Origin of the sequence: Halorussus salinisoli (genome assembly GCA_005239435.1) — an archaeon.
Classification (GTDB): Archaea; Halobacteriota; Halobacteria; order Halobacteriales; family Haladaptataceae; genus Halorussus; species Halorussus salinisoli.
Genome location: SZNP01000006.1, coordinates 56,820 through 113,459, shown reverse-complemented (window position 1 = coordinate 113,459; position 56,640 = coordinate 56,820). Strand labels below are relative to the sequence as shown.

The window sequence follows — 56,640 nt, the reverse complement described above, 5'->3', positions numbered from 1 at the left end:
CCCGACCTCGACGTGGTCCCGGCGCTGGCGACCGACGCGGAGTTCACCGACGACACGACCGTCGAACTCGACCTCCGGGAGGGCGTGACGTGGCACGACGGCGAGGACTTCACCGCCGAGGACGTGAAGTTCACCGTGGACCTGTTCAAGGAACACTCCTCGACCAGCCAGACCGCGTTCTACGAACCCATCGAGAGCGCGGAAGTTCTGGACGACCACACGGTCCAGTTCAACCTGAAGTACCCCGACGCCGCGTTCATGACCCAGCGCGTGGTCCGGAGCGTCATCATCCCCAAGCACAAGTGGGAGAACGTGGACAACCCGTCCCAGCACAACCCCCAGAACCCGGTCGGGACCGGCCCGTTCGAGTTCAAGAACTGGGACCAGGGCTCCCGGTTCGAGGTCGAGCGCAACGATGGCCACTGGATGTTCGAGGACAGCTGGCGGCAGGAACACCTCGGCGACCAGGCCGCGACCGGTGAGGGAATCGAGGGCGTCATCTGGATCAACGTCGGCAACGTCGACTCGCTACTCGGTGCGCTCCAGCAGGGTAAAATCGACGCCATCGGGGCCACGCTGTCGAACAGTCAGGCCGAGCGCGCGGCGTCCACCGGCGGCGTCGAGAAGGTAGTCTCCGAGAACTTCGCGCCGCTCGACGCGAAGTTGATGCAGTCCTGTCCGCTCGTCCGGGACAAGGAGTTCCGGGTCGCGCTCGCCAAGGCCGTCGACAAGCAGGGCTTCGTGAAGGAGGTCCTGCAGGACCGGGCGACGGTGCCGTCCGGCGAGAATCCCATCTCGCCCATCACGCAGTGGAACTCTTCGGACACGAAGGACTACGGTTACAGCACCGAGGAAGCCAGGTCCATCCTGAAGAAGGCCGGGTACACCTGGGACTCGAACGGCAACCTCCAGTACCCCAACGGGGAGGCGTGGGCCGCGTTCGTCGAGCGAATCCAGAACGGGAACACCCACGAGCGCCGCGAGGAGCTCGGTCAGCCCGACTTCTCCTGAGACGGCAGCTATCTCTTTCCAATAATGTTACCAGAACACCCCTTAGACGACGTGACGGTCGTGGACGCGGCGAGCCTCTATGCGGGCCCGCTCACGGCGATGCTGCTCGGCGACTTCGGTGCCGACGTAATCAAGATCGAACATCCCGAGGACGGCGACGCGCTCCGGGAGTTCGGCGACTACTCCGACGAACTCTCGTGGAAGTGGGTCAACCGGAACAAGGAGAGCGTTCCGCTCGACCTTCACACCGACGAGGGTCAGGATATCTTCACCGACATCGTGGCCGAGGCGGACGTCCTCGTTGAGAACTTCCGGCCCGGAACCCTCGAACGCTGGGGCGTCGGGTGGGAGACGCTCTCGGAGATCAACGAGGACCTCGTGATGGTCCGCGTCACCGGGTTCGGCCAGACCGGACCGTACAGCGACCGGCCCGGATTCGGAACGCTGGTCGAGGCCATGAGCGGGTACGCCTACTCGACGGGCCAACCCGACGGCCCGCCGACCCTGCCGCCGACCGCGATGGCCGACTCCGTCTGCGCGTTCCAGTCGGCCTACGCCGTGCTGCTCGCGCTCTACTGGCGGGACGTCCACGGCGGGGGCGGCCAGTACGTCGACGCCGCCATCCTCGAAACGATGTTCGGAGTGCTGGGCGACCACGTCATAGAGTACGACCAGAAGGACATCGACCACGAGCGGTCGGGCAACCGGAGCAGTCGGACCGCACCCCGAAACACGTATCGGACGAAGGACGACCGCTGGGTCGCTATCTCGGGGAGTTCTCCGAGCATCGCCGAGCGCATTCTGCGCATCGTCGGCGGCGACGAACTGGTCGAGGACCCGCGGTTCCGGACGATGGAGGACCGCCTCGAACACGTCGAGGAACTCGACCGGATAATCGGCGACTGGATGGCCGAACACGACCGCGAGGAAGTGGTCGACGTCTTCGAGGAACACGAGGCGGCCATCGGCCCGGTCAACAACATGGCCGACATCTTCGCCGACGACCACTTCGACGCCAGAGACGCCATCATCTACGTCGAGGACGAGGACAGCGAGACCGGTGACGAGGTAGCCATGCGCGGCGTCTTCCCGAAGCTCTCGGAGACGCCCGGCGGGGTCGAACACCCCGGTCCGGACCTCGGTGCCGACGCGCTCGACGTGATCACCGAGCGGACCGACCGCTCGCCCGAGGAGGTCCGGGAACTGGCCGAGCGCGGCGTCACCAGCCTCGGAGGTGAGGCCGATGACTGACCGCCTCCGCCGGTCGTTCCTCTACACGCCGGCCGACGACCGCGACATGATGGCGAAGGCCGCTGACTCCGCGGCCGACGCGGTCATCTTCGACCTCGAAGACGCCGTTCCCGACGACGCCGTCTCGGAGTCGCGCGAGAACGTCGCGGCCGTGCTTCGGGACACCGACTTCGGCCGGACCGAGGTCTGCGTCCGAATCAACGGTCTCCAGACCGAGCGGTGGGAGACCGACCTCGAAGCGTCGGTCGAAGCGGGCGTGGACACCGTAATCTTGCCGATGGTCGAGCGACCCGACCACCTCGACCGGGCGGTCGAAGTGGCGGGCGAGGCGGCGCAGTCCGCGTCGGGCGAGACGCCAGACGCCGCCCGGTCCGCGTCGGACGAGGTTCCGGAGTTCGTCGCGACCATCGAGACGCCGAAGGGCCTGTTCGCGGTGGACGACATCGCGGTGGCCGGCGGCGAGTTGGCGTCCGTGACCGGACTCTCGTACGGATTCGGCGACTACACGCGGGCCGTCGGCGCGACCGGACGGCCCGACCGAATACGGGACTTCCTGAGCGAGACCGTCGTCAGCGCCGCCGCGCTCGGCGGTCTCGACCCCATCGCCACGGTGTATCAGGACTTCTCCGACACCGAGGGCCTGCGCGAGGAGGCCGCCGCGTGCCGCGAAATCGGCTACGTCGGACAGAAGGCCATCCACCCCGCGCAACTCGACGTGATAAACGATACGTACACGCCGACCGCCGAGGAAGTCGAGGAGGCCCGACGTCTCGTCGACGCCTTCGACGCCGCCGAGCGCGACTCGCTCGTCGCCGACGGTGTCTTCCTCGACACCGCGATCGTCGAGCAGTATCGGACCGTCCTCGACCGCCACGCGGAGGTGGCCGAATGAGCGACTTCCAGCGCTTCCTCGTGAAGCGAGTCGCCATCGCGGCCGGACTGACGCTCGTGGCTGTGTCGATAATCTTCTTCGTCCTGCGACTCCTGCCGGGGAGCCCGTTCGAGGCGCTCATCACGGCCGGGAATCTGAGCGAGGCACAAGTCCAGGAGATACGGAGCATGTACGGGCTCGACCAGCCCATGTGGAAGCAGTACGTCAGCTACCTCAAGAGCATCCTGACCTTCCAGTTCGGCTACTCTATCCTGCGGAGCCGTCCGGTCTGGGCGGTGCTGGAGCCGAAGCTCATCAATACGCTCATCCTGCTCGTGCCGGCGCTGGTCACGACGGCGGTCCTGAGTTCGCTCGCCGGGATGTACGTCGGGTGGAACCGCGGGAGCAAACTGGAGAAGCTCAGCATCATCGTCACGACGTTCCTGCGCTCGACGCCGGTGTTCATCACGGCGATTCTGTTCGTCATCCTGTTCTCGTACACGCTCGGTCTCGTTCCGGCGTTCGGGATGCGCAGCGTCGTGGCCTCGCCGGACGGCTACCTCGACACCTACCTCTCGATAGACTTCCTCCACCACTACGTCCTGCCGTTCACGGTCGCGGTGCTGTTCTACAGCGGCGACTTCCTGCTGTTGGCCCGCAACGGCGTCGTGGAGAAGAAGGGCTCGGAGTTCCTCAAGCTTCACCGCGCGAAAGGTCTCTCGGAGCTCGAACAGCTCGCGCGAGCCGGCCGCAACTCGATGCTCCCCATCTTGACGTACTTCGCGCTTCGTTTAGGAATGATATTCCAGGGTCTAATATTACTAGAGGTTGTCTTCGCGTGGCCGGGCATCGGTCGCGCGCTCGTGCTGGCCATCCAGCAGCAGGACTACCCGCTGGTGCAGGCCGCGGTGTTCATCATGGCGCTGGCGGTCATCCTGGCCAACCTGTTCGCCGACGTGCTCTACGCCTACTTCGACCCGACCGTCTCGACCAGCGGAGGTGGTGCGGCGTGAGCACCGACACCGAGACGAGCAACGGCGCGGTCATCCTCGAACGCATCGACGCGTGGCAGGACGTGGTGAGCGACCAGTTCGCGTTCATCCGGAAGGACAACCTCGCGTTCGCCGGACTGGTCGTGGTGGCGCTGTTCATCTTCCTCGGACTGTTCGGCCCGATGCTCGCGCCCCACAATCCCATCGAACACGACATGCAGACCGACGACGGCTCCATCATGCGACTCGCGGCGCCGAACGCCGACGCGCTGTTCGGCACGACCGCCTACGGCAAGGACATCTTCAGCCAGTTCCTCGCGGGCGCTCGGCCGACGCTCATCGTCGGCCTGTTCGGCGGACTCGGAACCGGAGCCATCGGGTTCCTCGTCGGCCTCGTGAGCGGCTACTACGGCGGCTGGGTCGACGAGGTGCTGATGCGGTTGACCGACCTGACGTTCTCGCTGCCGTTCATGCCGATGGCGCTGCTGCTGTTGACTTTCGTCACGCCCAACATCTGGCTCATCACGCTCATCATCGCGGGCTTCCTCTGGAAGATGCCCGCCCGCGTCGTCCGGTCGGAGGTGCTCTCGGTCCGCGAGCGGACCTTCGTCAAGTCGGCCCGCGCCAGCGGTGCCAGCGACCTCCGGACGATGTTCGTCCACGTCGCGCCGAACGTCCTCCCCATCGGCTTCCTCTACACGGCGTACGGCGTCGCGTGGTCCATCGCGGCCCAGGCCAGTCTGGCCTTCCTCGGGTTCGGCGACCCCACGATGACGAGTTGGGGCCGGATGCTCCGGATGGTGTTCGACTCCGGGAACATGCGAATCGCGTGGTGGTGGGTGATTCCGCCCGCGATCGGAATCGCCGCCGTCACGACCTCCGTGTTCCTCATCGGACGGGCGTACGAGGAAGTAATCAACCCCGAAATCGAGGCTCAACAATGACGCTACTCGACGTTCAAGACCTCGAAGTCACGTACAGCACGCATCCCGAAGAGGACGGCAACGTCCACGCAGTCAACGGCGTCTCGTTCAGCATCGACGAGGGCGTCAACTACGGCCTCGCGGGCGAATCCGGGTCGGGTAAATCGACCGTCGCCGAGGCCATCCTCGGCCTCCTCCCCGACAACGGGCAGGTCGAGGCCGGTGAGGTCCGGTTCAAGGGCCGGGACCTGACGACCCTCTCGCCGAAGGAGCGCCGGGACGTGCTCTGGGAGGAGATCGCCTACATCCCGCAGAGCGCGATGGACTCGCTCGACCCCGTGATGACGACGGGTGCCCAGATACGGCAGGCCATCCAGAAGCACCGGAACGTCTCGAAGCCGAAGGCGCGCGACCGGGTGCGGGAACTGTTCGACCTCGTGGGACTCGACCCCGACCGGGTCGACGACTACCCCCACGAGTTCTCGGGCGGGATGCGCCAGCGCGTCACCATCGCCATGGCGCTCGCGCTCGAACCCGACCTCATCATCGCGGACGAACCGACCACGGGACTCGACGTGATCGTCCAGGACAAGATCGTCGACACGATTCTGGACATCCAGGACCGCATCGACAGTTCGCTCCTGCTCATCACCCACGAGATCGGCGTCATCGCGGAGACCTGCGACGACCTGTCCATCCTCTACGGCGGCAAGGTGATGGAACAGGGCAGCGTGGACAACGTCCTCATCAACCCGACGAACCCCTACACGATGGGGCTGAAGAACTCCTTCCCGGAGATAGACGAGACCGACGACCCGGTCTCCATCCCCGGTTCGCCGCCGAACCTCGATTCGGAGCCGTCCGGATGCGTCTTCCGGGACCGGTGTCCGTTCGCCACCGAGGAGTGCGACGAGTCGCATCCGGACTCCGTGGACCTGCCGAACCGGAACCACCGGTCGGCCTGCCACCACGTCGAGCAGGCGGCCCAGATGCGACGCGACGCGGCCGACCCCGACACGTGGGGCATCGCCGACGACGAAGACGAAGACTCCGACGTGGGCGAGACCATCCTGGAGACTCACGACCTCGAAAAGTGGTACTCCCAGAGCCAGTCGCTCGTGAGCAAGTTCCGCGGCGAGGACCCCGACCACGTCCGGGCGGTCGACGGCGTCTCGCTGTCGGTCGGCCGGTCGGAGGTACTCGGCATCGCGGGCGAGAGCGGGTGCGGGAAGTCCACGCTCGGAGAGACCATCGCGTTGCTGGAGGAGCCGACCGGTGGGGAAATCGTCTTCGACGGCGAGTCCGACGACTACTACCAGGACGGGAACATGAAGGAGTTCCGCCGGAAGGCCCAGATCATCTTCCAGGACCCCTTCGACTCGCTCAACCCCCGCCAGACCGTCCGGGAACTCGTCGGGGAACCACTGACCATCCACGACTACCGGACCGACGAGCGCGAGGCCGCCGTGCTCGAAACGCTGGAGAAGGTGGGGCTGACGCCCCCGAAGAAGTTCCTCGACCAGTACCCCCACGAACTGTCGGGCGGCCAGCGTCAGCGCGTGGCCATCGCGCGGGCGCTCGTCCTCGACCCGGACTTCCTCATCTGCGACGAACCGGCGTCGATGCTCGACGTGTCGCTGAAGGTGAACCTGCTCAACCTGCTGCGCGGACTGGCCGACGCCGAGGACATCGGCATCGTCTACATCTCACACGACCTCGCCAGTCTGTTGCAGGTGTCCGACAGACTCGCCATCATGTACCTCGGACGGGTGGTCGAGACCGGGTCGGTGGACCAACTCGCCGACCGGCCGAAACACCCCTACACGAAGTCGCTGCTCTCCGCGACGCCCGAGAAGGACCCCTCCGTCGACCGCGACCGGGTCCTGCTCGACGGCGAACCGCCGGACCCGGTGAACCTGCCCTCGGGGTGTGCGTTCGCACCGCGGTGCCCGAAGGCCGACGAGAAGTGCCGGCAGGCCGAACCCGGTCTCGACGCGGCGGCCGAGGACGGCCACGAGGCGGCCTGCTACTTCCCGGAAGGGGAGCCGGCGACCGCCGAGAGCGAGGACAGTTCGCCAGGAGCCGGCACGTCGGCGGACGACTGACCCTCGGCTTCGCGCGGAACTCCGTTCTCCCGCTCGCGCCGTTTCGACGATACGCCCCGCTATCGGTGACTGTTCGCTCGACGGCGGCGACCGATAGTCACGCGACGTCGTCCGAGTCGGGACCCGGATAGAATCGGTTCCACCTTTATGCCCCACAGTTCGGTACGCCACCACGTGACGTTCTCAGTCTGCATTCGCAACGAGACCGACGACGGAACCGAGTTCGGCGTCGGGGTCGCCACCGACGCGCCCGCCGTGGGCGCGCTCGCGCCCTGCGTCTCCCACGAGGGAGCTATCAGCACGCAGAGCTTCGTCAACGTCCGCCTCGGCCGCCGCGGCATCGACTTGCTCGACGACCTCGCGGTGGACGACGCGCTGGAGGGACTGCTCGCGCAGGACGACCACAGCGACCTCCGGCAGGTCCACGGCGTCGACGCCCGGGGTAACGCCTACGCCTTCTCCGGGGAGAACTGCGACGGGTGGTTCGGCCACGAGGTCCACGAGGAGAAGGGCATCACCGCGGCGGGGAACATGCTCGAAGGCGGCGATACCCTCTCGTCGGCCGTCGAGGCCCTCTCGGAGGACGGCGACGACCTCGTCGACCGCCTCCTGCACGCGCTCGCCGCGGGACGTGACGCGGGCGGCGACAAGCGCGGCCACTCCTCGGCAGCGGTCGCGGTCAAAGCACCCCGGACGACCGCGTTCCACGACCTCCGCGTGGACCACCACGAGACGCCAATCGAGGAACTGCGCCGGGTGTACGAGGCCGCCGTGGAGGCCAGCGAGGGCTTCAGCGAGGAGTCGAAGTCGCGGATCTTCGATTAGCGGGCCGTCACCGACTCTCGACTAACTCGGCGGTCTCGGCCTCGATTTCTCCGGCGAAGTACGACGCGCACGACTCGACGAGCCGTCCGCCCTGTTCGAGGGTGGCCCGCTCGGGGTCGCCGAGGACGCCGTTCTCGCTCACCGACCGAATGCCGTCGTCGAGCGACACCTCGGAGAGGTCGCCGAGGTACCCGGTCGCGCCGTCGGTCGGTTCCACGAGTTCCGGATTCGTCTCCAAGAGGAACGCCGTCTCGGCCGCGCCAGCGTGCGCGCCCGCTTGCTCGGGCGTGACGCCGAACTCGGCCATCGCGCTCGTCCGCGCCTCCATCATCCCCTCCCGGTCGCCGGCCACGAAGACGCGACTGTCGAGGTCGGCGTCCAACTGTTCGGCAATTTCGACTAGCGCGTCGGTGTTACCGCCGTGACTGGTGAACAGCGCGACGTCGGTGAACCCGTGGTCGGCGAGGCTCTCGCAGTAGTCCCGAACCACCGCCTTGAACGTCTCCTCGGAGAGCGATATCGTCCCGGGGAAACCCATGTGGTGGTCGGACATGCCCGGTCGGACGACCGGCGCGAGGAAACAGTCGAGTTCGGCCGCCACTCGCCTGCCGAGTTCCCGAGCGCGGAGCGCGTCGACCGAGAGCGGGAGGTGGGGACCGTGTTGCTCGACGCTCGCCGTCGGCACGACGACCAGCGACGACTCCTCGAGTCCCTCCTCCACGTCCTGCCACGTCATCTTCGTTAGCTCGAATACCATACGTAGCGGTTCGGTCAGTCGCTCCGTAACTACCGACCCGAACTATTCCGGACGAAAACGCGAGCGGCAGTTCGACGGCGAGAACCGCCTCGCTGCGGCGTGCCTCGAAGCACCTCGAAGGAAGTCGGCAGGCAGAACGGAAGTGGATGACAGAAGGCGACGCCGGTCAGAACACGTCGGGTCGCCCCGGCACGTCCGGGTCGACGCGGTGGCACGTCGCGGTGTGTTCGCGCTCGCCCTCGGCCGAGACGGTCCGCGGGTCCTCGCGCTCGCACGGCGACGTGAACTCGTCGGCGATTCGGTCGGACGCCCGGTCGTCGTCGCCCGCCGCGAGCGCGGCCGCGGCCTCTCGAACCGCGTCGGCCGCCTCCGGCGGGAGGTCCGCCGGGTCGCCGGGGAGCGACTGCTCGACGATTCGGGCCGCCACCTCGTCGTCGTCCGGGGTCGTGCCGTCGGCACGCAACCGTTCGCGGACGGCGTCGGCGTCTATCTCGCCCGCCAGCACCCGGTTGCGGAAGGTGAACCCGTCCTTGAACTGGCGCTGGGTCCCCGGCCAGTCGTCGGGCGGAATCACCGCCGGACACCGCGTGTGGAACCGACACCCCGAGGGCGGGTCGAGCGGCGACGGCACCGTCCCTTCCAGAATCACGCGGTCGGTGCGGTCGGCGGCGTCGATTCGGGGCACCGCCGAGAGCAGCGACTTCGTGTAGGGGTGCTGTGGGTTCTCGAACAGCTCCTCGACCGGGGCCGTCTCGACGATTCGGCCGAGGTACATCACCGCCACCCGGTCGGCGATGTGGCGCACCACGCTCAGGTTGTGCGCGATGAACACCAGCGAGAGGCCGAACTCGTCCTGCAGTTCGTCGAGCAGGTTGAGAATCTGGGCCTGCACCGACACGTCGAGCGCCGACACCGGTTCGTCGGCGATGACGAGTTCGGGTTCGAGCGCCAGCGCGCGGGCGATGCCGATGCGCTGTTGCTGGCCGCCCGAGAACTGGTGGGGGTAGCGGTCGACGTGACCGGGCTTCAGCCCGACTCGGTCGAGCAGTTCCTTGGCGCGCTCGGTTCGGTCCTCGTCGTCGTCGCCGATACCGTGGACCTCCATCGGCGCTTTCACGATTTTGCCGACGGTCTGGCGCGGGTTCAGCGACGCCAGCGGGTCCTGGAATATCATCTGGAGGTCCCGCCTGTAGGGCCGCATCTCCTTGGCCGACAGTCCGGCGAGGTCCTCGCCCTTGTACTCGACCGAACCCCCGGTGGGCGTGTGGAGGTTCAGGATGGTCTGGCCGAGGGTGGACTTGCCACACCCCGACTCGCCGACGACGGCGAGCGTCTCGCCGCTCCGGACCGTCAGGTCCACGCCGTCGACGGCCTGGACCTTTCCGGCGTCGCCGACGAGTTTGTCGAGGAAGCCGTCGGCCTCCTCGAAGTACTTTTGCAACCCCTCGACGCGGAGCAGGGGTTCGGCGTCGGTCGCTACGTCGGTCTCGGTCCGTATCGTCTGCTCGGAACTCATAGTTGCTCCTCCGGCGGGCCGCGGCGCAGACACGCCGCGACGTGTTCGGTCTCCTCGCCGACTTCGCGGAAGTCGGGCGGTCGCTCGTAGCACTCGCGCTCGGCCTCGGGACACCGCGGCGCGAAGTGGCACGCGTACGGGACGTCGATGAGGTCCGGGACGTTACCTTCGATGGGTTGGAGATCGTCCCGGGGGTCGTCGAGGCGCGGCGTGCTCGCCAGCAGTCCCTGCGTGTAGGGGTGCTGGGGGTTCGAGAACAACTCGTCGGCGGGCGCGCGCTCGACGATTTTGCCCGCGTACATCACGTTCACCCGGTCGCACGTCTCGGCGACGACCGCGAGGTCGTGGGTGATGAGCAGGATGGACGTGTCGAACTCCTCTTTGAGCGCCCGGAGTTCGTCGAGAATCTGGGCCTGAATCGTCACGTCGAGCGCGGTGGTGGGTTCGTCGGCGACCAGCAGGTCGGGTTCGCACGACAGCGCCATCGCAATCATGGCGCGCTGGCGCATCCCGCCCGAGAACTCGTGGGGGTAGTCGCTAGCCCTGCTGTCGGGTTCGGGGATGCCGACCGCTTCGAGCATCTCGATGGCCTTGCGCCACGCCTCGCTGTTCTTCGACGCCCCGAGTATCTTGCGCTTGACTTCGGCCGGGAGCGAGACGCCCTCGCCCACGTCCTGATGGAGTCGAACCGTCTCGGCGATCTGCTCGCCGACGGTCAGCGTCGGGTTGAGGCTGTTCATCGGGTCCTGGAACACCATCGAGATGGACCCGCCCCGGATGTCCGCCATCTCGGCGTCGGTCTTCTCCAGGAGCGACTCGCCGTGGAACCGAACGTCGCCCTCCATCACTTCACCGGGTTCCTCGACGATGCCGACGATGCTGTCGGCCAGCACGCTCTTGCCGCTCCCGCTCTCGCCGACGAGTCCGACGATTTCGCCGGACTCGATGGTGAGGTCGACGCCGTCGACGGCCTCGACCTCGCCGCGGGGTGTCGGGAATACGGTGTGTAGGTTTTCGACTTCGAGTATCGTCATCGTTCTTCCACCTCGCCTTCGCTCACGTCGAAGATGTCCCGCAGGCCGTCGCCGAGCATGTTGAACGCCAGCACCGTGACCATGATGGCGAATCCGGGCATCACGCTGATCCACCACGCCTGGTCGATGAACTGGCGGCCGTCCGACAGCAGGAGGCCCCAGGTGGGCGTCGTGGGCTTGACGCCGAGACCGAGGAACGAGAGTCCGGCCTCCGCGAGAATCGCCAGCGGAATCATCAGCGTCCCCTGCACGATGAGCGGCGCGACCGCGTTCGGCAGTATCTCTCTGAACATGATGCGCCGGTCGGTCATTCCGATGGCGCGGGCGGCCGTGACGTACTCCTCCTCGCGGAGCGACAGCACTTCGCCCCGGACCAGTCGTGCGAAGTCGTCGATGTACGCGATGCCGATGGCGATGACGACGTTCACCACCCCGAGTCCGCCCGAGATGGCGATGATGCCCACACCGAGGATGAGTTCGGGGAACGCCCACTGGAAGTCGACGTACCGCATCAGCACGCTGTCTATCCACCCGCCGTAGAACCCGGCGAGGACGCCGATGGTCGTCCCTATCGTGAACGCCACGGCGACCGTCGCCAGCGCGACCAGCAGCGACACCCGCGCGCCGAAGATGATGCGCGAGAGGATGTCGTGGCCGAACGAGTCGGTTCCGAGGACGTGGAGCACCTCTTCGGTCTGGCCGTCGCCGTCGAAGTCGCCGACGCTCTCCCCGCCGGGCGACTTCATGAAGCCGTAGGTCGCCTCCGGGTCGTGAGGCGCGACGAACGGCGCGAACACCGCGGTCACCACGAAGGCGACGACGACCACCGCGCCGAACAGCGCCATCTTGTCTGCCAGTAGCCCGTCCACGAGGCGCTGGCCGAGCGTCTTGTGTTCTTCTATCTGTTCGTCCTGCCGGTACTCGGGCGGCACGTCGGTCGGTCCCGGTTCGGCGGGCGAGTTCGGTCCCACCCCGGGCGATTCGTTGTCGGTCACGCGTCGTCACCTCCGTAGCGAATCCGCGGGTCGATGAACGTGTACGCGACGTCGACCAGCAGATTGGTGAACACCATCACTCCGGCGACCAGCAGGATGACCGCCTGGGTCACCGGGTAGTCGCGGTCGAGCATCGAGTCCACGAGCAAGCGGCCCAGTCCCTTGATGCCGAACACCAGTTCGACCGTCACGCTCCCGACGAGCACGAGCGCGAGCTGGATGCCCGCGACCGTGACGACCGGTATCAGGGCGTTCTGCAGGGCGTGTTTGAACAGCCGAACCCGGCCGTCCACGCCCTTGGCGAGGGCGGTCCGCATGTACGGTTCGTTCTGCACTTCGAGCAGTGACGACCGCATCATCCGCATCACGATGGCCGAGTACGGCAGGCCGACCGCTATCGCGGGCAGGATAATGCTCTCGAACCACGGTACGACGCCCTCGCCGAGCGGCGTGTAGCCGAACACCGGGAGCAGGTCGAACCAGACCCCGAACACGAGCGCGAGCAGGATGCCAACGAAGAACGCGGGCATCGAGACGCCCATGAACGCGGTCACAGTCGCCACGTAGTCGAGCGGTTCGTTCTTGCGCACGGCGCTGACGATGCCGGTCGGTATCGCGACGCCGAGGCCGATGACCACCGCGAACGCTCCGATGGACAGCGTCTTCGGGGCGGCCTGCGCGATGAGCGTCGTGACCTCCTGGCTCGACGTGATGGACTGGCCGAAGTCGAGCACGAGCATGTCGGTCATCCAGTCGACGTACTGGACGTACATCGGCCGATTCAGCCCGAGTTGTTGGCGGAGCGACTCCACCGCCTGCGGCGTGGCCTCCTGTCCGAGCATCGCCGCTACGGGGCCGCCGGGGATGAGCCGGAGACCGACGAACACGGTCGTCGCCACTAACCACATGATGAACGCCGCGTGCAGTACTCGTTTGACGATGTACTTGCGCATTTGTCACTCGTCGAGCCACGTCGTGTGGAAGTTCCGCAGGAAGGGGATGTGGGTGAACCCCTTCACGCTCGACCGGCGGGCCGCCACGTCGTCCTGGTGAATCAGGTAGGCGTGGGGCACGTCCGCGATGAGCTTGTCCTCCAACTGCTGAAGGAGCTGCTTGCGTTCTTCCCGGTCGAGGGCCTGACGTTGCTCGGCGAGCAGTTCGTGCACCTCGTCGCTCTCGTAGTTGACCCAGTTCCAGACGCCGTCCGCACTCGGCTTCCGGTAGAAGTTGTACAGCGACTGGTCCGGGTCGGGGTCGCCGACGCTCCCGCTGATGGTCGTGTCGTAGTTCCCCTTCTCGTAGCGCTCCCAGTAGGTCGAGGAGGTGACCTGCTCGACGCTCACGTCGAACCCGGCGCTGTTGAGTTGCTGACGCATCGCCTTGGCGGCACGCAGGCTGTCCTGCGTGGTGAGGATGCTGAAACTCGCGCCCGACGCGCCCGCCTCCTCGATGAGTTGACTCCCCTTCTCGGAGTTGTAGCTCTGGTCGTCGGGTTTGTCCTCGCGCCACACCCACTCGGTCGCCTTGTTGATTGGGCCCTTGGCGGGGATGGCGTTGCCGAAGTAGGCGGTCTGGATGAACTGCTCGTTGTCGATGGACTTGGCGATGCCCTTCCGGGCCTTCTTGGAACCGAACGGCTCGCGGTCCTGGTTCATGGCGAGACCGTACCAGTTGACGCCCGGCGCGGCGAGTTTCTCGACCTCGCCGGCCTGCTCGACCTTGTCGATGTTCTGGAGCGGAACGAGGTTGGCGAAGTCGACGTCGCCGCCCCGGAGCGCGTTGACCAGCGTGGCCGGCTCCGAGATGGGCTTGACGTCGATGCCGTCGAGGTACGGGAGCGAGTTGCCGTCCTCGTCGGTCTCGAAGTAGTCGTCGAACGCGTCGAGCGTGACGCCCGACCCGACCTCGTGTTCGGTGACCTCGAACGGTCCCGTGCCGACCGGCGTGACCTTGTACTGCTCCTCGCTCATCTCCTCGATGGCGTTCTTATTGACGATGGTCGCGGCCCGACCCGGCCCGCGAGTGAGGTAGATGAGTGCGGGGGCCATCGCCTCCTCGAAGTTGAGTTCGACCTCGTAGTCGCCTTTGACGTTGACTCCGCCGTCGTCGACCGACTTGAGCGACGAGAGCTTTCCGGCCGCCGGAGCCTCGTTGGAGATGGTCCGGTCGATGGTGTACTTCACGTCGTCGGCGGTGAACTCGTCGCCGTTGTGGAACTTCACGCCCTCTCGAAGCTGGAAGGTGAACTTCTTGCCGTCGTTCTCGACCGTCCAGTCCTTCGCCAAGTCGCCGCGCACTGTCAGGTCCTCCTTCAGGGTCACGAGGCCGTTGAAGACGTTGCCCGCGACCTGGAAGTACTGACCCACGCTGATGTACGGCGGGTCGAGCACGTCGATGCTCCCGGTGAACCACGCCGCCTGCAGGCGACCGCCCTGCTTCTGGTTCGCGTCGGCCTGCGTCTCGGTTTCGTCGCCGCCGGACCCGTCGTCGGACGTGGTCGTCTCGGAGTCTCCTCCGCTGCCCAGACAACCGGCCAGGCCGGCGAGTCCTGCCGCGCCCAGTAGCTTCGTCGTCGTTCTGCGGTCCACGACCGGACCGCTCAGCTCTTCGTCGGACACCGCGTTCGCGTCGCCGCTATCACTGTTACCGTCTCTCATACTCGTACTCAATACCAGTCGGGGTCAGCCCCTTGGTATTGCAACCGTCTATATCCGGGCCGACGGGAAAACCAGACTACTGCGGGCAATTCGTTCCGTGTTCGAAGGGGTTAATCTGCTCGGACCGCTTCACGTACCTCATGCGCGAAGTGACGCTTCGGGTGCGTCACCACGGCGAACCCGAAAGCGACATCAGCAAAAAGTACCCGGACATCACCCTCGAGTCCGCCTCTTCGATGACCGGGAGCGCGGCCGAGCGCAAACGCATCATCGAGATTACGGGCCCGGCCGACTCGATAGAGGGGTTTCTGGACGACTTCGAGGACGCCGACCCGGTACTCGACGTGACGCCGCTCACGCCGTTCGACGCCGCGCGGGTCGCCGTCGCCATCACCTACGACAGCTATCAGTGGGACAGTATCTCTCAGCGACTCTCGGACATGGGCATCCACCACCGGACCGGAGCGACCATCACCGCGGGGTGGGAGCGGTGGACGCTGTACGTCGACGACGGCGACGACGTGGGCGAGATAATCGAGTCGCTCGAACGTGCGGGCAACGACACGGAACTGGTGCGCAACGTCGCGCTCAGCGAACTCGACGGCCAGAGCCACCTCGAACTGTTCGAGGTGCTGGAGGACGAACTCACGTCCCGCCAGTTGGAGGTGCTGAAGACCGCCATCGACCTCGGATACTACAGGCCCAAGACCGACGTGACAATCGAGGACATCAGCGACCAGGTCGGCATCGCGCCGACGACGACGTGGGAACACCTCGCCCGCGCCGAACACAAAGTGATGGACGAGGTCGGCGAGTACCTCCTGTAGGTCACGCCCGCGTCCGGACCAGGTTCCCGGCGAGGAGCGCGGCCGTCGCCGCGATGGCCGCGAGGACGAGGAACAGGCCGCCCGACGACGCGTAGGTCAGGATGACCCCGGCCATCGCCGCGCCGAGCGCGCCGACGCCGAACACGCCGAGGTAGGTGTAGCCGTACGAGAGGCCCCGGAGTCCCGCGGGGGTGTACTCGGCCACCGTCGCCTGGTAGAACGGTTGGACGAGGAACAGCAGGAATCCGAGGACTGCGCTGATGCTCAACAGGGCCACCAGCCCCGCGTTCGAGGCCGGAACGAACAGCACCGCGACGACCGCGAGTCCGGCGAATCCGAGGGCGATGCCGCGCTCGGTCTCCATCCTGTCGGTGAGCTTTCCGCCCACGTACTGCCCGGCGATGCCGACCACGAGCAGACCGGCGTAGAGGTACCGCGAGGGTTCGAGGGTTCGGCCGCCGAGCGCGACCGGGTCGAACATCGGCAGTTCGGCGAGCAGGTCCGGCAGGAAGGTGAGCGTTCCCCGGTAGTACAGCCCCGAGAGCATCACGATCGCGAACACCGCGGCGAACCCGGCGGTGAACAGTCGCTTCGACTCCGAGACCAGTTCCGACAGCGACGAGACGGTGTCGGCCTTGGAGTCGGTCGTGCCCCCGTCGGTCGCTTCGACCGAGGCCGTTTCGTCGAACTCGACGGTCAGCGACAGCAGGACCGCGATGCCCGCGGGGACCGCGAGCAGAGCCGTGACCTGTCGCCAGTCGAACGCCAGCAAGAGGAGTGCGGTCGCGAGCGGTCCGAGGGCGATGCCGAGGTTCCCCGCCATCCCGTGATAGGCGAACGCGGTGCCGCGCTGGGAGACGCCCTTGCTGATGAGCGACAGCCCCGACGGGTGGTAGACGCTCGCGGCGGCCCCCCAGACGAGGAGCGCGACCGCGACGAACCCGACGCTCGGAGCCACGCTCAGGAGCAGGAACGACGCCCCCATCCCGACGAGACAGGCGATTATCAGGGGCCGCGACCCGTAGGTGTCGGCCAGGATTCCGCCGGGGAGTGCACCGAGACCGAACAGCGCGTAGCCCATCGAGACGACGAGTCCGATGGTTGCGGGCGTCACCGAGAACGCGTCGAGCCAGACGGTCACGAGAATCGGAATCGAGAGTTCGTAGGTGTGAACCATCGCGTGGGCCAGCATCGCAACGCCGACGATGGAGCGGTCGTTTTCGTTCATACTCAGACGGTGTCGATACCCGTATCACGTCGGGGCGGGTTTATAAACCGTACCCCGGATGTAATCGGTACTGCCGAGTCGCGCCACGTTGCCATCGTTCCGCGCGGGTCGTTACCGTCGCTCTGCGTCGGTCGTCGCCAAAATAGCTGGGGCCGTCGTCGGACTGTGCTCACTCCACGTCGAACGGGAGTTCGTACTCGCTCGCTCGCCGCCGAATCTCGTCGGCGTCACCGGTCAGCAGTTCGCCGTCTTCGTACACTACGTCGCCGTCGACCATCGTGAACTCCACGTCGTCGCCGTGCGCGGAGAAGACGAGGTGCGAGAACGCGTCGTGGAGCGGCGTGGCGCGAGTGACGTCGGTCGTCAGTCCCACGATGTCGGCCTTCCACCCCGGTCGCAAGCGCCCGACGTTTTCGAAGCCCGCCGCTTTCGCGCCGTTCTCGGTCGCCATCTCGAAGGCGAGTCGCGCGGGGGTCGTCGTCGGGTCGAGGTGTTCGACCTTCTGGAGGAGACTCGCTTGGCGCATCTCGGTGAAGGGGTCCAGCGTGTTGTTGCAGGGCGGGCCGTCGTTGCCCAGCGCGACGTTGATGCCCCGGTCCACGTAGTCCACGATCGGCGCGATGCCGGAGGCGAGTTTCATGTTCGACGAGGGGCAGTAGGTGACGTGGGTGCCGGTCTCTTCGAGGACCTCGCGCTCGGACTCGTCGGTCCAGATGCAGTGGGCCAGCACCACGTCCTCGCCGGTCAGACCGACCTCGTCCAGCCAGTGGATGTTCCGGCGGCCCGTCCGGTCCTCGACGGTCTGGACCTCGTCGCGGTTCTCGCTAGCGTGGGTGTGGATGCGCACGCCGTCGTAGGCGTCGGCGAGTTCGCGCACGCCGCGGAGACACTCCTCGGTGCAACTTACCGCGAAGCGCGGCGTCACGGCGTACTGGATGCGGCCGCCGTGGGTGTCGTGGTACTCTTCGATCAGGCGCTCGGTCTCGTCCAGGCCCGCCTGGGTCTCCTCCAGCAGACCGTCGGGCGATTCGGTGTCCATCAGGACCTTGCCCATCCGAGCGCGGATGCCCAACTCGCCCGCGGCCTCGAACGCCTCGTCGGCATGGCGGACCGACAGGTGGTCGATGGCGGTCGTGACGCCGGATTCGAGCAGTTCGAGGTACCCTAACTCCGCCGCTATCCGCATCCCCTCGGCGTCGAGCGACGACTCCATCGGCAGGACGTAGTCGAACAGCCAGTCCAGCAGGGCCGTGTCGTCGGCGATACCCCGACCGAGCGACTGGACGGAGTGGACGTGACCGCCGACCACGCCCGGCGCGAGCAGGTCGTACTCCCTGCGCTCGTGGTCGGGGTAGGATTCGACCAACTCGGCGCGGTCGCCGACGGCGACTATCTCGTCGCCCTCCACGACCACTGCGCCGTCTTCGACCACCGTCTCGGCGTCGGCGACGACCGTTCCCTGTAGTAGCATCCCGAAACCAGTAGGGGCCGAGCTCCGGAAATAACTATTGATTTGGGAACGGACCTCCGGTTGCGCGTGTCGCCGTGGCGGACACTGAGACGGGGGTGAACTCGCTGACGGTGACGTTCGGCGACGCGATAGTAGACCAACCCACCCAACCACCCACTGCCGGGGGACGAAAGCGACCGCGAGCGGGCGGGCCACGAGCTGCGCTGTCGCCGCGAAACGTGACTACGAATTTCTAAAGCAAACAAATTTATTTCTGAAAGCAGTGAAAAAGATTCCTTCGAGAGTATCGAACGCCGTCCCGCCGCGCAGTTCGTCCCGCTCGGAAGTTCACCCGTCGTCTTCGACCAGCGAACGAATCTCGGCGTCCAGACGCTCGAACTGCTCGCGGCGGCGGTCATCGTTCGAGTCGGAAATTCGAATCTGAGCGCGCTCGTCGACGTCGAACACCGCGTCTTCGTCGAGGTCGGTCTCCTCGATGGCGTCCCTGAGTTTCCCCTCGTCGAAGCTTCGGACCGACTCGGGGTTCACCCCGGCGTCTACGAGCGCGCGCCGGACGTCGCTCTCGTCCCGGGTCCGTCGGTACTCGTAGGTCCGGCGTTCGACGCTCCCCAGGTCGGCCGAGAGGGTGCCGTCCTCGTGGAGTTCGTCCAGCAGCGCATCGCGTACCTCCTTGCGGGCGTCCTCGGCCGAGTTCTTGAGGTCGGCCAGCAGCGAGTAGAGGTCGGCCAACTGGCCGGTTCCGAGAGCGTCCAGCGACGAGAGGTCGTACTCGCTGACGAGTTTCAGCAGGACCAGCGCCTCGCGCTCGAAGCCCAACTCGAAGGGAGGTTCGGGTTCGTCGGTCGCCTCCGACTCGTCGGCCGTCTCGCTCGTAGTCGCGGTACTGGTGGTACTCGCGGCGTTGGTCGAACTGCTGTCGGTCGTGGTCGCGGCGCTGGCCTGGCCGCCGGCCTGGCGCTGGCGGCGCTTCTCGGTCTCCACGAAGTCGCGCGCCCCGCCGTAGCCGAGTCGGTCCCACTCGTGGCCCTCGTCGTCCGACCTGCCGACGTGGGCGGCGACCGGGCGAATCGCGTCGCGGTAGGTGCAGTCGCTCACGGGGCATTCGACCGGGTCGTAGTCGGTCGCGTCGGTCATCTATCAGAGGTTGGTGCGTGATACGGGATAAACCTTCGTCGGCGAGGGAGCGATAACCGCACGCCGAACTACACTGCCGACGCGAACGACTCCCGTGACCACGACGAAGACGCGGTAGAACGCCCCCGCCCGGTCGCGGTCGCTCTGCGGGATATTTCCGCGCTCTCAGCACCGCCCGCGCGGAAATAGTGGCCCGCAGAGACGACCACGCCCTTCGGGCGCGACCGGGCGGCCCCTTTCAGTCCACCCATACTGGGTCGGTGGCACCGAGTGCATCCCGGTGGTCTGCGTCGCCGAGCGCGACGGCCTCACGCCCCCATCCTCCTCGTCCAGTCCCTCCGGTCGTTCACTCGCCCCTCGCGCGGTTGGCGCGACCCAAACCGCGGGCACCGGCGGACGACCCGCGTCCGCCGAGCAATCGCGCCGACGGCGCGACGACACCAGCACGCGCCGGGCGCAAAGTCACGCCAGCGCACGCGGAGGTCGAAGAATCGTCGCCTCACTCCGCCGTCATCGACCGTTCGAGGTCGTAGGTCACGCCGGTCAGGTCCTCCGAGACCGCCCAGAGTCGCTCGGCGCGCTCGCGGTCGTAGGAGACGTCGCTCGACTGCTGGACCGCCGGCGGGCCGCGCATGTTCATCAGGCCGCCGGGACCGACGTACTCGCCGCCCTCGATTTCCGGCGCACTGGCGGCGTAGAGCAGCGGGAGCGCGCCGTCTTCGGCGGACTGGGCGAGGAGCGCGTTCGCGGCTTTCATCGCCCAGAGCCGGACGGTCGAACCGGTCATCTCGGGGCCTCTGCGCTGGAGATTCGTGGCGGCGTAGCCCGGATGGCACGCCACGCTGGTCACGTCCAGTTCGGCGTCGTCGAGTCGGCGCTGGAGTTCGTAGGCGAAGAGGACGTTCGCCAGTTTGCTCTGGGCGTAAGCCTCCCACTCGTCGTAGGACTGCTCGTGGTGGAGGTCCTCGAAGTCGATGTCGCCGCGTTCGTGGGCGCCACTGCTCTGGGTCACGACCCGCGACTCGCCGGGCGTCTCGCGCAGGCGGTCGAGGAGCAGACCCGTCAGCGCGAAGTGACCGAGGTGGTTGACGCCGAACTGCATCTCGAAGCCGTCCGCGGTCTCGCGCCGGGGAATCGCCATCACGCCCGCGTTGTTGCAGAGGACGTGCAACTCGTCGTGAGCGTCCCGGAACTCGTCGGCGAACGACCGGACCGACGCGAGGTCTGCGAGGTCGAGTTCGGCCACTTCGAGCGACCCGCGGTGGCTTCCCCCGGCCTCCCCGGTCCGGATGCGGCGCTTGGCGTCCTCGCCGCGCTCCTCGTTTCGGCAGGCCATCACGACGTGCGCGCCCTTCCGAGCGAACGCCCGGGTCGCCTCGTAGCCGAGACCGCTGTTCGCGCCCGTGACGACGACGGTCCAGTCGTCCATCGCGGGCATCTGGGCCGTCGTCCACTCGCCGGTCCGGGTTCGAGCCATGACTCCGAACTAGCGCGCGAGTCACTGAAAACCATCGCTCGGCGAGACTCCTACTGACCGCGCTTGACCACGAACCCCCGGCACTTCGGACACACGACCACTGTACGCTCTTCGAAGGTCGCACCGCAGAGCGTGCAGACGTAGTTTCCGCCGTCGCTCTTTCCGCGTCTCTCGATGAATCGGTCGAAAATTCCCACGACAGTGACGACGCGACCGACGGGGAAAGTGATTACTGACTGCCGTTGACCTGTTCGCCCGCTCGCGGTTCTGGCGCCATCGGCGACCATTGTTCCGACCCGCGGCTTTTTGCCTACTCGGACCCACCGTTCGACCGATGAGCGAAGAGCGAGGGGACGAGGTACCGCCGACCGACCGCGAGTCGCCGGTCGGGCAACCGGTCGTCCGCGGCGACGCGACAGTCACCGGCCAGAGCGCCGAGCAGGCCAAGGCGTTCGACCCGAACGACCCCGAGAGCATCGCAGAGGCCGCCGAGACCGTCGCCCGCTTCGCCGACAACACCGCTGGCGGCGAGGACAACGTGTTCATGCTACGCGGTGCGGCAGCGTGCGCGGCGCTCGTGCGCGGCGAAGGCTCGTACAAGGCCGCGGCCGAGCGCGCGGGTGGAGACGTGACGGTCGCGTTCATCCGGAAGTGGGCACGGGTTCACGACCTGCCCCAGTCCATCCGGCGGTACGTCGCCATGGGGCACGTCGCACCGACCGCCGCCAAGCACATCGCCCGGGTCGACGGCGAGGAGCGATTCCAACTCGCGTGGGCCGTCCTCGACGGCGACCTGACGGTCAGGGAGGTCCGGTCGGTCGCCAGCACGGTCAACAGCGGCACCCCGGTCGAGGAGGCGCTCGCCGACCACGGCGTGACGCCGGGCGAACTCGAACTGTCGCTTCCGACCGACACCTACCGGGAACTCCGCCGGACCGCGGCCATGGAGGGCAAATCGCCCGACGAGGTCGTTTCTGAGGCGTTAGAAGAGCGGTTCTCCTGAAAGCGGCCTTTTAACTACTCCAAGAACTCCTTCGCGGCGTCGGCCAACGCCCCGCCAGCGGTCAGTACCTCCGACCAGGCGATAGTCTCGTCCGGGAAGTGGGCCTGTTCGATGCTTCCCGGTCCGAACATGACCGTCGGGATTCCGGCCTCGATGTAGTGGCGAGCGTCCGCGCCGTAGGTCGCTCCCCGGGGTTCGGTGTCGCTCAGGCCGTGGGCCTCCATCGCGCGCTGGACCGCCGCGACGACGGGTTCGTCGGCGTCGATCTCCGAGGGCTCGAACTGGACCGAGAATCGCTCGAACTCCGGCGGATGCTCCGAGAGCCACTCGTCGTCGGCGACGAGTTCGGCGAGGCGCTGGTCGAACACGTCCTCGACCTCAGCTACGGTTTCGCCCGGCGCGACGCCGATTCGAAGCTCGACCGTCGACTCGGCCGGGACCGACGAAGCCCAGTCGCCCGCCTCGACCCGACCGACGACCACCGGCCACGGCACCGGGAAACGCTCGTAGAGCGGGTGGGTGACGGTCTCGCCGCGCTCGGCTTCGAGGTCACGGAAGGCCCGCCGAATCTCCTCGAAGTAGGGGAGGACGTCCACCCCGCGCCACCGAGTCGCGGCGTGGGCCGACCGACCGGCGAGACGGAGGCGCTTCATCAGGCTCCCCTCGGAGGCCGTGACGGGCCGGAGATCGGTCGGTTCGGCGATGACGGCGGCGTCGCGCTCGAAGGGATAAGGGTTCGACAGGGCCGCAGCGGCCGCGCCGATGCCGCCCGCCTCCTCGCCGACGACGCTCTCGACCACGACGCGCCCGTCGAGGTCCGGTGTCGAGTCGCCGGTTTCGGCTTCGTGGAGGTGCTTCGCGGCGAAGACGCAGGCCGCGAGACCGGACTTCATGTCGGCCGCACCGCGGGCGGTCAGCTCTCGGCGGCCGTCTTCCTCGCTCCACGTCGGTTCGAAGGGGTCGCTCGACCACGACTCGCGGGCCACCGGCACCACGTCGACGTGACCGTTCAGGACGAGCGTCGGCCCGGCGTCGGGGTCGCCGAATTCGAGGACGCCACCGACGCTCGGCCGTCGTTCGACCTGAATCTCGTCAGGGTCGTCGGGAAACGAGGGATGGTCGGCCAGTGCCTCGGCGTCGGCGGTCCACTCGTAGGTCTCGAAGCCGAGTTCGTCGAGTCGCTTTCGGACGAACTCCTGTGCGGGCGCTTCCTCGCCTTCGGTGGTGTCGAACCGGAGGAGTTCCTTGGTGAACTCCCGGAGGTCGGCGTCGCGTTCGCGGGCGAAGTCGTTCATGCCCGATTCGACTGACGACGCGAGGGTAAAGCTTCCGGGAAATAGTAAACGTTTAACTACGCCCGGTACAATCGATGAACTGAGGGCTGGTAGCTCAGTTAGGCAGAGCGTCTGGCTTTTAGCACGATACACCCGGGGTTCCGGATGGTCGTGGAAGACACCAGACGGCCAGGGGTTCAAATCCCTTCCAGCCCGTTTCTGCGACGAACCAAGGTGAGGAGCGAAGCGGCTACGAAGGATTTGAAGTAGACGAGTCGCAGGCCCGGAAACCGTAACGACGGATGGCGTCATATTTTAGTCGAAAGAGACTATAATCGGGTACGAGCGAGAGAGTTCATCCGAAAGAACGGGCCAGCAAAGCGAAGCAGCAGTTATCTTTGAACTTGTCCGTCAGGGTTTGACTGTTCTAGAACCATTTGGGGATAACGAGAGATATGATGTCGTAGTCGAAGAAACAGGGAAATTCTACCGAGTACAGATTAAAACTGGCCGGTTAGAAAACGGACGTGTCCAGTTCGGAGTTCGGAGTTCAGGCACGTTGACACGGAAAGTCCAAAAAGAGGGACACGAAGGAGAAATAGAAGTATTCGCAGCTTACTCGCCAGAAATCGAACGGACGTTCGTTGTACCTATAGCAGAAGCACCGAAAACGACGATGGGTATCCGTGTAGAAGAGTCCGATAAGTCATCGCCAAATATCAACTGGGCAGAGGACTACACTCTCGAAAAATGGGTGGAGTCTATTCGGAAAGAAACCTAGTACCTCTCGCAGAAAAGCGGAATTGCTGGTCTACCCTACTGGACTAAACACCGCGTCTAATAACGGATAAGGTACTGAATTTCAGATTTTCTCGAAGTCGCTGTTCACCTCGCCGTCGCGGTCGAGGTCGATGATGGCGTCGAACAGGCCCATGAACTTCTCGACGTGTTCCTCGTCGTGGACGCCCTTCGAGAGGTGGAACAGGCCGACCGAATCGTGTTCGCGCAGGAGGCCCAGAATCTGGCGAACCACGTCCCGAACGCGGGACTCGTCGGCGTAGTACGCCATCTCGGTGATGGAGTCGAGGCTGATGCGGCGCTTGCCCTCGGTGTTTTCGAGGAACTCGCGCGTGACTTCGAGGACGCCCTCCAGGTCGTCGGGCGAGGAGACGTAGTGGACGTTGTCGGTGCTTCGGCGCGAGTAGCCTCGCTCGATGCTCAGAGTGTCCAGAATCTCGGCTTTGCTCTCGTCCACGTCGTAGTGGCTGAGTTTCTGCTTGACCTCGCGCGCCGTCGTTCGGGTCGAGATGACGAGGAAGTGGTCGGTGTCGGTCTTCAGGAAGTCGGTGTCGATGCGGTCGGTCTCGCCGGTACTCGGATGCAGGAGGAGAATGCCAGTGCCACCGGGTACGGTTTCGGGCGTGTTTTCGATGGCGAGTCGATAATCCATATCCACTGGTAATACGTGGCGACGACTTAAGAATGCGGGTCAAACGCGTGCGAGAAACACGAGCGGTCCGGGGCCCGCGCCGAGACGCGCTCGCGTCAGAACACGCTGTCGGCGGTGGCCGCGCCGACGACGCTGAACACCGCGCCGACGCTGATCGCGCGGAGCGTGATACCGACCGTCTCCATCGAGGGCTGGCCGTCCACGTACGTCTCGCCGAGGAAGGTGCCGGGCGCGCCGAACGCCAGCGAGAGGATGGCGACCGACCCGAACGAGACGAGCATCAGCGAGACGAACCGGGTCGGGACGCCGGCGACCTCGGACTCGCGGTCGGGGTCGCGGTCGTCATCGGCCTTGTAGAGCGCGCCGTAGCCGATGAGGAAGACGATGAGAACCGTCAGCAGCGCCTGCAACGAGGTCATGTCCGTCGCCAGCACCCACACCTCCTCGGTGACGACGAACGGCCCCGCGAGCAGGAACCCGCCCACCGTCTGCTGGGCAGAGTCGGCCAGCGCGTACCGCTTGCTTCGTCCGACCATACGCGACGTGACACACCGCGCGGATAAAAGCCCCCTGCTGTTCGACGGTCGAAGCGAGCGGTCGTTCCGAATCCGTTTTGTCGCTGGCACGTCTCCCTCCCCGCATGAGCGTCCGCGAGGAGTTCGACGACTGGGCGGCCGACGGCCGCGACAGGGGAATGGAAGACCGCCACTGGCACACCGCCAAGTACGTCCTGGCCCGGATGCCGGTCGAGACGGGCGACACCGTGCTGGACCTCGGAACCGGAAGCGGGTACGCCGCCCGCGCGCTCCGGGACACCAAGAACGCCGGACGGGCCTACGGACTCGACGGGTCGCCGGAGATGGCGCGCAACGCCACGGAGTACACCGACGACTCGCAGGTCGGTTTCCTCGTCGGCGACTTCGACCACCTGCCGTTCGCCGACGACAGCGTAGACCACGTCTTCACGATGGAGGCGTTCTACTACGCCAACGACCCCACCGAGACCCTTCGGGAGGTCGCCCGCGTCCTCCGACCCGGCGGCACCTTCTTCTGTGGCGTGAACTACTACGAGGAGAACGTCCACTCCCACGAGTGGCAGGACAACATCGACGTGGAGATGACGCGCTGGTCGGCGGCGGAGTACCGCGAGGCGTTCCGCGAGGCGGGCCTCTACGTCGCCGAACAGGACAACGTGCCGGACCGCGACACCGAGATTCCCGACGTGAGCGAGTTTCCGACCGATAGCTGGGAGTCGCGTGAGGCGATGGTCGAGCGATACCGGGAGTTCGGGACGCTGTTGACGGTCGGTGTCGCGCCGTAATTTCGGGCAGTTCCGTCCGGCGAATCGGTGTGTAACGACGAACGACCGCAGTAATCTGCCGAGACGTATTCTTCCCTATCGGGTAAAAAATTAAATACTACGACAGATAAGGTGTTGGAGTAATGGACCGGAGCGGCGCTCGCCGTCTTTTTGCTCTCCTCGCGTTGGGCGTACTCGTGTTTACGTCGGGATGTGCGGATTTCCCACCGAGTCCGACGGTCTGCATCACGTGTGAGAAAGGAATCGAAAACGCCACCGCCGATGGTCCCGACGTGTCGGTCGAATCCAGCGAACTCGGGATTCGCGTGCGAGAAGATGGAAATTCGCGATGGACCGTCCGGGCAAACCTTTCGGGGCCGGACGTCGGTGAGTTGCGTTCCGATCCAGACCGGGTGTCTCGACTCGCCCGCGAGTCGGTAACCGGGGCCGTCGGTGACGTCGCACCGTACGTCGCTATTCACGGAGGGAACGTGACGAATCTCTCGGCACGGATGGAAGACGACGTACTCGTCGTCTCGTTCACGGTCTCGAACGTGGCCCGCCGAGGGTTCGGGGAGGTACTGCTGGTCGATTACTTCGACACCGAAGGGCGAGGACCCTCGTCGTATCTGCTGGGGGCGGACCGCGTGGTCGTTCGCGGACCGGCAGGAACCGTCGCTACGAACTACCCTCCGGAAGCCAACGTAACGGAGCGAGGACGAGCCGTCGTCTGGCGGTCCTCGGATACCAGGGTCGTCACCGGGGATACCTACGTCGCGTTCGCTCCCGACGACCGACTTTCGACGCGACTCGCTACTCGGAGCACCGTCACTTCGCACGTCGCCAGTTGGGCGGCACCGAGAACGGCACGAGTAGGGTGGCTGTACGCACTGGGACTGCTCGGGGTGACGGTACTCGTCTCTCGCAGTTTCGCGGGGAAGTCGCCGGTTCGACGCGTCGGACGAGGCGACTCGCTTCGCGCCCGGTTCGCGGACAGACCACCCGTCGACCTTCCCGCCGTCGTGGTACTACATGCGGGACTCCTCGTCGGTATCTTCGGCGGCGTCGGAAGAACGCTCGTCGGCGAACTGTTCGTATGGCCCCTGATAGTCTCCGTCGGAGGCTTCCTCCTGCTCGGGGTATCGATAGGTCGATATCCTCGGGCGAGTCGGTTCCTCGCTTTCTCGCTCGGAGGAGTGCCGTTCGTCGTGGCGAGCGCGCTCGTCACGTCTTCTCGGCCCAGTTCGACCCCGCAACTCGACCTCCTCGTCTTCGTGGTCGTCCTGTTGCTGTTAGGGACGCCATCGTTCGTCCTCGGAACTCGATTCCGGCGAAGGAGCGACGCCGAATCGTCCTCCGAGAGCTAGCCGAATCGTCTCGACCGTTCGTTCGAAACCGTCGTAGTCGTCACTCCGCGGTCTCCCGCGCGAACGTGTAGAACTCGTCGTTCGGGCGCATGTTCGCCATCGTCGCCATCCGATTGCTCAGATTGAAGAACGCGGTCACACTCCCCACGTCCCAGATTTCCTCGTCGGTCAGCCCGACTTCGCGGAGCACCGCCATATCGTCCTCGGTCACGCGGCCCGGCTTTTCGGTCAACTTCACCGCGAAGTCGAGCATCGCTTTCCGGCGCTCGGAGAGGTCGGCGGCGCGGTGGTTCGTGGCGAGTTGGTCGGCCAGTTTGGGGCGCTCGCTGTAGAACCGGCAGAGCGCGCCGTGGGCGACCACGCAGTAGAGGCAATCGTTGACGCCGCTGACCGTGACGACTATCATCTCGACCTCTTCGCGGTCGAGCGGCGTGTCCTCCACCAGCGCGTCGTGGTACTGGAAGAACGGCCGGAAGTGGCTCGGCTTGTAGCCGAAGGCGCGGAAGACGTTCGGCGTGAATCCCGCGCGTTCGGTCTCCTCCGCGATGCGCTCTCGGAGGTCCTCGGGCAGGTCCTCCACGTCCGGAACCGGAAAGTTCGTCATCGCCTCGTCTGACATAGTAGACCCGACGCGGGTTCTCCATTTAGTTCTCACCGTGGTCAGAAAGGGCCGGCCGCACGGACGGCGAGCTACGCGTCGTTCGAGAGTCGGTACTCGTCGTCTGTCTGCGTCAGCGTCCCGTCGGCCACGAGTTCGTCGAGCGCGCGTTCGACCTCCTGTGGCTCGACGCCCGCGTTTCCGGAGAGGACGGCCTTGAGCGTCTCCTCGCTCACCGTGTCGGACTGGTTCTCTTCGGCCTGTTCTGCGATAACGCGCTGGATTCGCTGTTTCAGGTTCCCGGACATGGCTCCCCGACGTTGGTTTGAACGCCCGTCGATGTGAATCGTTTCCCCGTGCGACGGCCGCTTTCGGTCGCTCGACGTCCGAATCTCTCGAAATCGTACCGCCGACGCAGTTCCGCCGCTCAGATTCCGCGGACGGTCTCGATGACGCCCGTGCTTTCGAGCGTCATCCACGCGAGAAACAGGACGTAGAGGCCGAGTAGCGCGTAGGCCTCGGTGTCGGTGAGTTCGAGGTGAGTGCGGGTGACGACGACGAACACGAGCGTGGCGAAGGCGAGGAATCCCATCATCGGAATCGCCATGAGGAAGTTGACGGTGGCCGACCCCGCGAGGAGGACCCCGACCGGGATGGCGACCAGGAGGTTGAACGTGTTGCTTCCGAGGACGTTCGTGAGGCTGGTGATGCTCTCGTCGTTCTTCGCGGCGTTGATGCTGACGAACGCGTCGGGAAGGCTCGTCGCGGCGGCGATGACGGTCAACCCCCACAGGAAACTCGGCGTGTCGAATATCGCCCCGAAGCCGAGCGCGGCGCGGACGATGACCTCGACGCCGACGGCGATGAGGACGAGCGAGACCGCGAGAACGCCCCACTCGCGGCCTGGGCTCACGTCGATGGTGTCAGTCGCGACGTAGTCTCGGGTGTCCTGATACTGGAGGAAGACGTACACGCCGTAGGTGGCGAGCGGCATCACCACGAGCGCGGGCGTGAGAATCGCCGCCGAGTTCGTCCCGCCGGGGACGTAGGTGGCTCCAAGAGCGAACGTAATGAACAGCACGAGGACGCTGATGATGTAGAACTGGGCGTCCTTGTGGACGATGTCCCGGGTCACTTCGAGCGTCTCGCTGGCGAACGCGGAGAGCGCCGGGATGACGAGCAGGTTGAAGATGGCGCTCCCGACGATGGCCCCGACGCCGAGACCGAACTCGCCGTGCAGGAGCGTACTGATGACGACCGAACTGAGTTCGGGAAAACTCGACCCGATGGCGACGACGACGGCTCCGTGGACGGCGACCGGCAAACCGTAGTGCTTGCTGAGACGCTCCGCGGAGCGTTCGAGGAGTTCGCTTCCCTTCCAGATGATAGCAGTCGCCACGACGGCCAACAGGAGATACCAGAGGACGCCATTCATCGGGTTAACCGTGGTACTCCTCGCTGAAGATACTGGTGGGTCGCTTTGGCGGACTGGATTTCGCCGAGTCGGGTTTCGCTGGACCTTCCCGTCCGTTCGCTACGCCTGCTCGCCCGCCAGAACCTCGACTTCGAGCCAGTTCTCCTCGGGCGGGAGCGGACAGGCGAACGTCTCGCTGTAGGCGCAGAACGGCGAGTACGCGATGTTGAAGTCCACCACCATCTCGCTTCCGTCTTCCAACTCGCCCTCGGTCTCGAACTCCATGTACCGGCCGCCCTCGTAGGTCTGCTGGCCCGTCGTCTTGTCCCGGAACGGGACGAACAGTCCGTCTTCGTCGGCTTGCTGGCGATAGGCCGCGAGTTCGCGTTCCTCGTCGCCGAGTTCGAAGTGGAGCGTGGCGACCCGGAGGTATCGCTGGGGCGGTCCCGCGCTCACGTCCATCTCCACGGGGTCTGGCCGGTCGTGGACCTCGACGGTGGCGGTTACGCGGTAGTCGGGGTCCGGGCCGAAGTAGTCGAGACTCTCGAAGTCGTCGCGCTCCTCGGGCGGAATCGGCGACTGGGGATGCTCGGCGAAGAAGTCGTCCTTCTCGGCGCGGTGGGACCGGAGTTCCTCGCGCCACTGGTCGGCGTCGAAGCCGTCGGTGTCTGCAGACTCGGTGTCGGTCATGGCTGGTCGTACTCGTTCGCGCCGGGTAACGCTTCTCATCACTCTGGAGCGGTCCCGTCCATTCGCGGTCGGTGCGGTCTCGGTGGACTCACGATAACTGGAGAATTCGGCGGGAACGGAGCGGAAGACGGTGACGAGAGGCGAGGTGCCGATTCGCCGGGGATAGCTACTGCCGACTCTGAAGCTGTCGTGGCACGAGACCGATTTGCCGGAGCTAGCTACTGCCGACACCGAGGAGTCACCGCACCGCTCCGCGACAGCACCGCAACCGCGGGCCTCACACCTCCCCAACCTCGGCGGCCGCATCCGCGGCCGCCGTCCCTCGCGCGGTTGGCGCGGCGCTCGTGAGCGCCGCGCCAGCGCGCGCCGGGTAGTCTGTCCGGATTCGAGATATACGAATCATTCTAAAACATCTATATACATTTCTAAAACAAACATCTACAATTCCATCAGTCGCCGACGAGAACGCGGGCCTTTTCCCGTCTCCTTCCCTACCGGCGGTATGGACAAACGCGAGCAGTTCCTCGCGGGCGAGCGACCCGAGGACGTGGCGCTGTTCCTCTCGGACTCGTTCGTCGAGGGCGAGGGCGACGGACTGGCCAAGCACGGCGAACAGGTAGACGGCGGCGTGGTGCTGGTGGTCGAGGGCGACCAGGGCCGGAGCGTGTTCAAGACCGCGACCGGCATGGACGCGATGGGGTTCGCCAAGCAGGCGATGGGCACCGACGGCGAGATAGCCCGGGACCTCGCGGGCGGCGACTGCCCCGACTGCGACGGGTCGGTCGAGTTCATCTTCGCCTTCGCCGAGGAGCAGAACGAGGAGGTCGGCGGACTCTACGCCGAAGGCGAGGTCATCCACGCCTACGCCTACTGCGACTGCGGGACGGCGTACTCCGAGAAGTGGGTCACTAACGAAGCGGAGTAGACGGCGGATTTTCGGGAATCTTCGGTCGCGGTCTTCGTCTTCTATCCGGAGTGAGCGACCCGCAGAACCGGAACTGACGCGTTCTCGAAAGCCCCGGTCGCTGAACCCGCCGGGAGGCCACTGCACGCTGGCCCAAGTCGTTTTCCCGCTGACGATTGCAGGGTCGCCATGGACGACTTCGAGCGCGTCCCCGTCGAGGACTGGAACGCCATCGCGGACCACCTCCGGGAAATCGCCGCGGACGGAGAGGTGTCCGAGAGCGGCGAGGGCATCGAGATTACGGTCGGGAGCGCGACCTTCCTCGTCACGAAAGACGGCCGCGTCTCGGCCGGAATGCCGCTTCACGACTTCGAGGACGGCGGCGTCGAGGCGCTCTACTTCGACCACGACGCCGACGCCATCCGCGTCGAGGGCGGCGACCTCTCCTACGAGTTCCGGAAGCCCTGAGTCGTTTCCCTGCCGTCGAAAAGCGTTTCCTCCCGCGGTTCCTCGGTCACGCCGATGAGCGACTTCGACTCGGGCGCGGCCCCGTCTCGCCTCGACGCAATCGCGGTCGGAAGCGCGGTCGTGGACCGCGTCTACGCGCTGACCAACCTTCCCGAACCCGACGGCGGCGCGTTCGTCCGCGACGAGGCGACCGCAATCGGCGGGGTCGCCGCGAACGTCGCGGCCGGACTCGCTCGCCTGGGCCGCGAGTCGGGCGTGGTCTCGCGCGTCGGCGACGACGCCGCGGCCGACCGAATTCTGGCCGACCTCCGCGAGCGCGGTATCGACGCCCGGCGAGTCCGGCGCGGCGCGGCCGGCGAGCGAACCTCCTACTCGATGATTCTGCGCGACCCCGAGGGCGAGCGCATGATAATCGCGGGCGGCGAGAGCGTCCCGAACCTCCGACTGTCCCGCGACGACTTCGACTACCTCCGGCGGGCCGACCTCGCGTTCACCAGCGCGTACGCGCCCGACCCCGTCGTCTCCGACCTCGTAACCGCCGCCGAGTGCGACGACGACGAGTTCCCGCCGCTGGTCTTCGACCTCTCGGGACCGCTCTCGGAACTCGAAGACCGCGCCACCCGACCCGAGACGCTCGACGCGCTCCTCCCGATCTGCGACTGCTTCGTCGCCAACGAGGTGTCGGCCCGGTCGTACCTCGGCGCAGTACCTCGCGAGGCCATCGCGGAACTCCGCGAGCGAGGCGTCACCAGAGCGGCGGTCACCCGCGGAACGGACGGTGCGCTCCTGCTCACCGAGGGCGGCGAAATCGTAGAAGTCCCCGCGTTCGAGGTCGAGACCGTGGACACCACCGGTGCGGGCGACGCCTTCACCGCGGGCCTGCTCCACAGTTGGCTCCTCGGCGGTCGCTCGCCCGAAACCGCCGGGCGCTTCGCCGCGGCGACCGCGGCGCTCAACTGCACCGCCGAGAACGCGCGAGGTGGACTGCCGACCGCCGAGGAGGTCCGAGCGTTCCTCGAATCGAATTAGCGCGTCTCGTCGGCGGCCTCGACCAGTCTCTCGACTCGCTTCACGGAGACCGGACTCGTCGTCTCGCCGTCCTGCTTCAGCGCGGTCCCCACGATGGCTCCGTCGGCGACTCCGAGCAGGTCGCCGACGTTCTCGGGAGTCGCGCCGCTTCCCACGAAAATCGGCGCGTCGAGTCCCCCTTCGTCGCGGGCCGCCGCCACCGCTTCGAGGTGGTCGCTCGCGACCTCGTGGCCGGTGCCCGCGCCGGAGACGACCACTCCCTCGGCCAGTCCGCGTTCGACCGGTTCCGCGACCGCCTCGGCGTCGAGCGGTCGCTCGGCGAGGGCGGCGGAGTGTTTCACGTCGAGGTCCGCGAGGATGGCCGCGTCTGCGTCGAGGCGTTCGCGCAGGCGAACCGTCTCGTGGGCCTGCCCCTCCACGACGCCCTGGTCGGTCACGCGCGCACCTACGTGGACGTTCACGCGGACGAACTCGGCCTCGACTGCGGCCGCGACCGAGAGCGCGGCTACGGCGTCGTTCCGGAGGACGTTGATTCCCATCGGCAGGTCCACTTCTTCGCGGACGTCGGCGGCCACGCGGGTCATCGACGCGACGACGTGTTTGGGCACGTCGTCGGGGTAGAAGGGCGCGTCCCCGAAGTTTTCGAGCATCAGCGCGTCCACGCCGCCCGCTTCGAGTCGTCGGGCGTCACGTAGGGCGGTTTCGCGGACCTGCTCGAAGTCCCCGGAGAACTTCGGCGCGCCCGGAAGTGCCGGGAGGTGAACCATGCCGACGATGGGTTTCTCGGCGTCGATTGCGAGGTCAGAAGTCGTCATTCTTCGGTCTCGTCCGCGGTTGCGTCGTCCGCTTCCGTCTCGTCCTCCTCGTCCCACTCCAGATTGTAGAACGCCTCTACGATAACCTGTTTCGCCACCGCGCCGCGGGTCGTCCAGTGGTGGGCGTAGTCGAGCATGTCGTCGTAGATTCTGGGCTTACATCCGGCGGCCTTGGGGTGGCCGCCGCCGTTGACCTGCCGAGCGACCTCGTGGGCGCGCTCGAAGTCGTCGGTGCCGCGAATCGAGGCGCTTCCGGAGGGCTTGACGACCACCGCGGCGTCGGTACCCTGCTGGCGGAGCGCCTCGGCGACCTCGTTCTGCGAGCATCGGCCGTAGGTCACGCCGACCGTCCACGGACCGACCTCCTCGACGTCGGCGCGGGCGACCGCCTTCTCGATGAGGGCCTCCTTCTCGACGCGCATCTCGGCGAGGAACTCCTGTACGTCCTCGGGGAGGTCCGCGCCGTGTTCGGCGACGGCGTCGATGTACTCCTCGGGGTCGGCCCAGTAGGAGAAGTCGGCGAGGTCGTCGCTTCGGGGGTCGTCGCGGATCCAGAGGTCGTGGTCGCGGGTGACGGCCGCGAGTTCCACGAGGTACTCCGGGAAGTCGTAGTCGATAGCCCGGACCGCGACGTCGGCGGTACACTCCTCCTCGCTGTCGCCGATGACGAGGTTCACGCCAGCGTCGCGGACCGCCTCGGCCACGGGGTCGGTCCACTGGTGGTGGTCGAACCAGTGGAGTTCGCCCGCCTGGTCGGCCAGCACCTCCAGTGCCTCGCCGACGTCGTCGTAGGTGTCGGGACAGAGGTCGCAGACGAAGACGGTCGCGCCGGGTTCGCTGTAGTCGGCGACGCGTTCGAGGGCGTCTTCGAGGTCGTGGGGGCCGGCGTCGATGAGCGCGGCCTCCCCGTACACCTCTCGGACCAGCGCGGTGCAGGCCAGACCGTCGGCGTCGGGGTCGGCCACGACCGCCACGTCGGCCCCGGTCAGAGTGGCCTCGGCCTCGGCTTCCTCTTTCGCTTCTTCTACGGAATCGGGGATGAAAAAGCCCTCTCCGGGCAGAATGGACTTTCGCTCGATAGAGAGATTGTCGTCATCGATGACCCAGTCTTTCATACCCTCCTTTCCGGGTGGAGGGTGAAAGAATCCTCGGGTGTCGGACGAGGGTAGGGGTAGTCACGCGATAGCAGGCCGACCAACTGCTATCGGGTGGGTTGGCCGACCAAACTACAGTCTGGACGTCCTCGCGAATGACGCGAACGAGGACACGGAAGACGCGGTTCGTCTTCCGGCGGACTGAAAGGGGCCGCGCTCGCGGGTGCTTCCGAAACTGTAAAAACCTTAAACAGGCGCTATCGTTTCACGCCCCGTTTTCGAGTTGCCGGACCGTCAGCACGGGCACGGGACACGACCGGACGACGCGCTCGGCCACGCTCCCGATGAGGAACCGGTTCTCGCCGTGGCGGCCCCGGGTTCCGGTCGCCACCACGTCGGCGTCCTGTTCGCGGGCGTACTCGGTGATCTCGGCCGCCGGGCGACCCTCGCGGACGGCCGTCACCAGCTCTCGGTCGGCGTGGTCGCGCACGGCGTCGAGCGCGTCTTCGCCCTGTGACTCTAAAGCGTCGCGGAGTTCGTCGCGGAGGTCGTCGGGCGAGGACTCGACTTCGCCGGTGTCCACGACGTAGAGTGCGTGGACCCCGGCGTCGAATCGCTCGGCGAGGTCGAGTGCGACTCGGACGGCGCGGGTGACGCTCTCGGACCCGTCCGTGGCGATGACGACGGTATCTATCATAGCGCCTTCTACTGTCGGACGCCTCTTAAACTTCGGTGGGTCGGCGAGTGGGGATCCGGTCGGTGGTCGGCCGAAAGGGGGAGTAGTAATACTGTTACGCGCGTACGAAGGGTCGGTCAGCCACGAGATAACGGTCCCGAACGCGGATTCGCTACGGAGAGTTGGCAAAGAAGTTATTATTTATCTTCGTCTTGTTTGGGATATGTCGTTTTACTCGGCGCTCCAGAGACGGCTCGAATGGATGCAGTCGGAGGATCGCTTCGGCGTTTTCGTGGCACTACTCGCCGTCACCTCGTTCGCGGTGGGATACGCGGGGTGGCAGGCCTCCAGCGGTGTACCACTCGATAGCCTCCTGTGGCTCGCTCCGATCGTCTGTACGAGCGCGGCGTCGATGGGGATGCTCGCGGCGAAAGGCGAGTAAGACGGTTCTTTCGCCGTCGTCGGAGCGCTCCGTGCTGTCTTCCGGCCGCCGATTCCGGTAGAAAAGTGGAAAGGTATTTGCCCGCGGACCTACCACTTTCGACTAATTGTGAGTGACTTACTGTCAATCTCGGATCTGCGGACGCAGTTCAACACCGAACGCGGTGTGGTCAAAGCCGTAGACGACTTCGACCTGTCGATTCGGGAGGGCGAGACGGTCGGTCTCGTCGGCGAGTCCGGGTCCGGCAAGAGCGTCAGCGCGCTGTCGCTGATGCAACTGGTGGACGACCCCGGCGAAATCGTGAGCGGCGAGGCCGCGTTCCGACACGAGGAACTGACCGACGAGTTCGCCCAGCGGTATCCCACCGGAGTCGGCGAGTTCGTCTTCCCCGACGAGGGGTACATCGACCTGCTATCGGCACCCGAAGACGCGATGCGACGGATTCGGGGCGGCGAGATGAGCATGATCTTCCAGGACCCGATGACCTCGCTCAACCCCGCACTGACCGTGGGCGAGCAGGTCGCCGAGAGCCTCCGACTCCACCAGTACGGCGGCCAGAGGAAGGACTCGTGGTGGAACGCGGTCCGAGAGGTCGCGCCCAGCCTCGGCGGGAAGGACATCGACGAAGAGGTCCTGCAGGACACCATCGACATGCTGGAGGAGGTCGGCATCCCCGAACCCACCGAGCGCGTCGAGGAGTACCCCCACGAGTTCTCCGGTGGGATGCGCCAGCGCGTCCTCATCGCCATCGCGCTGGCCTGCCAGCCCAAGCTCCTCGTCGCCGACGAGCCGACCACCGCGCTCGACGTGACGATTCAGGCCCAGATTCTCGACCTCATCAACGACCTACAGGACGAACTCGGCATGTCCGTCCTCTTCATCACTCACGACCTCGGCGTGGTGGCCGAGACCTGCGACCGCGTGGCCGTGATGTACGCGGGCGACATCGTGGAGGTCGGCCCGGTGGACGAGATCTTCCACAACCCGAGCCACCCCTACACCTACGCGCTCCTCGAATCCATCCCGCAGGAGGACAAACAGCGCCTCACGCCCATCGAGGGCAACGTGCCGGACCTCATCGACATGCCCGAAGGGTGCCACTTCGCGCCGCGGTGTCCGTGGGCCCAACCCGAGTGTACCGAGGGCGAGATTCCGAACCTCCAGCACGGTCCCGAGGAGGTAGACCACCGGGCCAAGTGCGTCCTCGAAGAGTTCGACAAGAGCCAGTACGGCGAGGAGTTCGAGGGCATCACGACCCGCGACCACGACATCGGCGACCGACTGGTCGAAGTCGACGGCATGAAGAAACACTTCTCGCGGGTAGAGGGGCTTCTCGACGAGTGGCTCTCCGACGAGATCGAGAGCGTCAAAGCCGTCGACGGCGTGAGCTTCGACATCTACGAGGGCGAGACGCTGGGTCTGGTCGGCGAGTCCGGGTGTGGCAAGTCCACCGCGGGTCGGACCCTGCTCCACCTCGAAGAACCGACCGACGGCCGCATCGTGTTCCAGGGCACGGACCTCTCGGAACTGGACCGCGAGGAGTTGCGGGACCGGCGCAAGGACATGCAGATGATCTTCCAGGACCCCCTGTCCAGCCTCGACCCGCGGATGACGGTGGGTCAGATAATCGCCGAACCCCTCAAAATCCACGGCCTGCCCGAGGAGACTCCCCCGGAGGGAACCTCGCGCAAGCAGCAACGCAAGAACCGGGTCGCCGAACTCATGGAGGCCGTCGGTCTCGAACCCGGCCAGTTCGACCGGTACCCCCACGAGATCTCCGGCGGCCAGCGCCAGCGCGTGGGCATCGCCCGCGCCCTCGCGGTCGACCCCGACTTCATCGTGGCCGACGAACCGGTGTCGGCGCTCGACGTGTCGGTGCAGGCCCAGATTCTCAACCTGCTCGAAGACCTGCAGGACGAGTTCGGCCTGACCTACCTGTTCATCGCCCACGACCTGAGCGTGGTCCGCCACATCTCCGACCGCATCGCGGTGATGTACCTCGGTGAAATCGTCGAAGTCGCCGACACGGACGAACTGTTCGCCGACCCCAAACACCCCTACACGCAGGCCCTGCTGTCGGCGATTCCGGAACCCGACCCCCGGGTCGATACCGACGACCGCGTCATCCTCGAAGGCGACGTGCCCTCGCCCATCGACCCGCCCTCGGGGTGTCACTTCCGGACGCGGTGTCCCCAGATCATCCCGCCGGAGGACCTGGACGTCGAACAGGCCGCCTACCGCGAGGTGATGGACTACCGCGAGCGCGTCGAGGACCGCGCCATCGACCTCGACGCCGTGTGGGACGATGCCACAGGCGGCGAGGATGCGAAGGCCGAGGCCGCGACCGCCGCGGACGGAGGACGGCCAGACGCCTCACCTATGGCGTTCAAGCAGGTCCTCTGGGACCGCCTGTTCGACGTGGAACCGTCGGGCCGCCCACGCGAAATCGTAGACGAGTCGTTCGACCATCTCTCGGACGACGACTGGGACGCCGCCGCCTCGCTCCTGCGCGAACACTTCGAGAGCGTCTGCGAGCGGAAGGATCCGGTCCTGCAGGACGAGGCCCACCCCGCGGCCTGTCACCTCTACGACCAACCTGAATAGTCCGAGCGACCCGGTTCCCGCACGCGACTTCACCATTTTCGTGCCCGACGATGGTTACGGACTGATAGGTGAATTGAACTAATCGACTCGGCGCACTATCCGCTCCCGTAGCCTTATGTCCAAAATGATTGATTGGTACCGTGGATGACTTCAAACGACACGTCCGTTTCAAGGCGTAGCTTCTTGAAGGCGGCAGGTGGCGCGGCAGCGACCGCTTCCGTCACGGGGTACGTCGAAGCGGGAGCCCAAAACGACGTAGCACAGCAAGAGGGCGGGACCGTCACGTTCGCTCGGGGGAACGACTCGGGGACGCTCGACCCACAGAACACGACGAGCGGTGAGGACAGGAAGGTCACCGACCAGGTGTACGACACGCTCATCAAGTTCGAGCCGAACCAGACGAGTCTTCGGGCGGGGTTGGCAACCGAGTGGAATCTGGAGGGGACGACGACGACCCTCACACTCAGGGAGGGCGTCCAGTTCCACAACGGCGAGGAATTCACCGCGGACGACTTCGTGGCGACGGTCGATCGGTTCACGAACCCCGAGTCCGACCTCTTCCCAGGACAGGACTACATCTCGTCGTATGGGCCGTTCACGCTCGGCAACTGGGTCGAGAGCGTCGAGACGGACGGCGACTACGGCCTCACCATCGAACTCAACCAACAGTACGCGCCGTTCCTGCGGAATCTTGCGATGTTCGCGTCCAGCGTCATGTCCCGGCAGGCAATCGAGGAACTCGGAACGGACCTCAGCCAGCAACCCATCGGGACGGGACCGTTCGAGTTCGATAACTGGGATCAGGGTAACGAGCGCATCCGGCTGAGTGCGAACGACGACTACTGGGGCGAGGGCCCCTACATCGACGAGGCAGTGTTCACCGCCATCGGGTCGAACACGACTCGCGCCCAGACACTCATCTCGGGCGGCGCGGACATCATCGACGGTCTCGGCGCGCAGGCGTCCGAAATCGTCAACAACGCCGACAACGCCGAGTTGGTCGAGACGCAGGGCATCAACATCGGCTACATGGCGTTCAATCAGGCTCGATTCGAGCCATTCCGCGACAGGCGGGTCCGACAGGCCATCAGCTACGCGGTGAACACGCAGGCCATCGTCGAGAACATCTTCCGGGGAATCGCGGTGCAAGCGAGCCAACCCATTCCGGAGCAGGTTCTCGGTCACAACGAGGAACTCGACCCGTATCCACACGACCCCGAGCGGGCCCAACAACTACTCGAAGAGGCGGGCTACGGCGACGGCTTCGAGTTCGAACTGGCGACGTTCCAGAACCCGCGGACCTACAACCCCTCGCCGTTGCAGGCGGCCCAGACCGTCAAGTCGAACCTCAACGAGGTCGGCATCACGGTCACCATCAACCAGATGCCGTTCAATCCCTTCCTCGACTACACCGGGCAGGGCCAACACGACGCGACGTTCCTCGGCTGGATGACCGACAACGGCGACCCGGACAACTTCTACTTCGCGCTGTTGCACCCCGGTATCTCGGTCGAGGACGTGCCGGAGGGCCAAGACTGGGTTAGCTTCGACACCGAAGGGTACAACACGACGAACCGGGCTGCGTGGGCCAACACCGAGTTCATGGAGGTCGTCGAGGAGGGTCAGCGGACGCTCGACGAGAGCGAGCGCGCCGAACTCTACAAACAGGCCGGACAGATAGCCCACGACGAAGCACCGTGGGTGTTCATCGACCACGCCAAGGAACTCCGGGGCGTCTCGAATCGGGTTCAGAACTTCCAGATCGCGCCGATCAGCGGGCCGCTTCTGAACCTCGTCAGCGTTCAGGAGTAGCCACCGATTCGATTTTTGAGAGGTGGACGAACGAATACTCAATACCGAGTAATTGTTTTATTTCCGGTCTTTTCAGGTCCGGCATACTTATATGGGAGGTACGAGCATGATGGTTTATGGCGACAGATGACAGCTTCAAGCGGCGTAGCTTCTTGAAAGCTGCTGGCGGTGCGGCGGCAGCGGCCACACTGGCCGGGTGTACCGGCGGCGATGGCGAAGGTGACGGAACGACGACCGACACCACCGAAGAGACGGACGGAACGACCGAAGCGACCGACACCGAGGAGACGACCGAGGAGTCCGGGAGTACGGGTGGCACCCTCACCTTCGCTCGCGGGAACGACTCGGGGTCCCTCGACTTCCAGAACACGACGAGTGGCGAGGACGCGAAGGTCACGAACCAGATCTACGACGGTCTCATCGAGTTCAAGCCGGGCAAGACCTCGCTCAAGGCCGGACTGGCGACCGACTGGAACGTCGACGGCGAGACGGTCAGCCTGACCCTCCGCGAGGGCGTCACGTTCCACAACGGCGACGATTTCACCGCGGACGACTTCGTAGCGACCTACCGCCGGTTCGTGGACGAGGAGTACGAACACTTCCCCGGACAGGACTACGCCTCGTCGTACGGTCCCTACGCACTCGGTCGATGGATCGACTCGGTCGAGAAGTCGGGCGACTACGAGGTCACCATCCAACTCGGCCAGCCTTACTCGCCGATTCTGAAGAACCTCGCGATGTTCGTCTCGAAGGTCCACTCGCTGAAGGCCATCGAGGAGTACGGCACGGACCTCGCCAAGAATCCGGTCGGGACCGGCCCGTTCGAGTTCGACAACTGGGACACCAGCAACGAGCGAATCCGTCTGACCAAGAACGACGACTACTGGGGCGAGAACGAGGCGCAGGTCGACGAAGTGGTGTTCACGGCCATCGGTGAGAACACGACTCGCGCCCAGACGCTCGTCTCGGGCGGCGCGGACATCATCGACGGTCTGGGTGCCCAGTCGTCCCAGATCGTGGACCAGTCCGACAAGGCCGAACTCCTCGAACAGCCCGGTATCAACGTCGGTTACATGGCGTTCAACATGGCGAAGTTCGAGCCGTTCCGCGAAAAGAAGGTTCGGCAGGCCGTCAACTACGCCATCAACACGAAGAACATCGTCGACACCATCTTCAAGGGCATCGCCTCGCAGGCGAGCCAGCCCATCCCCGAGAGCGTGATGGGGTACAACGAGGACATCGACCCCTACCCGCAGGACCTCGACAAGGCCCAGTCGCTACTCGAAGAGGCGGGCTACGGCGACGGCTTCGAGTTCGAACTGGCGACGTTCAAGAACCCGCGGACCTACAACCCCTCGCCCAAGCAGGCGGCCCAGGTCATCAAGTCGAACCTCAACGAGGTCGGCATCACGGTCAACATCAACACGATGCCGTTCAACCCCTTCCTCGACTACACTGACAACTACAAGCACGACGCCTGTTTCCTCGGCTGGATGACCGACAACGGCGACCCGGACAACTTCTACTACGCGCTGCTCCACCCCGGCGTGGACCGCAGCGAGGTTCCGGACGGACAGGAATGGGTCGACCCGGACAACTTCGACAGCATCAACACGCTCGACGCGGCCGCGTGGGCCAACACCGAGTTCATGAAGCTCACCGAGGAGGCCCAGGCCTCCTACAAGACGAGCGAGCGCAAGCCCAAGTACCAGAAGGCCGCCGAAATCTTCCACGAACAGTCCCCGTGGGTCACCCTCGACCACGCGAAGGACCTCCGCGGCGTCGGCAACAACGTCGAAGGGTTCAAGGTTCCGCCCATCGGCGGACCGTTCCTCAACCTCGTCTCGCTGAGCGAGTAGTCGCGCCGACCACTCCCTTTAGTCTCCGACGGACGGCAGGGCGGTAGCGAGTCTTTTTTGTCCCCTCCGGTCAATTTTGCGAGTGAATGATTTCCAAGCGGTTCGTTATCAAACGACTCCTGCTGCTCGTCCCGGTGCTGTTCGGGGTGGCGACGTTCGTCTTCGCCATCCTCCACCTCGCGCCGGGTGACCCCGCACGGGTCATCGCGGGTCAGCGGGCGTCCGAGGAGTTCGTCCGACAGATTCGGACGGAACTCGGACTCAACGACCCCATCTGGGTACAGTACGGCCGGTTCCTGCTGGAGGCGGTCCAGTTGGACTTCGGACAGTCCTACCAGATTCAGAAGGGAACCTCGGTCAAGCAGATCCTGCGATTCAAGCTCCCCGTCACGCTGGAGATGGCGCTGTTCGGCCAGTTCCTCGGCATCCTGTTCGGCATTCCGGTGGGTCTGCTCGGGGCCATCAAGCAGGACTCGTTCAGCGACCACGCCACCCGAATCGGTGCGCTGACGGGTATCAGCGTCCCGATCTACTGGAGTGGTCCGCTCGTCATCCTGCTGTTCGCACAGGTTCTGGGCTGGCTACCGGCGAGTGGCCGAATCGCGTCGCGGTTCGACATCAACCCCATCACGGGAATCATCACGTTCGACACGCTCGTCCGGGGCAACTTCGCGGCGTTCGAGTCGGCCGCGATGCACCTGTTACTCCCGTCGGTAGTCATCGGCATTTACTCGATGGCGCTCATCTCCCGGATGATGCGGTCGTCGATGCTGGAGGTCATCCGGCAGGACTACATGCGGACCGCCCGCGCCAAGGGCCAGGGATCGAAGATTACGGTTATGAAGCACGGCTTCCGGAACGCGCTCATCCCGGTGGTGACGGTCATCGGCATCCAGTTCGGCACCCTGCTCGGCGGTGCGGTCCTGACCGAGACCGTCTTCGGCATTCCGGGCATCGGCACCCTACTGGTGGACGCGATTCAGGTCGGTGACTACCCGGTCGTGCAGGGCACCGTCCTGATGTTCGCGTTCCTGTTCACGCTGGTGAACCTGATCGTGGACGTAACTTACTCTTACCTCGACCCGAGGATCGACCAATGAGTACCGAAACCCAAACCGAGGACGTGGGCCAGCGCGGCGTCGTCGAACGACTCCGCGCCTCCCCGTTCCTCTCCGAACTGCTGTCGAATCGCCTCGCCGTCGCGGGCCTCACCATCATCTTCGTGATGGTGGCGATCGCGCTCTACGCTCGACTGTTCATCGACCTCGCGTCGGTGACGCAGAGTCAAATCGGCACGAACCCCAACCTCGCGCCGCCGAGTTGGCTCAGCCAGAAGACCGCCATCGTCGGCGAGTACGGCCAGTGGGCCTACCCCTTCGGCACCGACATCCAGTCCCGGGACATCTTCCAACGGACTCTCTACGGCGCGTGGCTAGCGATGAAGTACGGCACCATCACGGTCGGCGCTTCGACGGTTCTCGGCGTCGGACTCGGGATTCTGGCGGCCTACTACGGCGACCTCACCGACAACGTCATCATGCGGACCATGGACGTGCTGTTGGCGTTCCCGAGTCTCCTGCTCGCGCTGGCGCTGGTCGCCATCTTCGGCACCGGTCTCTGGAAGGTCGTCATCGCGCTGACGCTGGTGTACACGCCGCGGTTCGCCCGCGTCGTCCGCGGTGCCGCGCTCAAGGTGCTGGAAGACGAGTACATCGAGGCCACGGAGGCGCTCGGAGCGAAAGACCCCCGCGTCATCGTCCGTCACATCCTGCCCAACTGCCTCGCGCCGATGACGGTCCAGTCGACGCTCAACTTCGGACTGGCTATCATCGACATCGCGGCGCTCTCGTTCCTCGGGTTCGGTGCCGAGGCCGGGACGCCCTCGTGGGGACTGATGCTGTCCAACGGCGTGAACCAGGGACTCCTGACGGGCGACTGGTGGTGGTCGTTCTTCCCCGGACTGTTCATCGCCGTCACCGTCCTCGGGTTCAACCTGCTCGGCGACGGGATGCGAGACGCGCTCGACCCCCGGATGCGAGAGACTGTGGACTGACCGATGCGTTCGGGCGACTCGGACGAATCGCGTCCCGGCGAACCGAATCCCGGCGACTCTCGGTCGGGCGGGTTACGCCCCGGCGACTCGACGCCGAACGGCGACGAGTCGCCGACCCTCCGTGAGCGCGCCGCACGACTCGGGCGCGCGCTCCTGTTCGGTGTGGCACTGGCCGGGGCCGCGGTCCCGGTCCTCGTCGTCTCGGGCGAGTCGCTCCAGTTCGCCAGCGAGAAGGTGTTCGCCGTCGGTGCGCTCGTGTTCGGCTTCTCGATTCTCGGCTGGTCGGGGTCGGTGTTCGCTGGCAGGGGCATCCAGAGCTTCCAGCGACACATCGGTGGGCGCTCGGACTGGACGGAGGCCGACTCCCGGCAGGCGATGGCGGTCCTCGGGAGCGTCGGCGTCGGCGGGATGATCGGCGCGAGTTTAGCGACCGTGGTCGTCGGAAGCGTGGCGTAGACTGCCGGCGGTCCGAGCGTCGTGACGACGTTCTCCGTTTTCCGTCGTCGGGTGGAACGAACCGGTTCGATTTTGCCGAACGTCGTCGTACCCCTGTCGATGAACGAGACCACGCGTCAAGCGGTCGCCGTCGCGCTCGGACTGGTGTTCGTCGTCTGGCAGGTGTCCCGAGAACCCGGCCGAGCGATTCCGGCGATTCTGATGGTCAGCGCGCTCGGCTACGCCGTCGCGCCGGTGATCCGCGACGGCGTAGCGTGAACTGCGCCGAGCGGCCTCGCCGAGAGATATCGCGCTACCCGGAAACACGATGGAATGGTGTATCGACCGCAATACTGTTGATATAGACATCTTTTTCGATTCTAAAAAAATTACTGAGATGGCTGACGGCCGTAACTGACGGTCCGACTCGACGACGTACGTAGTCATCAGCGGCGGTGAGTCTCACGCCGACCGCGGTGCGACTCGTCGGTCTACAGTCGGTGAAAAGTGACGACGGGAACGGCCGAGCAAGCGGTCCCGTCGAAGGTTCCGTCGGCGGACGAGTACCCTTCTGGTCTAGGTAGTTCGGATGGCGGTGCATCAGTCGGCGGGTCTTCGCCGACGATACGATATAAACGTGCTTTTCACATAATAGCGCCTCTTCGAGCAACTCTTTCCATCCTCTGCCGCAGAAGGAAACGAATGAAGCGATTGATTGGGGAAACGCGGACAAATGGGGAAATACGGGACGCGGCGTTCGGCGTCTGATTGCGAATCGTTGACTTCCGTCGTTCGACCGGTTCCGGCGAGTCCTCACTCTCGGACGTTCCGTCCGACCGGGTCACCGAACGCGCCGTCGGCGGTTGCACCGCCTTCGCTTCGAGGCGTCTCCGACGCCCCGCTGTCGTACACCACGTTCCCGCGGACCATCGTCAGCTCGGGGAAGACGCCAGCCATTCCCTCGAAGGGCGTCCACCCGCACTTCGAGTGGAGGTCCTCGCCGCGAATCTCCCTGCTCGCGTCGGGGTCCACCAGCACGAGGTCGGCCATCAGGCCCTGTTCGACCTTCCCCTTCCGGGTCAGGCCGAACACGTCGGCGGGGGTGGCCGCGGTCAGGTCGCGGACGCGCTCGTAGCTCAGGTTGCCCTTGCGGGCCTCTTCGAGCAGGAGCGGGAGCGCCGTCTCGACGCCGGGCACGCCGCTCGGCGCGTCCCAGATGCTCGCGTCTTTCTCCTCGCGGGTGTGCGGCGCGTGGTCGGTCGCCACCACGTCCACGGTCCCGTCGGCCACGCGCTCGAAGAGGGCTTCCCGCCGGTCCTCGCTTCGGAGCGGCGGATTCATACGGCCGAAGGTGCCCAACTCGTCGTAGTCGTCGCGCGAGAGGAACAGGTGGTGAGGCGTCACCTCGCAGGTCGCGCCGCCGGTCGTGGCGGCATCGACGCCCTCGGGCGTGCTGGTGTGGGCAACGTGGATCTCGGCGTCGGCCTCCGCGCCGATTTCGACCGCGCGCTCGACCGCGGCCGCCTCCGCCTCCGCGGTTCGGTAGGCGCTCCACGCGTCGTAGTCGTCGCCGTCGCGGTCCCAGGCTTCCTCCGAGAACAGGTCGGCGTCCTCGGCGTGGACCGTGACGACTCGGTACTCGTCGGTCGCGCGCTCGACCGCCTCCCGGAACAGGTCCTCCTCGATACCCATGTCGCCGGTCGAGTCCGCGAGGAACACCTCGCCGAGCGCGAGAACCGGCCGGGCGAACAGTTCGTCGGGGTCCCACTCCTCGGTGACGCCGCCGTTGATGCCGTAATCCACGTAGGAGTCGTTCGCGAGGTCGGCCTTCCGGTCGAACGCCTCGCCGTCCACGGTCGGCGGGTCGGTGTTCGGTTGGTCCACGACGGTCGTCACGCCGCCCGCCGCCGCGCTCTTGCTCCCGGTCTCCCACGTCTCCTTGTGGGAGAATCCGGGCTGGCGGAAGTGGACGTGCGCGTCTATCATCCCCGGCAGGAGGAGTTTGCCGGTGGCGTCGATTGAGTCGCCCGACTCGGTGAGGGTAGAGCCGACCCCCGCGATGCGGCCCGCGGACGTGTCGATTCGCACGTCCACCTGTCGGCCGTCGGCCAGCGTCGCGTTCCGTACGGTGAGCATCGAGTGTCGGTTCGGGGGTCGGCGTCCTAAGGCTCCCGGTTCGTCCGCTCGGAAGCAGAAGATGACGGTGTACGAACGGCGTCGGTGTCGACGACGGGAACTACATCGGAGAGGAGGCCGGCGGTCGTCACCGAGAGACAGGTCAGCCGGCGGTTTCGGCGTCGGCGAGTTCCGGAACCGAAACCACTTCGGCCTCCTCGTCGCCGACCAGTAACTCCTCGACGGTCCGGGCCACCGTCTCGGGGTCGCCGTCGCCGCCCGCCTTGGCGATACTCCCGACCGATTCGGGGTCGAAGGGCACGTCGAGCGCGGCGTACACCGGGTCGAGGACGCCCCCGATTTCCTCGTGGTCGCGCACGACGACCACGCCCGAGACCAGCGCCGCGTTCTTCCGGACGCGCTGGGCCACCCCGACGAGTTTCCCGTCGCGCTGGAGCGAGTAGTCGCCCGGGCAGAAACTCGCCTCGGGTTCGCCGCGACTCGCCGGGACGCCGAGTCGCCAGAGCGCACGCTGGATGGCCCTCGTCACCGTCTCGTAGCGTTCGTCCATCCCGATTCGCATGTCCTCCAGGGGAACGACCTTTGCGAACGCGACGGTGTTGCCGGTGTAGGCGACCGCTCGGCCGCCGACCGACCGCTCGACGGGCGCGAAGTCGCAGGCGTCGGCGACCTTCTTCGCCACGTGGTAGTCGTCGGCCCGCGAGTCGCGTCGCCCGAACGCGAGTTGGCGGTGTGGTCGCCACGCCCGGACCGACGCCTCGCCGTCCTCGGCCGCCCGTTCGAGCAGTCGGGCGACGACTTCGCGGTCGGCGTCCCGACTCGCCGCCCGGCCGCGGAGTACGCGCATGTCCGACGGTTCACAGTCGGAGTACCTAAACCCTCGCGTCTCCGAGGTGCGAACGATGGTCACGGTCGGCCCGGAGATTCTGGAACGCTTCCCGCGGTTCTCGTTGTACAACTCGCCGTACACCGCCCACGACGAGGGGTGTGCTATCGACCTCTATCCCCACGAGGGCGACTGGCGACCCGCCGGCGATGGCCGCGAGACCGCCGCGCCGAGTCCCGTCTCGGGCGAGGTCGTCGCCACCCGAACCGTCTCGGCACCCCCGAAACCGTACGCCGTCGAACGGGACCACCTCGTCGTGGTGGACACTGGCGACCACCTCGCTCGAATCCTCCACGTCGAACCCGCAGTCGAACCCGGCGACGAGGTGGCGGTCGGCGACTCGCTCGGCGAGATGGTGCGCTCGGGCTTTTTCGCTCCGTGGGTCGACAACCACGTCCATCTCGGCTTCCGGTCTCCCGACGCGAACCCCTTCCGGGCCTCGGGGTCGCTCCCGGTCGAGGTGGACACCGGCGTCGAACTCGCGGGGGTTCCGTGGGACGGCCGAGGGACGGTCGTCTCGGCGAGCGACACCTACGCCGTCCTCGACGCGCCCGACCACCCCGCGCCGGGCGAGTGCTTCGCAGGAATCGCCACCGACGGCGGAAGGGCCGGAGACGGAGGCGACGGAATCTTCGACGGTGGCCTTCCCCACTACGACGGCGGCGGAGTTCTCGGCGGAACGCGGCGCGACGGCCACGACGAGACGGTCTCGCTCGCGGGTCGACGCGTCGGCACTGCGGCGGGACGAACTATCGCGTGGGACGACCTGACGGTGCTGGCGAACGGAACGCCGATCACCGGTCTCTCGTTTTTCTTCGCGCGCGAGGCGCTCGGTGCGAAACTGGTCTGTCCGGACGTGGCGTTCGAGGTGGGCGAGGAAGTCGAAATAAGCGTGACTCGCTAATCGACCGTTCGCGCCTCCCTCTGGACTTCCGTTGACGGAAAACATCGCACTCGGCGCACTCCGGGTCGAGTTCGCGGTGGCGTGCCGGAAAATCTCCGCGAGTGGTCGTCAGAAGTCGTCGTGGACGACCGCCGTCCCTCTCCCGTTTCGTCGTCCACACGCGTCAGTCCTCGTCGGTGACAGACGTATCGAACGCCGTAACCTACGTTTCGAGGGCGAAGGTCCATCTTCCCGTTGTTCGTCTGTTGGGACATGGACGACGACGGTATCTCCTCCACTTTGAACTGTGAAAAACAGCGCCACGACCGAACGACGGGCGAAGAAACCGGACAGCGACTCGACCGTACACTGGTTGCGTTGTCGGAGGAGCGACGCCGTCTCGTCTTGCAGTACTTCCGAAACGCGTCGGACGACGTGGCGACGATGGCCGACCTCGCCGACTACGTGGCGAACAGAACGGAAAGCAGTGACTTCGAGTACGTTTCGGTCGCCCTGCATCACAAGGACGTGCCGAAGTTAGAGGAAGCGGGGCTGATCGAGTACGATTCGAGGAGCGAAACCGTCCGCTTCGTCGGGTCGGAGTTCGTCTACTCGTTGCTCGACAGCGCCGAGGGCCGGGCGAGTAGCGAGCAGCAGGAAGTGGCCGACGGGACGGACGTAGTTCGACACCTCTCCGAGGCGCTCACGGTCGAAGACCCGGTGGAGAAGGACTATCACGTCCGGCAGGCGCTCCAGCACGTTCATCTCGACCCGTAGCTACTCGAACTCGATTTCGTCTTTCGTCGTCAGTTCGCCGAACAGGAAGTCCGAATGTGCTATCGCGTACTCCTTGTGGTCCTCCTCGATGTAGCCGAGGGCGTCCTCTACCAGAACCGGCCGGTAGTCCCGAAGTCCCGCACTCCCCGCGGTGTGGAGGACGCAGACGTTGGCGAGCGTCCCGCAGACGAGCAGGTCGTCGATTTTGTGCGTGTCGAGGTGGCCTTCCAGGCCGGTCCGGTAGAAGGCGTCGTAGGTGTGCTTCTCGACGACGTGGTCTTCCTCGCGCACGTCGAGGTCGGCGTGGAGTTCGGCGTCCCACGAGTCTTCGAGGACGTGTTCGCCCCAGCGGTCGAACTCGTCGTAGTAGTGGTTGCCCTCGAACTGCTCGGGCGGGTGAACGTCGCGAGTGTAGACCACGGACGCGCCCGCGTCGCGGGCGGCCGAGACCACCTCGGTCACGTCGGCGACGGCCTCCTCGCTGGCGGGCGAATAGAGGCTTCCGTCGGGGTGGCAGAAGCCGTTCTGCACGTCCACGACCACGACTGCCGTCGAATCTGGGTCGAACTTCATGTTCGAAAGTAGCAATTCGGGGCCAAAAACGTTTTCCGACGATTCGGTCCCCTCCGTCGGCAATCGTCGCCCATTCAGGTTACTGCATTGATTTCACCTCGCTATCAAGAGGTTTTTGACGGTGTAGACCTACGTCATGGTCACAGCTAATGCGTACGACTATCGCAATCGCGGTCGCTCTCATGCTCGTCGTCGCGGGGTGTTCGCAGGCCCCCGGCGCGGGGACGACGACCGATACGGCAGCCGAGACGACGGTACCTCCGACGGCGGACGAGACGACCCAGTCCGATTCCGAGTCGGACGCGACGACCGAGCAATCGAGCCAACAGGTCGTCAAGCCCGACGACCCCGAGTCCGACGTCATCGGTTGGGAGGCGGGCTACTGGTACAACGAGACCATCGATGTGAACCCCGAGGACGGACTGAACGACACCGAACTCGACAAGACGGTCGCTCGCGCGATGGCCCGCGTCGAGCGAATCCGGCAACTCGAATTCGAAGAACGGGTTCCGGTCGAAATCCAGACCCGCGAGGAGTTCCGGTCGAACCAGAACGACCGCTCGACGCCCGACGACCGGCGACTGTTCGACAACGTGAAGTACGAATCGCTGTTCATGATCGGCGAGTCGACCGACTCTATCGCGGTCCAGAACCGCAACTCCGGGTCGTCGGTCGGCGGCTTCTACAGTCCGAGCGAGGAGAAGATCGTCGTCGTCTCGGAGAACGCTTCGACGCCGAAACTCGACGAGATTACGCTCTCGCAGGAACTGTTCCACGCGCTTCAGGACCAGAAGTTCAACCTCTCGAAGTTCGACCAGTCCACGCGTGAACTCCACAACGCCAAGGACGGCGTCATCGAGGGCGACGGCAACTACGTCGACCACCTCTACTCCGAGCGATGCAAGGACGAGTGGAACGGCGACTGTCTGTCCGACTCCGGGTCGGGGACCAGCGGCGACCTCGCCAACATCGGTCCGTACCTCATCAAGTTCCAACCGTACAGCGACGGTCCGCCGTTCGTCCGCGGGGTCCAGCAACGCGGTGGCTGGGAGGCAGTCAACGACCTCTACGAGAACCCGCCCGCGAGCACCGAGCAGGTCATCCATCCCGACAAGTACGGGAAGGACTCTCCGGCCGAGTTCGACCTCGAAGACCGGACCAGCAACGGTTGGGAGCGACTCGAACTACAGGGTCGTCCGAGCTACGGTAGCGTCGGCGAAGCGGGCATCTTCGCGATGTTCATGTACCCCTACTACCCGAGTCAGGGCCAGACTCAAATCGTTCCGGCCCGGGAGTTCTTCAACACGAAACAGGGGACCGACCAGGTCCGGCAGTTCGACCCGCTGAACTACAACAGCACGTACTCGGCCGGGTGGGACGGCGACAAACTCGCCGTCTACACCAACGACGTGGCGAAGGCCAACGAGACGGGCTACGTCTGGAAGTCGGTCTGGGACTCCGAACAGGACGCCGCGGAGTTCGTCGAGGGCTACCGCCAAGTCCTGGAGTACAACGACGCCACGAAGGTAGACGGACGCCCGAACACGTGGCGCATCGAGGGCAACGGCTTCGCCGACGCCTTCTACGTTCAGCAGAAGGGCGACACGGTCGTCATCGTGAACGCGCCGACCGTCTCGGACCTCTCGGACGTTCGGCAGGGCGCGGCACCGAAGCAGTAGCCGACTCGTCTTTTTTCTCGTTTTCGTGAGTGAGCGTACTCGAGGCTAGCTATCGCTCGAATCACGGAAGACCGCACGGCACCACCCCGCACCGCGACAGCGCGCACCAACCCCTAAGACAACATTCGCAATAACTAGACGAACGTATAGGCACTCCTTAGAAACAAAAATATTGCCTAACAGGGTTGGTCATACGGTTTCACGTATTGGAGTATTATGCTTGCTCGGCAGTGTGCAACTAGTTCTTCGTCTGTACTTGCTGCGAGGTTCACACGTACCTCTGAATAGAGAAACCGTGATACCATCGACTGCTAAAGGAATCGAGAGCTGTCGCTGCTAGTCACCGCGGTCGCGCCGCGAGTCCGCGAGGCGTCCTCCGTCGTCGGCGACCGCACGTCGTGAGAATACGCGGCGTCGGCGCTCTGGCTGGCGATTTCCTGGCAGTCGTCGCCCTTCGACCGTCAAGCGGGAGTTTTTTCGCTCCAGCGGCGGTACGTCCGACCATGAATCTCCCGAGGTGGCGGCGATGAGCGGCGGGTTCGACGTAGTGTCCGAGTCGGCTATCCGCGACGGGACGGCGACCGACGCCTACTTCCTCCGAACCGAGGAGACTCTCCGGGCGGCCGACCGGAACCCGCACGTCGTGGCCGAAGTGACCCAAGACCAGTTCCCGACCGGCGAGTTCGACCTGCTGGCGGGCGTGAAAGACGCCGCCAACCTGCTCGAAGGACTCGCCGTCGACGTGGACGCCATGCGCGAGGGCCGGTTGTTCGACGGCGGCCCAGTCATGCGAATCGAGGGCGACTACCTCGACTTCGCCCGGTTCGAGACCTCGCTGTTGGGACTGCTCTCTCATCAGAGCGGCATCGCCACGGCGGCGCTGGAAGCGCGGCGGGCCGCCCCCGACTCGACGGTCCTGAGTTTCGGCGCGCGCCACGTCCACCCCGCAATCGCGCCGGTCGTAGAGCGCGGCGCGCTCGTCGGCGGACTCGACGGCATCTCGCACGTCGCGGCGGGCGAGGTCCTCGGCCGGGAGGCCAGCGGTACGATGCCCCACGCGCTGGTCATCGCCTTCGGCGACCAGGAGACCGCGTGGGAGGCCTTCGACGAGGCGGTGGACCCCGAAGTCCCCCGCATCGCCATCTGCGACACCTACTCCGACGAGAAAGACGAGAGCATCCGGGCCGCCGAGGCGCTCGGGGACGCGCTTGACGGAGTGCGACTCGACACCACGAGTTCCCGACGAGGGAACTTCCGCCACATCGTCCGCGAGGTCCGGTGGGAACTCGACGCCCGCGGTCACGACGACGTCGAGATATTCGTCAGCGGCGGTCTCGACCCCGCGAACCTCCGGAACCTCCGCGACCTCGCCGACGGGTTCGGCGTCGGCGGCTACGTCAGCAACGCCGACCCGCTCGACTTCGCGCTCGACATCGTGGAACTCGACGGCGAACTCGTTGCCAAGCGCGGCAAACTCTCGGGCAAGAAGCAGGCGTTCCGGACGGCCGACGGCGGTCACCACGTCGGTCTGGTCGACCGGGCCGACCCCGAAGACGGCGAACCGCTCCTCGAACCGCTGGTCCGCGACGGCGAAATCGTCCGGGAGTTCGACGTCGACGAGGCGGCCGAGCGTGCGCACGAGGACGCCGACGCCGTCGGGTTCCGCGAGGACGAGTGAGTCAGCGTCTGCTCGACGGCGATACTACGGAAATTTCTGGAAAAGTCCGACCCGTTACAGTTCTTCGACGGTTCCTTCGGGTTCGCGCTCGTTGAAGACCTGCCCGTCGAACAGCGTCACCATCACGTCGTCGTCTTCCCACGCGCCCTTCGGAAGTCCGGCCTTCCGACAGGTTCGGTCGAGATACTCGAAGACGCTCCACTCGTTCTCGATGGGAAGCGTCGGGTACATCCACGCTTGCTCGCCGCGGCCTTCGATTGCGACGCCGTGAGTTCCGAGTTCGATGTCCTCTACTGGGTCCTCCGAAAACTGAGTCTCTCGGACGACGCAGACCGAGATTTTCAGGTTCGAAAGCTCCGCTTCCTCTACTTCGGAGCCACACGAGGTGTCGCTGGCCGCGCTGATAGCCGAGTCCACGATGAGGTGCCCGAGTTGGTCGGTGCCTTCGTACGCACCGTCACATCCTCGGAGGCGGCCGCGTCCTCGCGTCGACGAGAGCCGAACGAACACGCCAGTTCGTGCGTAGAACGCCTCACGCATGCTACCGGGCTGTTCGCGCTGTCCGTTGATGACGTAGGATTCGACGGATTCGCGTGCAAGTTCCACGGCCCGCGTACCATCCTCGTAGGAGAGAGTCACTGCCTGAGCCTGTGCCATACACAAACCCGTTAGGCTGGAAGTACCTTCAAGTCTTCCCTTCAATACTAAACACGGAAACGTCCCACTACGTTTCGCGTGGGAGCGATTGACACGGGTTAACGACCCTGTTCCGTCGGGGTAACATTCGGTTTCGGCGGGCGTATCGGCCGCTCGCACCGAACTTCTTAAACCCGGCCGGGCGCTACGTTCGAGTGGCAGAGGGAGCCGAGTTCCCGCGAGGGCGCCGGCGTTCGTCGGCGCTCACGTGAGGAAAGTCCCCCCACCGTCCGGGCAGGCGACCGGATGCAAGTCCGGAGCGGGAGACCGCTGGCTCTGGAACAGAAACGAGACCGCTCTCCCCGACCGATGAGGTGTGCGAACCCGACCCGAACGAAGGCTCACGCCGAGTAAAGGAACGGGGAGCTAACCCACCGAGGGATGGCGTTCCGGTTCCGCCGGAACGCGTGCGTGGCGTACTCGCTCGCCACCACGTGACGGGAGAGAACGGATGGAACGGCGAATCCTCGCCGGTGCAAGTCCGCGCGGACTAGGTAGCCCGGACGACTGCGCGGACGCTCAGCCGAATACTCGGAGGAACAGAAGGGGGCTTACTCCCCTCAGCCGCTTTCGATACGAACAGCACTGCGAGTGTCTCCTCTCGTTCTTTCGTTCCCGTGCGCTACCCCAACGCGACGATCAAGAGCGCGAGTGCGCCGAGTATCTCAGCGGCGAGGACCGTAACTGCGGCCCCGATCTTCAGGACGCTCATCTCGAGTCCCATTTCGATGGCGCTCATCGATTTCTATTTGGGAGCCTTTCACAATAAGTCGGACACACGGTTCGGAATTGTTTGCGATTACGACCGATACGTAACGCAATGAACGCTCGTGAACCGTTTCACGAAACCGGAAATGTGCGCTTAAAACGATTGGAAGCCGAGGTTGTATGGCGTGTTAATAATACGTTCTGGATAAGTTGTTAAGGAATCCCATCTAAAGCCGGTTCTCTGATAGAGAAATTAATAACGCTTCGGTGACTACCTTTAGCTAATGACGACGGACGAACGCGAACGGACGGTCCGACTCTCGGTACCCGAGATGGACTGTCCCTCTTGCGCCGGAAAGGTGACCGCGAGCGTCGAGCGACTCGACGGCGTACGCGACATCGACCCGGCACCGACGACCGGCACGCTCACCGTCGCCTACGACCCGGCGGCGACCGACGACGCGGCCGTCCGCGAGCGAGTGGAGGCCGCCGGGTACGCGGTCGAAGGTGACGCCGGAGTGGACGGCGACGCCGAGACTCGACTCTCGGTTCCGGAGATGGATTGTCCCTCCTGTGCGGGCAAAGTCGAGAACGCCCTCGACGGCGTGGAAGGCGTCGAGAGCGTCGAGGCCCGACCCGCGACCGGAGAGGTCCTCGTAACCGGTGACGCCGGCAGCGGACAGGCCGTCGCGGCAATCGAGGGCGCGGGTTACGAGGTAGCTAACGTGGGAAGCGACGACGGTGGCCCGGACGTGGCCGGCCCGAGCGAGGTCTGGTCGAGTCCGCGCGCGCTCAAGACGTGGGCGGGAGGTGCGCTCATGCTCGTCGGACTCGTTCTGGAGTTCCTGGTCACGAGCGCCGACACGCTCCTCTTCTCGGCGCTCGGCCGCGAGTTCCACCTATCGTCGGTCCTCCTCCTGTTCGCGGCGGGAGTCGCGGGTCAAGAAATCCTCCGGAACGGATACTACTCGGCGAAGAACCTGAGCCTCGACATCGACCTGCTGATGGGGACCGGCGTCCTCGCCGCGGTCGCGGTCGGTCTCTACTTCGAGGCCGCGACGCTCGCGGTCCTCTACAGCGTGGCGGAACTCCTCGAACGCTTCTCGATGGACCGCGCCCGCAACTCGGTCCGGGAACTCATGGACCTCTCGCCCGACACCGCGACCGTCAAGCGAGGCGGAGCGAACGGGGAGGGCGGTCGAGAGGAGACGGTCCCCGTCGAGGAGGTCGCGGTCGGCGAGACGGTCGTGGTCCGGCCCGGCGAGAAGATTCCGGTGGACGGCGAGGTAGTCGAGGGAACGAGCGCGGTGAATCAGGCACCCATCACGGGCGAGAGCGTTCCCGTGGACAAGTCGCCCGGCGCGGAGGTCTATGCCGGGACCGTCAACGAGGAGGGGTACCTCGAGGTCGAGGCGACCGCCGAGGCCGACGAGACCACGCTCTCGCAGGTCATCGAGTTGGTCGGCGACGCCCAGCGCGACCGGACCGACCGCGAGCAGTTCATCGAGACGTTCGCGGCCTACTACACTCCCGTCATCGTCGTCGCGGCCCTGCTCACCGCCTTCGGGCCGCCGCTCCTGCTCGACGGCCCCTTCCGCGAGTGGTTCGTCCGCGGTCTCACCCTGCTCGTGGTGGCCTGCCCGTGCGCGTTCGTCATCTCGACGCCCGTCTCGGTCGTCTCGGGCGTCACCAGCGCGGCCCGAAACGGCGTCCTCGTGAAGGGCGGCCCGCACCTCGAATCCATGGGCGCGGTCGAAGCGGTCGCGTTCGACAAGACCGGGACGCTGACCGCGGGCGAACTCGCCGTGACCGACGTGGTCGCGCTCAACGGTAACGACGAGGCCGACCTCCTGCACTGCGCTCACGACCTCGAACGCCGGAGCGAACACCCCATCGCGGAGGCCATCGTGGAGTACGCTCACGAAGCCAGCGACCCCCACGACGAGTCGGGCGAGGACCGACCCATCGAGAACTTCGAGAGTCTGACCGGCAAGGGCGTCCGGGCCGACCTCGACGGCGTGACCCACTACGCCGGAAAACCTGCGCTGTTCTCCGAACTGGGCTTCGACCTCGAACACGTCCACCTCTCGACCGATGGAGGCGTCGCCGCAGAGGCCGCCGAGAGTCGGTGTGACGACCGCGAGGACTGCCTCGACCTGCTCGCCGACGTAGTGCCCCGATTCCAGCGCGAGGGCAAGACGGTGGTTCTGGTCGGCACCGAGGACGAACTGGAGGGCGTCCTCGCCATCGCCGACGAGGTGCG

General features: G+C 65.6%; 54 protein-coding genes, 1 tRNA gene and 1 other RNA gene (2 of these 56 running past the window's edge). 30 read left to right on the top strand and 26 right to left on the bottom strand.

Translation table 11 applies throughout. The features are described from left to right. The 7 genes from E2484_RS17445 to E2484_RS17415 all read left to right on the top strand — a co-directional run. Positions 1-1,011, top strand: partial view of an ABC transporter substrate-binding protein gene (locus E2484_RS17445; protein ID WP_394347931.1) — the 3' portion only. Its footprint begins 858 nt before the window's first position; only the last 1,011 of its 1,869 coding nucleotides appear in the window; its start codon lies beyond the left edge, outside the window; the stop codon is at positions 1,009-1,011. A gap of 24 nt (positions 1,012-1,035) precedes the next feature. After that, on the top strand, positions 1,036-2,262 hold the full coding sequence (locus tag E2484_RS17440) for a CaiB/BaiF CoA transferase family protein (RefSeq protein ID WP_137286466.1): 1,227 nt from the start codon (positions 1,036-1,038) through the stop codon (positions 2,260-2,262). Continuing rightward, positions 2,255-3,154: an HpcH/HpaI aldolase/citrate lyase family protein gene (locus E2484_RS17435; protein WP_137286465.1), complete on the top strand. Its 900-nt coding sequence runs from the start codon at positions 2,255-2,257 to the stop codon at positions 3,152-3,154. The genes E2484_RS17440 and E2484_RS17435 overlap by 8 nt, the downstream gene beginning before the upstream one ends. Continuing rightward, complete coding sequence (locus E2484_RS17430; RefSeq protein WP_137286464.1) at positions 3,151-4,146, top strand: ABC transporter permease; 996 nt, start codon at positions 3,151-3,153, stop codon at positions 4,144-4,146. Before E2484_RS17435 ends, E2484_RS17430 begins: the two co-directional genes overlap by 4 nt. After that, positions 4,143-5,069: an ABC transporter permease gene (locus E2484_RS17425; protein WP_137286463.1), complete on the top strand. Its 927-nt coding sequence runs from the start codon at positions 4,143-4,145 to the stop codon at positions 5,067-5,069. Before E2484_RS17430 ends, E2484_RS17425 begins: the two co-directional genes overlap by 4 nt. Beyond that, a complete protein-coding gene (locus E2484_RS17420; protein ID WP_137286462.1) occupies positions 5,066-7,153 on the top strand; it encodes a dipeptide ABC transporter ATP-binding protein in 2,088 nt (695 codons plus the stop codon). The genes E2484_RS17425 and E2484_RS17420 overlap by 4 nt, the downstream gene beginning before the upstream one ends. A gap of 174 nt (positions 7,154-7,327) precedes the next feature. Beyond that, entirely contained in the window at positions 7,328-7,978 is a 651-nt protein-coding gene (locus E2484_RS17415) for a DUF1028 domain-containing protein (protein WP_137286461.1), read from the top strand. Between the two features lie 7 nt (positions 7,979-7,985). Here E2484_RS17415 and E2484_RS17410 read toward each other — a convergent pair whose 3' ends face one another. From E2484_RS17410 to E2484_RS17385, 6 genes are all read right to left on the bottom strand, one after another. Continuing rightward, positions 7,986-8,735, bottom strand: a complete 750-nt coding sequence (locus E2484_RS17410) for a creatininase family protein (protein ID WP_137286460.1) — start codon at positions 8,733-8,735, stop codon at positions 7,986-7,988. Positions 8,736-8,901: 166 nt separating this feature from the next. Then, positions 8,902-10,251: an ABC transporter ATP-binding protein gene (locus E2484_RS17405; protein ID WP_137286459.1), complete on the bottom strand. Its 1,350-nt coding sequence runs from the start codon at positions 10,249-10,251 to the stop codon at positions 8,902-8,904. Further along, positions 10,248-11,285: an ABC transporter ATP-binding protein gene (locus E2484_RS17400; RefSeq protein ID WP_137286458.1), complete on the bottom strand. Its 1,038-nt coding sequence runs from the start codon at positions 11,283-11,285 to the stop codon at positions 10,248-10,250. Before E2484_RS17400 ends, E2484_RS17405 begins: the two co-directional genes overlap by 4 nt. Continuing rightward, positions 11,282-12,280 (bottom strand): ABC transporter permease, encoded by a 999-nt coding sequence (locus E2484_RS17395; protein ID WP_137286457.1) that lies wholly within the window; start codon positions 12,278-12,280, stop codon positions 11,282-11,284. The genes E2484_RS17400 and E2484_RS17395 overlap by 4 nt, the downstream gene beginning before the upstream one ends. Continuing rightward, on the bottom strand, positions 12,277-13,233 hold the full coding sequence (locus E2484_RS17390) for an ABC transporter permease (protein ID WP_137286456.1): 957 nt from the start codon (positions 13,231-13,233) through the stop codon (positions 12,277-12,279). Before E2484_RS17390 ends, E2484_RS17395 begins: the two co-directional genes overlap by 4 nt. Before the next feature lie 3 nt (positions 13,234-13,236). After that, complete coding sequence (locus E2484_RS17385) at positions 13,237-14,937, bottom strand: ABC transporter substrate-binding protein (RefSeq protein ID WP_137286455.1); 1,701 nt, start codon at positions 14,935-14,937, stop codon at positions 13,237-13,239. A 140-nt stretch (positions 14,938-15,077) separates the two neighbouring features. Here E2484_RS17385 and E2484_RS17380 point away from each other — a divergent pair, with 140 nt between their 5' ends. Then, entirely contained in the window at positions 15,078-15,764 is a 687-nt protein-coding gene (locus E2484_RS17380; protein WP_137286454.1) for a helix-turn-helix domain-containing protein, read from the top strand. Between the two features lies 1 nt (position 15,765). Here E2484_RS17380 and E2484_RS17375 read toward each other — a convergent pair whose 3' ends face one another. From E2484_RS17375 to E2484_RS25140, 5 genes are all read right to left on the bottom strand, one after another. After that, entirely contained in the window at positions 15,766-16,992 is a 1,227-nt protein-coding gene (locus E2484_RS17375; RefSeq protein ID WP_137286453.1) for an MFS transporter, read from the bottom strand. 169 nt (positions 16,993-17,161) lie between these two features. Continuing rightward, positions 17,162-18,463, bottom strand: a complete 1,302-nt coding sequence (locus E2484_RS17370; RefSeq protein WP_137286452.1) for a 5'-deoxyadenosine deaminase — start codon at positions 18,461-18,463, stop codon at positions 17,162-17,164. A 327-nt stretch (positions 18,464-18,790) separates the two neighbouring features. Then, entirely contained in the window at positions 18,791-19,597 is an 807-nt protein-coding gene (locus E2484_RS17365) for a hypothetical protein (RefSeq protein ID WP_137286451.1), read from the bottom strand. Between the two features lie 499 nt (positions 19,598-20,096). Further along, a complete protein-coding gene (locus E2484_RS17360) occupies positions 20,097-21,074 on the bottom strand; it encodes an oxidoreductase (RefSeq protein WP_137286450.1) in 978 nt (325 codons plus the stop codon). Between the two features lie 50 nt (positions 21,075-21,124). Beyond that, complete coding sequence (locus tag E2484_RS25140; protein ID WP_170977401.1) at positions 21,125-21,271, bottom strand: hypothetical protein; 147 nt, start codon at positions 21,269-21,271, stop codon at positions 21,125-21,127. A gap of 137 nt (positions 21,272-21,408) precedes the next feature. Between E2484_RS25140 and E2484_RS17355 the strand changes: the two genes are divergently transcribed. After that, positions 21,409-22,077, top strand: a complete 669-nt coding sequence (locus tag E2484_RS17355; protein ID WP_137286449.1) for a DUF7119 family protein — start codon at positions 21,409-21,411, stop codon at positions 22,075-22,077. A gap of 14 nt (positions 22,078-22,091) precedes the next feature. Here E2484_RS17355 and E2484_RS17350 read toward each other — a convergent pair whose 3' ends face one another. Beyond that, a complete protein-coding gene (locus tag E2484_RS17350; RefSeq protein WP_137286448.1) occupies positions 22,092-23,372 on the bottom strand; it encodes a M20/M25/M40 family metallo-hydrolase in 1,281 nt (426 codons plus the stop codon). 83 nt (positions 23,373-23,455) lie between these two features. Here E2484_RS17350 and E2484_RS17345 point away from each other — a divergent pair. Both E2484_RS17345 and E2484_RS26180 read left to right on the top strand, forming a co-directional pair. Further along, positions 23,456-23,567, top strand: a tRNA-Lys gene (locus E2484_RS17345). A 115-nt stretch (positions 23,568-23,682) separates the two neighbouring features. Then, a complete protein-coding gene (locus E2484_RS26180; RefSeq protein ID WP_137286697.1) occupies positions 23,683-24,132 on the top strand; it encodes a group I intron-associated PD-(D/E)XK endonuclease in 450 nt (149 codons plus the stop codon). Between the two features lie 81 nt (positions 24,133-24,213). Here the strand turns inward: E2484_RS26180 and E2484_RS17335 are convergent, their stop codons facing one another. Both E2484_RS17335 and E2484_RS17330 read right to left on the bottom strand, forming a co-directional pair. Then, on the bottom strand, positions 24,214-24,801 hold the full coding sequence (locus E2484_RS17335; RefSeq protein ID WP_137286447.1) for a DUF7090 family protein: 588 nt from the start codon (positions 24,799-24,801) through the stop codon (positions 24,214-24,216). Between the two features lie 95 nt (positions 24,802-24,896). Next, positions 24,897-25,337 (bottom strand): DUF2391 family protein, encoded by a 441-nt coding sequence (locus E2484_RS17330; protein ID WP_137286446.1) that lies wholly within the window; start codon positions 25,335-25,337, stop codon positions 24,897-24,899. Positions 25,338-25,441: 104 nt separating this feature from the next. Between E2484_RS17330 and E2484_RS17325 the strand changes: the two genes are divergently transcribed. Both E2484_RS17325 and E2484_RS17320 read left to right on the top strand, forming a co-directional pair. Beyond that, on the top strand, positions 25,442-26,122 hold the full coding sequence (locus E2484_RS17325) for a class I SAM-dependent methyltransferase (protein ID WP_137286445.1): 681 nt from the start codon (positions 25,442-25,444) through the stop codon (positions 26,120-26,122). Positions 26,123-26,244: 122 nt separating this feature from the next. Further along, positions 26,245-27,468, top strand: a complete 1,224-nt coding sequence (locus E2484_RS17320; RefSeq protein ID WP_137286444.1) for a hypothetical protein — start codon at positions 26,245-26,247, stop codon at positions 27,466-27,468. Between the two features lie 40 nt (positions 27,469-27,508). Here the strand turns inward: E2484_RS17320 and E2484_RS17315 are convergent, their stop codons facing one another. The 5 genes from E2484_RS17315 to E2484_RS25735 form a co-directional block, all read right to left on the bottom strand. Then, entirely contained in the window at positions 27,509-28,087 is a 579-nt protein-coding gene (locus tag E2484_RS17315) for a peroxidase-related enzyme (RefSeq protein WP_137286443.1), read from the bottom strand. A gap of 71 nt (positions 28,088-28,158) precedes the next feature. After that, positions 28,159-28,374, bottom strand: coding sequence for a hypothetical protein (locus E2484_RS17310; RefSeq protein WP_137286442.1), 216 nt, complete (start codon positions 28,372-28,374; stop codon positions 28,159-28,161). Positions 28,375-28,493: 119 nt separating this feature from the next. Beyond that, positions 28,494-29,501, bottom strand: a complete 1,008-nt coding sequence (locus E2484_RS17305; protein WP_137286441.1) for a sodium:calcium antiporter — start codon at positions 29,499-29,501, stop codon at positions 28,494-28,496. A gap of 99 nt (positions 29,502-29,600) precedes the next feature. Continuing rightward, positions 29,601-30,170 (bottom strand): DUF1684 domain-containing protein, encoded by a 570-nt coding sequence (locus tag E2484_RS17300; RefSeq protein ID WP_137286440.1) that lies wholly within the window; start codon positions 30,168-30,170, stop codon positions 29,601-29,603. 277 nt (positions 30,171-30,447) lie between these two features. Then, entirely contained in the window at positions 30,448-30,573 is a 126-nt protein-coding gene (locus E2484_RS25735; protein WP_321112699.1) for a hypothetical protein, read from the bottom strand. A 99-nt stretch (positions 30,574-30,672) separates the two neighbouring features. Between E2484_RS25735 and E2484_RS17295 the strand changes: the two genes are divergently transcribed. The 3 genes from E2484_RS17295 to E2484_RS17285 all read left to right on the top strand — a co-directional run bounded on the left by E2484_RS17295 (position 30,673) and on the right by E2484_RS17285 (position 32,571). Further along, the gene (locus E2484_RS17295; protein WP_137286439.1) at positions 30,673-31,095 is read left to right on the top strand and encodes a DUF5807 family protein; all 423 of its coding nucleotides are present in this window, start codon (positions 30,673-30,675) and stop codon (positions 31,093-31,095) included. A gap of 168 nt (positions 31,096-31,263) precedes the next feature. After that, entirely contained in the window at positions 31,264-31,542 is a 279-nt protein-coding gene (locus E2484_RS17290; RefSeq protein WP_137286438.1) for a hypothetical protein, read from the top strand. Positions 31,543-31,596: 54 nt separating this feature from the next. Beyond that, positions 31,597-32,571: a carbohydrate kinase family protein gene (locus E2484_RS17285; RefSeq protein WP_137286437.1), complete on the top strand. Its 975-nt coding sequence runs from the start codon at positions 31,597-31,599 to the stop codon at positions 32,569-32,571. Here the strand turns inward: E2484_RS17285 and E2484_RS17280 are convergent. From E2484_RS17280 to E2484_RS17270, 3 genes are all read right to left on the bottom strand, one after another. Next, complete coding sequence (locus E2484_RS17280) at positions 32,568-33,386, bottom strand: BtpA/SgcQ family protein (protein ID WP_137286436.1); 819 nt, start codon at positions 33,384-33,386, stop codon at positions 32,568-32,570. The two genes, E2484_RS17285 and E2484_RS17280, sit on opposite strands and share 4 nt — an antisense overlap. Further along, positions 33,383-34,501, bottom strand: a complete 1,119-nt coding sequence (locus E2484_RS17275; RefSeq protein WP_137286435.1) for a DHH family phosphoesterase — start codon at positions 34,499-34,501, stop codon at positions 33,383-33,385. Before E2484_RS17275 ends, E2484_RS17280 begins: the two co-directional genes overlap by 4 nt. A gap of 244 nt (positions 34,502-34,745) precedes the next feature. After that, entirely contained in the window at positions 34,746-35,177 is a 432-nt protein-coding gene (locus E2484_RS17270; RefSeq protein ID WP_137286434.1) for a universal stress protein, read from the bottom strand. 202 nt (positions 35,178-35,379) lie between these two features. Between E2484_RS17270 and E2484_RS17265 the strand changes: the two genes are divergently transcribed. From E2484_RS17265 to E2484_RS25135, 8 genes are all read left to right on the top strand, one after another. Next, positions 35,380-35,598, top strand: a complete 219-nt coding sequence (locus E2484_RS17265) for a hypothetical protein (RefSeq protein WP_137286433.1) — start codon at positions 35,380-35,382, stop codon at positions 35,596-35,598. A 108-nt stretch (positions 35,599-35,706) separates the two neighbouring features. Continuing rightward, complete coding sequence (locus E2484_RS17260) at positions 35,707-38,202, top strand: ABC transporter ATP-binding protein (protein WP_137286432.1); 2,496 nt, start codon at positions 35,707-35,709, stop codon at positions 38,200-38,202. 144 nt (positions 38,203-38,346) lie between these two features. Continuing rightward, entirely contained in the window at positions 38,347-40,014 is a 1,668-nt protein-coding gene (locus E2484_RS17255; RefSeq protein ID WP_137286431.1) for an ABC transporter substrate-binding protein, read from the top strand. 116 nt (positions 40,015-40,130) lie between these two features. Continuing rightward, positions 40,131-41,873 (top strand): ABC transporter substrate-binding protein, encoded by a 1,743-nt coding sequence (locus E2484_RS17250; protein ID WP_137286430.1) that lies wholly within the window; start codon positions 40,131-40,133, stop codon positions 41,871-41,873. A gap of 86 nt (positions 41,874-41,959) precedes the next feature. After that, positions 41,960-42,973, top strand: a complete 1,014-nt coding sequence (locus E2484_RS17245) for an ABC transporter permease (RefSeq protein ID WP_137286429.1) — start codon at positions 41,960-41,962, stop codon at positions 42,971-42,973. Then, positions 42,970-43,926, top strand: coding sequence for an ABC transporter permease (locus E2484_RS17240; protein ID WP_137286428.1), 957 nt, complete (start codon positions 42,970-42,972; stop codon positions 43,924-43,926). Before E2484_RS17245 ends, E2484_RS17240 begins: the two co-directional genes overlap by 4 nt. A gap of 3 nt (positions 43,927-43,929) precedes the next feature. Further along, positions 43,930-44,382 (top strand): DUF7268 family protein, encoded by a 453-nt coding sequence (locus E2484_RS17235; RefSeq protein WP_321112698.1) that lies wholly within the window; start codon positions 43,930-43,932, stop codon positions 44,380-44,382. Positions 44,383-44,481: 99 nt separating this feature from the next. Beyond that, on the top strand, positions 44,482-44,640 hold the full coding sequence (locus E2484_RS25135) for a hypothetical protein (RefSeq protein WP_170977400.1): 159 nt from the start codon (positions 44,482-44,484) through the stop codon (positions 44,638-44,640). A 534-nt stretch (positions 44,641-45,174) separates the two neighbouring features. Here the strand turns inward: E2484_RS25135 and E2484_RS17230 are convergent. After that, positions 45,175-46,497: a dihydroorotase gene (locus E2484_RS17230; RefSeq protein WP_137286427.1), complete on the bottom strand. Its 1,323-nt coding sequence runs from the start codon at positions 46,495-46,497 to the stop codon at positions 45,175-45,177. 142 nt (positions 46,498-46,639) lie between these two features. Next, positions 46,640-47,344: a lipoate--protein ligase family protein gene (locus tag E2484_RS17225; protein WP_137286426.1), complete on the bottom strand. Its 705-nt coding sequence runs from the start codon at positions 47,342-47,344 to the stop codon at positions 46,640-46,642. Here E2484_RS17225 and E2484_RS17220 point away from each other — a divergent pair. Continuing rightward, the gene (locus tag E2484_RS17220) at positions 47,343-48,287 is read left to right on the top strand and encodes a hypothetical protein (RefSeq protein ID WP_321112697.1); all 945 of its coding nucleotides are present in this window, start codon (positions 47,343-47,345) and stop codon (positions 48,285-48,287) included. The genes E2484_RS17225 and E2484_RS17220 overlap by 2 nt on opposite strands. A 252-nt stretch (positions 48,288-48,539) precedes the next feature. Further along, positions 48,540-49,043: a DUF7344 domain-containing protein gene (locus E2484_RS17215; RefSeq protein ID WP_137286425.1), complete on the top strand. Its 504-nt coding sequence runs from the start codon at positions 48,540-48,542 to the stop codon at positions 49,041-49,043. Here E2484_RS17215 and E2484_RS17210 read toward each other — a convergent pair whose 3' ends face one another. Next, positions 49,044-49,616 (bottom strand): cysteine hydrolase family protein, encoded by a 573-nt coding sequence (locus E2484_RS17210; protein WP_137286424.1) that lies wholly within the window; start codon positions 49,614-49,616, stop codon positions 49,044-49,046. It lies immediately after the preceding gene. Between the two features lie 149 nt (positions 49,617-49,765). On the opposite strand from E2484_RS17210, the gene E2484_RS17205 reads away from it, so the two are divergent. Both E2484_RS17205 and E2484_RS17200 read left to right on the top strand, forming a co-directional pair. Then, a complete protein-coding gene (locus E2484_RS17205; protein ID WP_137286423.1) occupies positions 49,766-51,295 on the top strand; it encodes an Hvo_1808 family surface protein in 1,530 nt (509 codons plus the stop codon). Positions 51,296-51,821: 526 nt separating this feature from the next. After that, on the top strand, positions 51,822-52,973 hold the full coding sequence (locus E2484_RS17200) for a nicotinate phosphoribosyltransferase (RefSeq protein ID WP_137286422.1): 1,152 nt from the start codon (positions 51,822-51,824) through the stop codon (positions 52,971-52,973). A gap of 54 nt (positions 52,974-53,027) precedes the next feature. On the opposite strand, the gene E2484_RS17195 is transcribed toward E2484_RS17200, so the two are convergent. Then, the gene (locus E2484_RS17195; protein ID WP_137286421.1) at positions 53,028-53,630 is read right to left on the bottom strand and encodes a TIGR00296 family protein; all 603 of its coding nucleotides are present in this window, start codon (positions 53,628-53,630) and stop codon (positions 53,028-53,030) included. Positions 53,631-53,847: 217 nt separating this feature from the next. Between E2484_RS17195 and rnpB the strand changes: the two genes are divergently transcribed. Together rnpB and E2484_RS17185 are read left to right on the top strand one after the other, a co-directional pair. Then, an RNA gene (gene rnpB, locus E2484_RS17190) (RNase P RNA component) lies at positions 53,848-54,234 on the top strand. A 427-nt stretch (positions 54,235-54,661) separates the two neighbouring features. Beyond that, positions 54,662-56,640, top strand: partial view of a heavy metal translocating P-type ATPase gene (locus E2484_RS17185; protein ID WP_137286420.1) — the 5' portion only. The gene runs 535 nt beyond the window's last position; 1,979 of the gene's 2,514 nt are visible here — the first part of the coding sequence; its start codon is at positions 54,662-54,664; its stop codon lies beyond the right edge, outside the window.

Coding starts and splice junctions, on each gene's coding strand:
- E2484_RS17255 (WP_137286431.1), top strand. CDS start 38,347: ATGACTTCAAACGACACGTCCGTTTCAAGGCGTAGCTTCTTGAAGGCG.
- E2484_RS17280 (WP_137286436.1), bottom strand. CDS start 33,386: ATGACGACTTCTGACCTCGCAATCGACGCCGAGAAACCCATCGTCGGC.
- E2484_RS17195 (WP_137286421.1), bottom strand. CDS start 53,630: ATGGCACAGGCTCAGGCAGTGACTCTCTCCTACGAGGATGGTACGCGG.
- E2484_RS17385 (WP_137286455.1), bottom strand. CDS start 14,937: ATGAGAGACGGTAACAGTGATAGCGGCGACGCGAACGCGGTGTCCGAC.
- E2484_RS17435 (WP_137286465.1), top strand. CDS start 2,255: ATGACTGACCGCCTCCGCCGGTCGTTCCTCTACACGCCGGCCGACGAC.
- E2484_RS17360 (WP_137286450.1), bottom strand. CDS start 21,074: ATGGCTCGAACCCGGACCGGCGAGTGGACGACGGCCCAGATGCCCGCG.
- E2484_RS17230 (WP_137286427.1), bottom strand. CDS start 46,497: ATGCTCACCGTACGGAACGCGACGCTGGCCGACGGCCGACAGGTGGAC.
- E2484_RS17300 (WP_137286440.1), bottom strand. CDS start 30,170: ATGACCGACACCGAGTCTGCAGACACCGACGGCTTCGACGCCGACCAG.
- E2484_RS17270 (WP_137286434.1), bottom strand. CDS start 35,177: ATGATAGATACCGTCGTCATCGCCACGGACGGGTCCGAGAGCGTCACC.
- E2484_RS17315 (WP_137286443.1), bottom strand. CDS start 28,087: ATGTCAGACGAGGCGATGACGAACTTTCCGGTTCCGGACGTGGAGGAC.
- E2484_RS17210 (WP_137286424.1), bottom strand. CDS start 49,616: ATGAAGTTCGACCCAGATTCGACGGCAGTCGTGGTCGTGGACGTGCAG.
- E2484_RS17330 (WP_137286446.1), bottom strand. CDS start 25,337: ATGGTCGGACGAAGCAAGCGGTACGCGCTGGCCGACTCTGCCCAGCAG.
- E2484_RS17240 (WP_137286428.1), top strand. CDS start 42,970: ATGAGTACCGAAACCCAAACCGAGGACGTGGGCCAGCGCGGCGTCGTC.
- E2484_RS17205 (WP_137286423.1), top strand. CDS start 49,766: ATGCGTACGACTATCGCAATCGCGGTCGCTCTCATGCTCGTCGTCGCG.
- E2484_RS17235 (WP_321112698.1), top strand. CDS start 43,930: ATGCGTTCGGGCGACTCGGACGAATCGCGTCCCGGCGAACCGAATCCC.
- E2484_RS17375 (WP_137286453.1), bottom strand. CDS start 16,992: ATGAACGAAAACGACCGCTCCATCGTCGGCGTTGCGATGCTGGCCCAC.
- E2484_RS17295 (WP_137286439.1), top strand. CDS start 30,673: ATGGACAAACGCGAGCAGTTCCTCGCGGGCGAGCGACCCGAGGACGTG.
- E2484_RS17250 (WP_137286430.1), top strand. CDS start 40,131: ATGGCGACAGATGACAGCTTCAAGCGGCGTAGCTTCTTGAAAGCTGCT.
- E2484_RS17305 (WP_137286441.1), bottom strand. CDS start 29,501: ATGAATGGCGTCCTCTGGTATCTCCTGTTGGCCGTCGTGGCGACTGCT.
- E2484_RS17355 (WP_137286449.1), top strand. CDS start 21,409: ATGAGCGAAGAGCGAGGGGACGAGGTACCGCCGACCGACCGCGAGTCG.
- E2484_RS17265 (WP_137286433.1), top strand. CDS start 35,380: ATGTCGTTTTACTCGGCGCTCCAGAGACGGCTCGAATGGATGCAGTCG.
- E2484_RS17430 (WP_137286464.1), top strand. CDS start 3,151: ATGAGCGACTTCCAGCGCTTCCTCGTGAAGCGAGTCGCCATCGCGGCC.
- E2484_RS17420 (WP_137286462.1), top strand. CDS start 5,066: ATGACGCTACTCGACGTTCAAGACCTCGAAGTCACGTACAGCACGCAT.
- E2484_RS17290 (WP_137286438.1), top strand. CDS start 31,264: ATGGACGACTTCGAGCGCGTCCCCGTCGAGGACTGGAACGCCATCGCG.
- E2484_RS25735 (WP_321112699.1), bottom strand. CDS start 30,573: ATGATTCGTATATCTCGAATCCGGACAGACTACCCGGCGCGCGCTGGC.
- E2484_RS17245 (WP_137286429.1), top strand. CDS start 41,960: ATGATTTCCAAGCGGTTCGTTATCAAACGACTCCTGCTGCTCGTCCCG.
- E2484_RS17400 (WP_137286458.1), bottom strand. CDS start 11,285: ATGACGATACTCGAAGTCGAAAACCTACACACCGTATTCCCGACACCC.
- E2484_RS17370 (WP_137286452.1), bottom strand. CDS start 18,463: ATGCTACTACAGGGAACGGTCGTCGCCGACGCCGAGACGGTGGTCGAA.
- E2484_RS17335 (WP_137286447.1), bottom strand. CDS start 24,801: ATGGATTATCGACTCGCCATCGAAAACACGCCCGAAACCGTACCCGGT.
- E2484_RS17200 (WP_137286422.1), top strand. CDS start 51,822: ATGAGCGGCGGGTTCGACGTAGTGTCCGAGTCGGCTATCCGCGACGGG.
- E2484_RS17320 (WP_137286444.1), top strand. CDS start 26,245: ATGGACCGGAGCGGCGCTCGCCGTCTTTTTGCTCTCCTCGCGTTGGGC.
- E2484_RS17440 (WP_137286466.1), top strand. CDS start 1,036: ATGTTACCAGAACACCCCTTAGACGACGTGACGGTCGTGGACGCGGCG.
- E2484_RS17215 (WP_137286425.1), top strand. CDS start 48,540: ATGGACGACGACGGTATCTCCTCCACTTTGAACTGTGAAAAACAGCGC.
- E2484_RS17410 (WP_137286460.1), bottom strand. CDS start 8,735: ATGGTATTCGAGCTAACGAAGATGACGTGGCAGGACGTGGAGGAGGGA.
- E2484_RS17365 (WP_137286451.1), bottom strand. CDS start 19,597: ATGACCGACGCGACCGACTACGACCCGGTCGAATGCCCCGTGAGCGAC.
- E2484_RS17405 (WP_137286459.1), bottom strand. CDS start 10,251: ATGAGTTCCGAGCAGACGATACGGACCGAGACCGACGTAGCGACCGAC.
- E2484_RS17325 (WP_137286445.1), top strand. CDS start 25,442: ATGAGCGTCCGCGAGGAGTTCGACGACTGGGCGGCCGACGGCCGCGAC.
- E2484_RS25135 (WP_170977400.1), top strand. CDS start 44,482: ATGAACGAGACCACGCGTCAAGCGGTCGCCGTCGCGCTCGGACTGGTG.
- E2484_RS17350 (WP_137286448.1), bottom strand. CDS start 23,372: ATGAACGACTTCGCCCGCGAACGCGACGCCGACCTCCGGGAGTTCACC.
- E2484_RS17225 (WP_137286426.1), bottom strand. CDS start 47,344: ATGCGCGTACTCCGCGGCCGGGCGGCGAGTCGGGACGCCGACCGCGAA.
- E2484_RS17390 (WP_137286456.1), bottom strand. CDS start 13,233: ATGCGCAAGTACATCGTCAAACGAGTACTGCACGCGGCGTTCATCATG.
- E2484_RS17220 (WP_321112697.1), top strand. CDS start 47,343: ATGTCCGACGGTTCACAGTCGGAGTACCTAAACCCTCGCGTCTCCGAG.
- E2484_RS17380 (WP_137286454.1), top strand. CDS start 15,078: ATGCGCGAAGTGACGCTTCGGGTGCGTCACCACGGCGAACCCGAAAGC.
- E2484_RS17285 (WP_137286437.1), top strand. CDS start 31,597: ATGAGCGACTTCGACTCGGGCGCGGCCCCGTCTCGCCTCGACGCAATC.
- E2484_RS17275 (WP_137286435.1), bottom strand. CDS start 34,501: ATGAAAGACTGGGTCATCGATGACGACAATCTCTCTATCGAGCGAAAG.
- E2484_RS17310 (WP_137286442.1), bottom strand. CDS start 28,374: ATGTCCGGGAACCTGAAACAGCGAATCCAGCGCGTTATCGCAGAACAG.